The sequence below is a fragment of the Mastigocoleus sp. MO_188.B34 genome, from assembly GCF_030065675.1.
GTDB lineage: Bacteria > Cyanobacteriota > Cyanobacteriia > Cyanobacteriales > Nostocaceae > Mastigocoleus.
This window is the reverse complement of sequence record NZ_JASJDK010000002.1, coordinates 1-57,671: the sequence shown is the minus strand read 5'-3', so window position 1 is coordinate 57,671 and position 57,671 is coordinate 1. Positions and strand designations below refer to the sequence as shown.

The following is a 57,671-nucleotide window of genomic DNA, read 5'->3' as shown; positions in this document are numbered from 1 at the left end:
TATTACTTTTTTTGACTGTAAATAAACAGAAAAACTAATAAACGAGAGATGTATAAACCCTAACGGCGAATATTGAACTATTTTGGCTAAATATGCTTGTAAAATGTGTAATAAAAACAAATTTGAGCTTTTTAATTACGCTTGCTAACTACTTGATAACCATCTACTATACCCAGCTGTAGGGTGATAATAAAAAAGCCAATCACCTAAAAGAAGCTAATAAAGGTAGGGAAATGAGTTATAAAGAATTATCTCAAGAAGCTTTTAGCCCAAGTAACGGAATTTTAGAAACAAAAAATCCTTTGGATGGTTACAATCCTTTAGAATATAGCGATCTAATCAATAGTTCAGGAAGTTTCAGTATTCCTGTTCTTGATAGCTCAATTGAAATGACGCCATTCGACTCAGATGTAATTGAGTCTAGCAACTTAGTAAACCCAAGCACTTCTACCTTGACAACGGATTCTTCTGCAGAAAAAGATTTGTTGACAGGGATAACAAATTCTCAAGAATCTTTATTAAGTGATGCTAAAGACTCGCTCACTAAAAGGAATTAGCCCCAAGTTCTGTATTAAGCCTAAGAGACGCAGATGAAAGTGACGGTGATGGCGGCGAAGGCGGCGAGGGTGAAGGCGGCGAGGGTGAAGGCGGCGAGGGTGGAGGCGGCGATGGCGGTGATGGTGAAGGCGGCAGACCTCCTATTTTTTTCCCACCCTCAGTAGATTTTGAGGCAAACAGCGAGTTTTTCCTTCAGGATTCTAAAAGCGTTATACATTAACTTTAGGAGTAAGCTCACTCGTTACAATTGCAAATTTCATTATGATAACCAAATTAAAAACAAGTTTTCTAATATTTGGTTGGGCTATACCTACCTTCCTTTTATTTGGACTGCTAAGTTATGTTCATAGCGACCAATTCCTAGGTAATTGGATTTTACATCCCTCAGAATACCCCTTAAGCTACACAATTTTATTTTGGGTAGTTTTTTCATTTTCTGCGATATTAAACTGGATGCTGGGTAACATACAAAATACTAAGAGATTAATATTCATTCTGTTTTTTATATTTTTAGGCTCAGTATTTAATTTAATTGTTCTGCTATCATGGCTATTCAAATTACTTGTGCCGATTACAGTATTTATCTTATATATGGTGAATATTTTTTTAATCTCACTTGCTAATAATATATTAGATTTAATAGGTGTTTCTTATACATTAAAGGAGGGCGGTGGATACGATGTGCCTGTATTCGCCTTAATAGCCATTTCTTTCTTACTATTTTTTATTTTAAACAAAAAACTAAATCTAAATACTTTAAAAGAAAAAATAATATTGGTTAGTTTAACTGCTAGTGTAGGTTTTCTTCCAACAATAATTAACCCTTTAATAGCTTGCATAGTTGCAGAAAGAATCTCTTCATCACGTATAAATCCAGTACCAATAGCTAAAAGATTAGTCCTAGGAGTTCCGTTAATAGTATTGGTAACTATTTCTTTTGTTGCAGTTGTAGATAATTATCCTCTTCCAGGATTAATTATTCCCCCCGAGATAAGAACTTTCTACGCTGGCAATTCAAGTTATTTTATTACTGAATACGAATACCAAAATGCCCTCAAGGATGTTAAAAATTGTGATTTGATAAAAAATGAGATAGGCGAAATTAAAAGTATAGCTATATTCGAGGGTGATAATTATACGATTATGGATGGGCTAGGCGGACCTGATGGGAATTACCTGCATATTCTGGCAACAGGAGAAGACAAACAAGCTTTTATTAAGGGCTGTTTTTCAGCTTCTATTGGTCCATTCTGTTCTTTTAGAGATGCTAATATTAAGGCTGAGGACCAAAACCAAGCAAAGATCTTCTCGAGCAGTGAAGTTAAAAAAATAGATATTTCTGAGTGTTTGCAAGATTAAAAAACCGCTCCTGGAAGCAAGCACTAAAAGCGGTTTTCACGTTGATTCTATTTCTTACTTTTCACTGAGTCTGGCTACCTCATTCAATTGGGAGCATCTCACTTTTGCAAAAATATCAGATGGTAAGCTGACTATTGAGATAATTTCAGTAGACCAGATGCGCAAAATTATTTTTCTAAGTCAAGCAATACAAACCTATTCACTTTTGGTGTTTAGCGCAGCTTCACATAGAAATGATATGATTGATTCTCAACAAGAAAAGTCCCATACTCCCAAGTAATTATCTACTTGACAATATGGAACTGATGGACGTTAAACCTAAAAAAGTCAAATCTAAAAAACTAACCTAATTCCAAAAAACCATTTTGAATTAAGTAAGTAGAGTAAGCCATAAATAACTGAGAGTCTATTGGTGGACAAACAACATTACCGGGAGCAAGTGCGTCTACGGTCGCTTCAGTGCTAACAATAGGTCTGTTTGCTTGCAAGTATAAATCTGGTATGGTTAGTCCCTCTTCTGTCCAAGGTTCTAAAAGGAAAGGTCGTAGAGTATACAGAGGGTTATCTGGAGAGGATAAATTTTCCACTAGCATATTTTGCCACCTTTCGTAAGGAATGACAGCGATGGAAAACCCTAAGGATTTCAACCAATCAATCAAGGTGGTGAAGGGAACTGGTTCTGGATGCTGTAGGTGGAAGGCTTGACCGAGGGATTCTTTCTGTCGCGATAGGTGAACGATCGCTTTACTGACATAATCGACTGGGGATGCATCCAACATATAATCTACGTCGGGGAAAACTCCCATTTGGATACAACCTTTGAGAGCTAAGTTAATAAAATCATCTGGATTGCAAACTCCGGTGCGACTATCTCCAGAAATTAATGGTGGTCTGTGGATGGTTACGGGAAGTCCTCTTTCACCTGCTATTGTCACGAGTTTTTCTGCTACCCATTTGGTTTGGGAGTAACCGAGGAAAATTCCTTCCCAATGTTTGAATTCATCGTTTTCTTTGACAACTTGACCAGCATAAGCAGGGGACTCAAAGATTGCAACGCTGGAAACATAATGTACGGGTTTAACTTTAATTAAACATCCCAAGCGTAAAACTTCTTGGGTTCCTAGAACATTGGCTGCTTTGAGTGCTGAGTAAGGATAAACATAATTTAATTGTGCCCCACTATGATAAACTGCATCCATGTTTGCAGCTAACATTTCAAAAGCTTCTTTACTGATACCTAGTAATGGTTGGGATAAGTCGCCTAAAACAGGGATAACTCTGGGACTATATTCTTCATGCCAAATAGCATATTGTTTAAGTTTATTTTTGAGTTTATTTCTAGCTTCTTCTAAGTTAGCAGCCCGGACTAAGCAATAAATGTCTGCATCTGTTTCCTGGAGTAATTGGTAAATTAAGAATGCGCCTAAAAAGCCAGTTCCTCCTGTTAAGAAAACATTTTCTGGATTAGCTGTAAAGTGAAAAGATTTGGATGCAGGATAGATAGTTTCGTCAAGGACTGCTTCTGCTGCTAAATTCGGTACAGATTTACTATTTGCAAAGGGTGAAGTATGATTATTTTCAACTGTTTGGCTATTATCTTTACCCGATACTTCAATTTCTTCGGCTAAACGTTGGGAAAGTGCTTCAATATTTGGGTAATGCCATAATAATGTTGGTGATAGTTTTAATCCCAATTTTTTTTCAGTTTGGGTGACTAAAACCATGGCATTTGCCGAGTCTAAACCATAATCTTCTAATGATTGTTGAATATCTATTTCTTCGGGGCTAACTTTAATAATTTCTGCTAACTTTGATGTCATCCAGTCTTGGATTTCTTCGGCTGTATTTAATGTTTGTGAAATGTCTGAAGTCATCATTAATCACACCTCTAGTGTTGGAATTCTAGTGTTGGAATTCTAGTGTTGAAGTTCCAATGTTGAAAAATTAGGAACGTATTGAGTGTAGTAATCGGATAGTTGTAATCCTTGAATTTTGAGATTTTGAATTCTGTATAAGTAAGCGGTTCCTTTCATGATGTGATTCGCAACATCAACCACTCGGCGATTATTTGGTTCGGCTAAATATGAATTTCTTACCCAGTCATTAAAGCTTCCCATCGCCGGGCCACACCAAATTTGATAATCGACTTCCCGACCTTTTTCTCCTGAGTTAGACCACCGTGAGGATAGTCCCAAATAGCGACGGAAAATCAACGCCATTTTCATTTTTGGATTGCTATTTGCTTTTTGGAGTTTTTGGGGATTTTTTTGGGATAAATAATCAACGGTTGCTTTCCATGCTTCGTCAATAGTTTGACGGAAAACTTGTTTTTCTAATTTCTCTCTTTCGACTGTGGGGATATCTTCAATTGAGTTGTAATTCCGATATATTTCATATAGTTTTTGCGCTCGCATGGGAAACATTGTTCCCCGTTTGAGTACTTGGAGTTTGACCCCCATTTCAAACATATCTGCTGCTGGAGCCATCATCACATCAGCCATAGCAGCTTGGGCTAATAATTTTTTAGTATGCGGAGAGGTTCCGGCTTCAATGCAAGACTGATTAATTGAACCAGTAACTACATAGGCTGCACCCATCATAAATGCTGCAAGGGCGGATTGGGGGGTTGCAATTCCTCCCGCGACTCCGACTCGAATGGGTTTTTTGTAGTTATATTTTGCCTGAATTTCGTCTCTTAAGGCAATTATTGAAGGTAAAAGACAAACTAAAGGTCGATTGTCTGTATGACCACCGGAGTCTGCTTCGGCTGTAATGTCATCGGCGATCGGGACTTTTGCAGCTAGGGTTGCTTGTGATTCGGTAATTAATCCTTGCTCCAGGAGTTGCTTGAGGATTTTAAGTGGTGCTGGTTGCATGAATTTACTTGCAACTTCGCGACGAGAAATTTTAGCAATGACTTTATTTTTAATTTCTATTTCTGAGGCGGAGTTTACACTTAGCCCTGCAGCGCGATAATAAACAATATTGGGTGTTAAATCTAAAAATGCTGATGCTTCAACTGTTCTTACCCTATGTTTGAGGTACAAATCTACAGCTTTACGTTCAATTGCAAGATCGTTGGGACTATGAATTAAATTAAATGCGTAAGGTCCGTTGGGTAAAGCTTGTTGAATGCGGTTAATTGCGGCTTCTAATCGTTCTGGAGTTAAACCACCTGCACCGAAAGAACCAAGGATTTTTGCTTTCCCTAGGGCGATAATCATTTCCTCTGAGGCGATACCACCAGCCATTGCTCCGGTTGTGTAGGCGTATTTAACATTATGAAAGGAGAGGAAATTGGGGTCGCCTAATTGTTTGATAGATAGGGGAGGAAGGTCAAATAAAACTTCTATCTGTGCCTTTTTACCATTATCAAGGGGACAATAACCGTCATTAGTTACACCAATTTGGTCTTCGACTTTGACGATGTAACATGGTTTATTTAATGTTTGGAGTTTATCTCTAATATCTGTAGGATCGAAGGATACACAAGCTAATGAACCTTTCCAACCTCGATGTTGATTGGATGAGGAAGTGTAATAGCCAAGACCATTATTTTGTTTGTTTAATGGGAGGTTTGTGATGTTCATGTTGGGGATTTGCGACTGGGGATAGCACTGCATACCGCCTTGCGGCATATTGGGATTAGCGTTAATGGATCCGGAGGTAGCACAGCTAGAACCTGCGGCGTCGGCGGAGCCTAAGGGCGTGGCTTTAGCCATATTGGGGTTAGGTTACTTCTTACTTATTTACTTACTTATTTACTTACTTATTTACTTACTTACTACTCATTACTCCTTACTCCTTACTCATTACTCCTTACTCCTTACTCATTACTCCTTACTCATTACTCCTTACTCAATAGATGTTCTGCACAAATTAGTTGCAATTGAATAATGTCACCAATTTGTTGGCTGAATTCATGTCGAGATTTAAGGAAAGATCTATGGGTTTTTTTCGCTAATGAGTTGTTGGTAGTTAATTGTTGATATTGAGATTTATTTGAGTTAGAGAGCTTGACTGTATGGGCTAGTTTCTGCTCGATTGGACGAGATGGAATTTCGGATTTTTTGGCGATCGCTTTGACTATTGTGCTGGAGACGTTTTTACTGGAGGTATTTGCACTGGAAAGATTATTCATTGGCGATTTCTCAAGCTTGGTTGGAGATGCAGATTGTTTTTTGCTCAATGATGGAGTGGGTTGAGTTTTTTTGTTTGCGGGAATGGTGCTTGTGTTTATCGTCTCTTGAGTGATTTTTGATTTTGCTTGTTTTTTAACGGTTTGTTTTTTAAGGATATTCTGAAAGAGTTTTCTGTTTTCTGCTGTTAAAATCTTCTCAGTAAAACTCTCCCCTCCCAAGGTAACTTTTCGTAGTGTCAATTTTGATTTTTTGCTGGTTTCTTCTGTTTGACTGTAAAGTGGCGATAAATCCATAGATATTTGATGACTTAAGAGTTTTGCTAGTGCTTTAATTAATCCTGTACGGTCGTCTAAACCCCTGCGGTTAAGGGAGACACAAACGTGTGGTTGGTTATTGAGAATTTTGTCAATCCATCGCGAACAAACGTTACCTGCACCGGTTTCGATAAATATTTTGGCTCCGTCTTTATAAATACGATTGACGAGTTTGGGAAAATCTATTTGTTGCGATAAACCTTGAGCGATACTCTCGGCTATTGTGTTGCTTTCAATGGCTATTGGGGCGTATTTAGCAGAAGAATACAGGGTAATATCAGATATATTTTCTGCAACTGGTAATCTATGAACCCTGGTGATTTCGCCATATTCAGAATGCATCGCTTCGCAGTGGATTACGTGGTCGAAGGGAGCGCGAAAGGCGTTACAACCTAAGGTTTTAATAACTCGTTCGCAAGCTTTAGGATCTCCTGCAATAATGACTTCTTCTGGGGTATTAATTTGAGTTAAATAGGCGTACTTTTCGTATTGGAGGAATTTTCTCAGTTGTTCTGGAGTTGTCATTAAAACATAGTTACCCCAAAGGTTTTGCTCTCGATTTAAAGATTGCTTTTGAGGTGGTAATCCCCAGTATTCCCGTACGGCGTTTTTAGCACCGGATAATCTATTACTAAATAGTGGAGAGGAATGGAAGGATTTGATGGCTTGATTGAAGTCATTCCAGACGCCAATCGCAGACATCATACTGGTTTCGCCTAGACTATAACCGAAGGCAAATCGGGGTTTTATTTGGAAGTCTTCACGGATAATCCTAGTAATTAATTTAGCAAATGTGATATCAGTTTCAAAGATGGCTGAGGAATCCTCTAAAAGTTGCTGTTCGAGTTTTTCCAGCTGTCTCATGGATAATTTATTTAAGCTGCGAGGAAAGACCATACTGGAAACATCAGCAGCAACACTATCAGCACTTTTTATTGCTAAGTCATCATGGGTTTTGGGAAATAAACGGAACAAATCGCGACCGATACCGATATAGGAATTAACCGCAGCAGGATAAACAAAAGCAATTTCTCCTTGTTTTCCTAAGGGTTGGGCTGTAAAGTAACTACCTAAAGGTGTTTGCCAATCTTCACCCTTTTCAAATGCGAGGTTAATTCCTTTAATTGCGGCTCTTAACTCTCTGGTTAATTCTTGGTGATTCCGTCCCAAAATCCCTACAGTGTAGCTTTTGTGGGAATATTGTTGAAATTTATGAAAAGTTTGATTTGCAACTGCAGCAAGATTATCTGCATTATCAATAGTATTTTGTAATTCTTCGACCTTAGCTATTAATAGCTCGCGATTTTCACCTGCGATCGGGAAGAGATAAAAGGGTGTTTTTTGTAAATAATTACTGCTGCGTTTTGTTTGTTCAGGTTCTTCGGAAAGAATTATATGGGCGTAATTCCCATCGCTTCCCATACTATTAATAGCTGCAATTCTTTTGCTTGCTTGTTTACCAACGAACCAAGGTCTTGATTCTGAAGCGACATAGAACGGACTACCCGACCAGATTTTTTCCTCTTTGACACCAGACCATTTGGGAATTGCGGGAATATATCGATAATATAAGCACAAAGCGGTTTTAATTAAACTAGCAATTCCCGAGGCTACATAGGTGTGACCGATATTAGCTTTAACCGTACCAATTGCACAAGTTAATTCATTTCCAACTTTGGGATAAGCTCCAATTAAACCCGTAATTTCTGCTTGATCTGCTTCGGGAATACCGCTAGCAAAAACTTCCAAATATTCAACTTGGGATGGTGTAATTCCAGCAAGATTGCAAGCTTTTTCACATACTTGCTGAACCGTTTCTGGATTCTTGTCAGTTAATAGATTTTTATCAGTTACTAAATTTTCTTGTGGGTGTTGCTGTGCAAAACTAATTGCATCAATTAATGCATAGATCCGCTGATTCTCCTGTTTGGCGATTTCATGACGTTTGAGAACAACAGCACCCGCACCTTCACCTACGATCCAACCAGTAGCTTTAGTATCAAAAGAACAAGTGTTAACATTATCATTGACCTTCGCTTGTTGATTCCGAAGCAAAACATTCTCTAAACCACCAGCTAAATCAACTGCACCGACTAAGACAGCGTCAGCTTCTCCGGTAGTTAACAGGTGTTGTGCAACTTCTAAAACCTTAAAGGTAGAATTTTCACCAGCACTAATAGTAAATGTCGGAGCGGTAAAATCCCATAAAGCAGAAATCCGACTCGCCATAATATTAGCAATATAACTGACGTATTCGCTGCTATCTACCGGATTATGAATACCATCTTTAATAATCGTTTCTAATTGGTTAATTTTATCGGTATCTAAGGAAATTTCTCCAGCAATTAAGCCTTCCTTAATCTCCCAAGCTAAATTCCATCTTTGTTGTAATTGGTGAACCGAAAGTTCTGTTTCGCTAGCGATTAAAACTGCAACATTGCTACCTGGATTGATATCTGCATCTTTTAAGGCGCGTTGAGCAACTTTGAGTAATAAAAGTTGTTGTTGGTTAAGTTTGTCTAGTTCGTTGGGTGGAATTTTGCTGGAGACAGTATCAATTTCAAAGTCTTCAATGTAAGCACCCATCGGCGCTTTCCCTTGGGGAAAATTATACTTTTTCAGCAATTCAGTTTGATTTTCAACTCCATGCCATCTTTTTGGAGGTAAGGGAACAAAATGCTGTTTTCCCTCATATATACTGCGTTCAAAAGCATCTAAACCATCGCAACCGCCAAAAAAGGTATCCATTCCCACGATCGCCATTTTCGCTAGCTTCAGTGGTTCTTCCCCATTAACTAGCGTCTCTGAATTTCCCTGCTCGAGAATCATATGAGCATTAGTACCACCCAAACCAAAAGCACTAATACCAGCCCTTTTCACACTTCTACTCTCTGACCAATTAGTATTACTGGTAACAATACTTTGGGGCGAAATTACTTGATTCTCTTCACCCATAGGTTGATCAATATTGATAGTCGCTGGGATCACTCCCTTCGACATACTCAAAAGAACTTTAATCAAACTGACAGAAGCAGCAGCAGTAAGTAAATGACCCACATTGCTTTTGACAGAACCTATCAGTGGACTCGCTTGATGTTTACCGAAAAAGTTTTCTACGGAATTACATTCAGTGGTATCTCCGAGTAAAGTACCAGTTGCATGACATTCCAAATAATCAATACTTTTTGGATCTAGTTGTGCTTCTTGGTAAGCTCTTTCAAACGCCAATTCTTGTCCTTTAGAATTGGGACTGAGCAAATGTTTACCCTTACCATCGTTAGAAAGACCATTACCGCAGATAACTCCATAAATGCGATCGCCATCTCGAATTGCATCGCTATGACGTTTGAGAACTACCATTCCTACACCATCAGCGGTAGCTAAACCCCGGGAATTTTTATCTAAAGGACGGCTAAAATCGTTTTCCGGATAACCTTGAATTCCCGAAAACAGCATTCGTAAGAATAGCGGATCTGCGCAGCTAATACCCCCAGCAATCATTAAATCGGCTTTATGTGTCCATAAATAATGGGACGCTAATTTAGTTGCATACAATGGAGAAGAGCAAGCAGCATCAAGGGAAAAATGGATATCTGAAAGAGACAAAGCTTGAGCAACGATCGCTGCTGGTAAACCAGAAACCATTGCATTGTAGTTTGAGTTTGAATTTAAATTTGAATTTGAATTTGAAGTTGAATTTAAACTTTCAGGTCTTTTTAATTTTTCTACGGAAGCTAAATTAAAGTTTTCATCTTGTAAAAGTTCTTTGAGTGCAGATCCAAGCACCTGCTCATAGATGGGAGCAAATAATTGATTAGAAGATTTTGTTGGTAAGGAAAGGGTACCTAAAATTACCCCACATTTAGCAAGTAAAGAAGTTTGATTTAAATAACCACTATGTTGTAAAGCTTGTTTTGCAACTTGGAGCGACCATTTAAAGGTGTCATCTAAGCTTTCTAAAAACTCTCCCGGTAAACTATACCCATTGGAGTCAAACTCAAAATTACGAATAAATGCACCTTTTAAAGAATAAATTTTATCGGCTTCACCTTTTTTGGGATGATAAAAAATATTCGGATCTATCCCCATCTCCTCAGAAGTAATAGATGAAGTTGAATCTCGATTATTAATAAGATTTTGCCAAAACTCTTCCGGATTTTTTGCACCAGGGAACAGACATGAATAGCCAATTATTGCAATTTTTTCCATAATAAATTTGGGGATTGGGTAATGGGTAGTTGGTAATGGGTAATTTGTAATTCGTAATTTGTAATTGAATGAAAATGAAAAACATTACTTATTGTTTCTTCTTTTTAACTCATTACTCATTACTCATTACTTATTACTTATTACTTATTAATTGATTCAGTAGGTATGATAGTTCCTTTGGTATTTAAAAGGTATGAATATACTAATCCTTGTTCGTCATGAACTATATAATCAGCACTAATGCTACTTGCTGTTTTAGTTTTCACTTCACAAGAAACGTAAAACGGTTTATTTATTGGTGTTGGCGCGAATTGCTTATATGTTTGCAAGCCTGCGGGTAAACAAACTTCCTGATGGTAATACTGAATCCAAATCCATAAAGGATGGGTACTTAAATCAATTGAATAGGGATTTACCCTCATCACAGGGAATTGACCCTTTTGTTCGTCCGATATACCTTTCCAAACACATTCAGTAGTAATTTTTTTCGGACTAATATTTAAGACTTTTGTAATTCCTTGAAATGCAAGTCCATGAAATAAGGGGAAAATTTCCGACTTTCCTTGCTGATAAAAATCATCACCTATAATAGTAATAATGTTATCGGAATTAAGATTTAATGACTCGTAAGTCGGACGTTCGGGAAGTTGTTTAACTAAATGAATCTCGGAAATACTAAAGTTATAATTTATTTTTCCTATTTGATTGTAACTCAAGATTTTTGCTTGAAAAATAATCTCTTCGCTATCAACTTTAGAAAGTTCTTTTATTTCCAGGATATATTCATTCGCTAAAGTTTCATTAAAAGAAATTCCCTTCAAAACCTTGAAGTCTTTGTAGGTAAAAAACTTATAGCCAGGATATAATTGTTCGCAAGCATTAATAATCCACGATACCGCACAAGTCGCCGGTAAAACTGGCTTACCTCCCACGATATGGTCTTCCACAAATGGGTTTTCTACACGGTGGAGTTGACGATGAATTCGATAGGTTTTTGTTTGCGTATCTAAAGGTATAGGTGGTGGTGTAATGGGACTACCAATCACAACCTGCGCTGTTTGATGATTGACAGGATCTAACTCTTCAACCAACATTTGCGTACCAACTTCAACCGGTAATATTTCCACACCCCGACGAGCGAACTCTTTCTTTAACTCTGGGGTTACCATTCCACTGTCCCAACCACCCCAGTTAATTGCAACTACATGACATGATGGGTAACGTTGTTTAATTTGATGGGCTGATTTATTTAGGATTTCATTCGCGATCGCATAATCAGTTTGACCGATATTACCGTAAAATCCCGCCACGGAGGAAAATAAAACTAAATGCTCTAATTGAGTTGTTTCCACACAAGCGAGAAGATTTTCTAATCCTTTAACCTTGGCATTGTAAACCTTCTCGAAATCCTCTGGAGTTTTCTTTTCAATTAACTTGTCAGCTAAGTTTCCCGCTCCATGAATGATACCTGTAATTGCTCCGATGCGCTCGCTAATAGTTGCAATTTTTGTCTTTAAAGCATCAACATCAGTAACATCAACGCTGAGGTATTCTGCTTCACCTCCTGCTTCTGTAATTGTAGCTATAGTTGTTTTAATTTCTCGACTAGAAGTAATTTCTTTATACGCTTTTTGCACACTCATGGGAGTCGGTTTCTCTCCTAGGGAGAGGAAATACTCCATAATGCGTTTTTTTAATACCGCTTCTTCATAGCAGTCAATTGCAAAATCAGGTTCGGTATCCAAAAGTTGCGATCGCCCCAAAAGAATAAACTTACAATCATGGTGTTGGGCTAGTTTTATGACACATTTCGCTGTAATACCTTTAGCTCCACCACTAACGAGAAAAACTGATGAGGAATGAATTTGAGTTGTTGTTGCAATCATGATTTCGGATTTTACGCTATCGATTTATAAGGATTTGTAGAGACGCGACATGTTAACCTAGCGGTTACACTGCGCTAACGCGTCTGTACAGAATTCGGGTGTATGTCGCGTCCGTACAGCAGTTGGGAGTAAAGAGTTTTTTATTACCAATTACCTAATCGCTTATCCCTAATCCCCAATCGCACTAATCAAAGTAACCCTACCGCGTCTACCGTAAGCAACCTCAGTGATATAACGATTTGGATCGTGTAATTCTGAACGAATATATTGTGCTGAGCTTTCCGCATTAATTTCCGGACCCAAATCGATCGCTCGACAAAATACTCTTTCCCATTCCCAATTTAAAGTCTTGGTTAAACCGAAAAGTCCTGCTGCTATGGGACCAAAACTAACTTGCTGTTCGAGTCCAAATGCTCCATCCAAACGAGCAACCGTACAAAAACAACTGCGTCCGCGATCGGCTGTTTGGTTGAGGGATTTTTTCAGATGTTTGGCGATTAAAAATACTTGCTTGATAATTGCTTTTTCTTCTTCTAGGTAGGACACTCTTCCGTTTTGATTGACTTCTAATATGGGATGGAGATGAATAAATGTACCGATTTTACCGAAGTTGATGGCGATTGCTTTCAGTTGTTGTTGCAAATGCTGTTCGCTTAAGTCTTCTAAGGTAATGCGGGTGACCCCTGTTGGTAAGGGTGACTGTTGAGAAATTAAGGATTGGGGGAAACTTAAAACTACTATTTTCCAGCCAAAATCTATTAAGGATTGGACTAATTTGGAGGTAGTGAGGGAACCATCATCGGTAATTAAAGCGATGTGTCCCTCTGGTAATTGAAAGTCTAAAAAATCTGGTCTGGGTAAAATTCTAAGTTTGACTTGACGACGAAGGGGATTGTTTTGGGTTTTAGTTGTTTGAGTTTCAGTTAATTCTTGAGACTGACTGTGTTGGGACTTTTTTTTTTGACCTCCGAGTGAGGCTTCCATGTATTCAACAATTTGACCTATGGTCCTTAGTTCTCCCACTTCTTCGACATTACCCTGAGGTAGATCGGGATACTTATCTTGCATTGCTCCCAAAATTTCTACCCGTTTGATGGAATCAATCCCTAAGTCTGCTTCCATGTCCATCTCTAATTCCAGCATTTCTACCGGATAACCGGTTTTCTCGCTGGTAATTTCTAGCAGAGTTTGGGCTAAGGAAGCAATTTCGATATCCGAACTATTTGATTTTACAATCTCACCTGTATTTTCAACCTCGGGTTGAAATTCACTTTCTGTTTGTGTTGTTTCTAGATCGTTCTCAATTACTGTATCAGCAAATTTTGTGGGTATATCTGCAGTCTCGCTGGCTTTCATTTCAGTAACTGGTGCTGTAGTTACTGAGTCTTGTAATTTGGGATGTTTAACTTCTGATAATTCTATTTCTACCGATACATTACCGGATATTTGGGCTTGAAGAAATTCTACAATTTCACCGATTGTCCGCTTGTCACCCAACTCTTCTAAATTTGCTTGGGGTAGATCGGGATACATTTCCTGCATTGCTCCGAGAATTTCTACCCGTTTGATGGAATCGATACCTAAATCAGCCTCCATATCCATGTCTAACTCCAGCATTTCTACCGGGTAACCTGTTTTTTCGCTGGTGATATTGAGAAGAGTTTGACCGATTTCAGTAGCTGTATTTACAGGATTAGTTGGTACAACCTGAACTTCTAGTGTCTGGAAAACAGATTTAACTTTCGGTTCAAGTTCAACTTTTGGTTCGACTTTCACTTCATCTTTATCTTCACAAACAGATGTAGCATTATCAGCTAAACTTTCAATACTACTTACATCTTTGATCTGACTTTGATAGCCATTGTTAGGAGCAGGAGCAGGAATACCTTGTTGTTCCGATACTTTTTTATTAGATAAAGAATCTACTTCTGGTTCTGCTGGGGAAGAAATTTCCCAAATTTTATGGATGCTGGGAGAAGAAGTATCTTTGCGAGAGGTGATATTGTCTAACTTAACTACACTTTCACCCTCTGTAAGTTTACTTGTTTCACCTGAAGTTTCAGCACTGATTAGTCGAGCGTATTCTTGTTGAATTAGTTGGAAGAAGTTTTTGGTATATTCTGTTTGATGATTGAGATATTCCTCATGAACTCGCAGAGTATCTCCCTGTTGTGAGTGGAACTGCATCATGCTCCGCTCTAAACTTTCCATCAACTGGGATTTTAGCTCAGCTATTTGTTGTGGGGTATTATTTTGTGCAAGTAAATCATTATGTTGTTGCATCAGTTGGAAGAAAGTTTTCACATATTCCACTTGATGGTTCAAATAGTATCCATGAACTTGTAAATTCTCAGTTTGATTCTGCTGGAATTGTTCGAGAACATATTCTAAACTTTCTAAAATCTGTTGGTAATTTACTTGTTTGTTTAGTGTTGGTTTTTCCATGTTAGTTTTGGAAACTGCTGCTTGAGAAACTGATGTGGGTGGATGTTCCGGTACTTTCGGTTGATTTGCTGGAGATGGATGAGATGCTTTTACATCTCGGTTAATCTTTTTCTCTGTCTTATGTACCGCTTCAGATATTGTTTCCTGAACTTTTTCTTCCTCAGTTGTACTTAAAGTAAGTTTCTTTAGAGGAACTTGAGATAGTTGCTGAGGTGATTTCTGAGGTACTGTTTCAGTTATTTCTGATTTTTGATTGACTTCTATTTGATTTGGTTCTAATTGAACTTTATGTCCATCCTGTAAAGCTTCAATAAATCTTTGTTTCGTTTTAGGAGAAACATAGTTAGAACCATTGATAGATACCGTTAACTGCTTATTCTTTTTAGGAGCAGGAATCGGTTCTGGAAGTTGGTAAGGGTCTAAATTTTTCAAAGGTAAACCCACAACTCGCAATTGTATAAAAGCTTCTCGCAAGCATTTATCGCTACTTTTACGCGGACTGGGATTTACAGCGATCGCAACGTGGGGATTTTCACCCAGAATATCTTTAACGAGATTGGTCAGAATTTTTCTCGGACCAAATTCTACAAAGCAATATCCACCTTGCTTGTAAATATTTTCAATTTCCTGTTTGAATAATACTGAATTAGCCAGATGATTTTCGAGATTTTTTTGGATATCTGCTGGTTGCTGGGAATATTGTTTACCCGTAACATTTGTGTAAACCGGTATTTGAGGAGTCTTAAACTCCACACTCTTAGTTGCAATTGCAAAAGACTTTTGAGCAAAAGCAATTAAAGAGGTATGGAATGCAGCAGAAACTGGAAGTAATATTGCAGTACACCCTGCATTTTGCAATGTCTGCTGTACTCGCTTGATTTCTTGAGTTGGTCCAGCCAAAACTACTTGACGAGGTGAATTGAGATTTGCGATCTTAACCCGAGGAAACTGTTTCAATACAGTTTCTACCTTACTCAGTTCCTCTTTTACCGCTAACATCGCTCCGCTATCGTAATTCGGGTCTTGGGGTGCAGCCATTGCTTGACCCCTAGCTTTGACTAGGAAGCAGTAATCTTCTTCACTTAAGACGCCTGCAGCCCATAATGCTGTCAATTCCCCAAAACTATGTCCAGCAACAAAGTCTGATTTAAAACCTGCTTTTTGGAAAATTTTGTACATCCCTGCACTCAACATTCCAATCGCTGGTTGAGCATACTCTGTTCTTTGCAAAGCAGCACTTTGAGCATTTTTTTCTTTCTCATCAAATACTGGACGAGGGAAAACTATCTCGGAAACTGACTGCAAGTTATCTTTGAGCAATAGGTTATCCATGTAACCATATAATTGCCCTAACTCGGGAAAATTCATCGCCAATTCTCGACCCATTTCCAGGTACTGAGAACCTTGACCAGAAAATAAAGCTACTACTTTCCCATCTAGCTTAATACCCGAGCAGCGATAAAAAATTCCTTGGGGATGCTCCCAAGATGGAACTTTAGGCTGCTTGTTGAGTAAATCAATAGTTGTTTTCAGTAGCTTGCAAGCATCAACTAAGGAATTTGCAACAAATCCTACCCTTGCAACTTCTAAAGGAATAGATGTTTCTCTACATTCTTCCAAAAGTAGAGCATAGTCTGTTTTACCAGTCTCTGACTGTAATTTTGCTAAAGTCTCTTGGCAAATAGCTACTAATTTTGCAGGTGTTTGGGCGAATAGTATCACTTCACCAGCAGGTTGATGCAAGCGATAAGCATTTTCTTGCTTGGCTTCATATTCTTCTAACACCACGTGATAATTAGTACCACCAAATCCAAAAGAACTCACACCTGCTCTTCTAGGAGCCTCACCTTCAGCCCGGATCCAAGGTCTAGTTTGGGTATTGAGATAAAAAGATGAATTATTAATATCTAATTTGGGATTTGGTTCGTCAATATTAATTGTCGGTGGTAATACTTTATGGTGTAGTGCCAAAGCTGTTTTAATTAAACTTGCTGCACCTGCAGCTGCTTTTGTGTGTCCAATTTGGGATTTTACACTACCGAGGGCTATATGCTGTTTTTTGCTGTCTGATTCGCTAAAAAATTGATGGAGAGAGCCAAATTCCGTTGGGTCTCCAGCCATAGTCCCGGTTCCATGGGCTTCAATTAAACCGACACTTTCCGAAGCAAAGCCAGCATCTTTGTAAGCCCGTTCTAAAGCTTTGACCTGTCCCTCTTTACGGGGAGCATAAATACTCTTGTAACGTCCATCACTAGAAGTTCCTATGCCTTTAATAACTGCATAGATATTATCTTCATCTCGGACAGCATCTTCCAAACGTTTTAGCACTAAAATGCCAATTCCTTCACCCAACATCATTCCATCGGATTTACTATCGAATGGTTTGACTTTGTCACCAGGGGAGACAGCAGGTGTTTTACTGAAACTAATATAAGCGTTGATTGAATTGTCAGTATCAACGCCACCCGTGAGCATCATATCGCAGCGATGTTCTACTAATTCCCCAATTGCTAATTTCAAAGCTGCAAGAGAACTAGCACAAGCTGCATCAACAGTACAATTGAGTCCGCCTAAATTTAAGCGATTAGCAATTCTACCAGAAACTACATTGGATAACATTCCCGGAAAAGCATTTTCATCCCACTTTACATAAGCGCTCTGGATTTTCTCAATAATACGTTTGGTATCTTCATCGGATAAACCGCTACTTTTAAGTACTTTTCTCCAAATCGGATATTGCAATCTCGAAGATAGGGGTACCCCTAACTTTAATGCAGCCGAACCCAAGACAACGCCAGTGTTTTCGCGATTAAACTGACTTTTTTCTCCATAGCCAGCATTTTCCATCGCCTCCTTCGCAATTACCAGACTTAATAATTGCGATACATCGGTCACCTCTAAAATACTCGGAGGTATACCAAATTCCATCGGGTTGAAATCAACATGAGGAATAAAACCACCCCTCTTACAATAAGTCTTATCCTCTGGATTGCGCTGAGTAGGATCGTAATAATCTTCCACACTCCAATGTGACTCAGGAATATCCGTAATACAATCTATTTTATTAACAATATTTTGCCAATATTCATGTAAGTTCCTCGCCTGAGGAAACAGAGAAGCCATACCAATAATGGCTATAGGTGTATCTTTTAAATGTCTGTTCATCTTATCAACTGGCATAGATTTATCCGACACCATTTTTTTCTCCTCTATAAACCTAATTAAATCCTGCTCACAACTGTTTATTTGCGCAGCTAATTCTTCCAATGCCGCATTAAATGAGTAACCAGACATAGGACATTGACAAATCTTTATTTTTGTTGAGTGTTCAATTGCAAGTAGTATGTATCTACTTATAAAAGTATGAATCCTTAAGTATTAGTTCTTGAAGCTTACCTAAGTTATTTTGCAACTTTCAGCAACCTAAGTTCTAGAGTCTCTGCGTCATTTGTCGCAGAGTTGTACAAGTAAAGCCGACTCCATTAATCTTTTCTGGAGATGGTAGCAGCACGAATGCTCGGTTTCCGAAAAGTTACTGAGAACCAAACTACACTAATATTTAGATCGATCCATTGTCATAACTAGCGTAGCCTAATAGACATCTCCGAAAAAGAATATAAAAGCCTTGTGTAGTCAGGGGTGATATCTCATTTCTGGAGATGTCTAATCAATATACACTAGTTACAATTAAATTAATACACAATCTAAAATTCAGTCACGCCCACAGAGGTGCACCCCAAAGATGCTAAGACCTTCATGGTCTATTAGAAGGTGATCTTATTGCAAGGTGAATTTATGGGGAGACCTACATTTATCTGGAGACCTACATTTATCTGGAAATTGCGTAAATCACCAATATACACAATCCTTTGATCTGTGAGTACCATACACAGACACCACAAAAAAGACTTACAATTCCTCACTCCAATAATACTGTTCGCACTCTGTGACAATTCCCCTCTTAACAGAAGATTATCTGTCTCTCACTTCACACAAAATATCTTCTACATCAAAAACTTCCCACACACCAAAAACTTATATAGATATTCTTTTGTTGGGAAGGGAATCGCGAACAATGTTACTTGCAATTGGTACTAGAAAATTAAACTACCGATAGGTATCCCAAAAACACGACCTAAACAATGTTAGATTCCTCGTACTGGGGTAATAAATCAATCACATTGTTGCAACTTGAGAAGTAATCTTGCAGAGCGATCGCTGCTTGAGAGGTAAACTCAATCCATTCGTAATGGTAAAGATTCTGAGAAGCAGATTCCCAAGGAAACAGTAAAGATTGGGGGGTAATCATCAGGACGGAAACACTTTTTTCGCCAGATTCATTTTCTTCCCCTAATCTAACTGCTGCAACGTAACTCGTGTTGATGACAACGTTCTGTATCTTAATCAATGCCATAGTCAGTTTTGACGTCCAAGATAATCTATTCTATGGAATCCGATAAAGATTATTTGACAAACCCGTTACAAAAAATCACTTATTACCTACACTAATTAAACGAGTATTAACAAAGTAAATGCAATATGAGTAAATTACAGGAAATTATCTATTTCTAGTTCTTCCCTTAGTAATTGTAATTTACTAATTACATATGCATTCTTCCTAAAATGTTTGAATTAATTCCAACAGTAACACACATCTAATAATTTGGATTCATTATTTTTATATTTTTTGCTTTCAACCATATTATTTGAGCAGATTCAGGCAATAATGGGAAATAATTTATTGTATAAATACTTGCCTGTATGTATCGTTATAAAACCTGGTAATTTATTATCTATATATAGGTTTTATTTTGAATAAATATCATCCCCAATGCTAATATTAGGGCTTTTGTATTTCATTTACTGTGCCAATTATAAAGACAAAACTACATTGAGATATTTTCCTAAAATATACTATTATTACTCAATTTTTTCCCAAATATTTGTCATGTGATTATTTACTTGACTGTTCGAGACATACATCGACTTACTAAGTAGTAAATTTTGATTAAATCATGATATTTCCCAATAGTTTTAAAGACAGCTAGCAATTTTAATCGTTGCAGATGAATTTCAAACTCATTAATGTAATAGTAGGTACAGAAGGTAATATTGATTAATTAGTACATACAAAAATAAATATTTTAAATCTTTTATGAATAAGCCTAAATATTATGGATTAATTTTTTTATTTTTGTCATTGGTCTACAAAAATCACTATCTGCACAATCTCATACCATTTCTATGTTCAAATATTGCATTCCTGAAATCTTGTAGAAACTATAATTATCAAGAGGTGAAATCTCAAGATTCTAATTCCCGAACTGAGTTTGGGAAGTAACAAACTAAAACCAAAAATATATTACTATTTTTAAACTTTTTTCCATTCCCTGTTCCCTATATCTTTTGCGCCTGTTTATCAGTCATATTTTGCCAACGTATAATTCCTCGACTAACCCTTTGAGGATTATCGTCACCGATAAAACAAATACGCTTAAGTCGCTGACAAATAGCGAGGATTTCCCCTTCACCCATAAATGGTGCGATCGCACAATCATTCGGACTACTATACAAATGCAGTAAATAATTAACTATTCCTTCAACATTTTCAACATTAACCGGCATTGGTGGTTTAGATATATTTTGACGGGAAAATATGCCGATATAAATGTTACCGATCGCTAATTCATATTGAAAAGGCATTTTATTGGAGCGACAAAAGTCATAAATATAACCTTCTTTTCTCAGAACAGCCACAATACGCGATTCTTCGACTAAATAATCGTGCTTCCAAGTTGAGGATAAAGTCGCTATCGTTAATGCAGCCTCTTTCGGTAGCAAATCTTGAAAGTTATCGCTGCTAGTATCGCCACAATAAACCAAATTTTCTCCCAACTTCCAGCGGTCGCCCAAATTAACTTCTAGTTTTGATAACCTTCCATATAATTTTTTTTGTTGATTTTGGGTTCTACTACGAGAAGATTTTGCTTCTATTAAAGCTTCAGTACTTTTGAGAACTGACAACTGTGCTTGTTTTTGTCTTGTCCTGTAATTCAATACTATTTCAGCTTGTCGTCGTTGTTTTTCTCGATTGGATGATGCTTTAGCTAAAGCCAGTGCTTTTTCCGCTTGTTCGGCTTGAATACGCTCTTTGCTACCTGCTCGGGCGATATTCAATAGTGCTGTTTGACGTTGAGCGATCGGTGTATTCTCAATGATTTGCAAAATATCTGGGTGAATATTTCGGATTATTTGCTTGTCATACTGATAAGTTCGTTCGCTTAAACCACTCTCTTTTGCTAAATCCTTAGCTGTTTTGATTGGTGGTGAAATTATTTCACTACCTGTGATATTCCTACCTGTCAGAGTGTATTGATTATCTCCAACTTTTGCTAGTAGTCCCAAACGCAAAAGTATTTCTTCTCTCTCAAGCCATAGTCTTCCTCTCTCTAGGGGTCTGAGTTCATTACGAATCAAATTCTCATCAATTTCAGCTAAACGGGCGCGATCTGAATCTTGATATACAATAATATGACACTCGATTTCTTTTAAACCTAACTGTTCGCAGGCTTTCAAGCGATGATGTCCAGCGACTAAATTCCAATTATCATCTAAAGTAATAGGATTTAATAATCCATTGGCTCTAATGGATTCCATTAACTCATCAACTTTTTCTTGTTTGATTGGACGGCGATTGTTATTAATACGAATTTTGTTTATCGGTACTGAAGCGAGCTTAGTCATAGTTGAATACCATTTTTTCGTTTATTAAGATACAAGCGATACCATGGCACTAATATAAAATCTTTGGTAGATATTTCTTTTTTTTTACCTGCACTTGCAAGCAAAAAACTAACGTATATTTCCTATTACCTGATTCCTGTAACTTATTTTCTCTTATGCTCTATCAAAATACCTAATGATAATACTTAAAAAATACTAAAAACAAAAGTTCTGTAAACTGAGTTACTTTTTTCAAACAATAGAATATCTATGAATAAAGCTGAAAATAACCTCTAACCTTGAGTAAAGACACCATCAGAATTTATATGATTTTAGACTATAGATCTATGGATTAATCCGGATATTTTGATATAGATTTTTATAGTGATTACAGTATGATTTTCTTATTATCATCTTAAAAATAATACAAATATACCTAACCACTAATATTTTGTTGACAATATTTTTTTCATTTGCCATAATGTAATTCCATATTTTTCAATAAAAATTTAAAAATAATTTTTGCAATATAGTATATTTCGTTTCTTTTTTTGTATTGTGTTTTTTGCTATTTCAATAATCTGAACTAAGATAGGTTTTAATAGGATATTTTCCCATTGGCATTAGCAGATAAATCTTACCCAGATTATATTTATAATTCCTGAAGTAATGGTAGAAATTATTACTCAATAAATCTTAATTTAGGGGATTTAATTAAAGAGAAAAATTTGTATCTAAAACATCCAAATGTTCGCAAATTTAAGGGCAGAATTAGGACATAAAGAAACCCATATAAATTTCTTAGTTTTTTGATTCTTTTTGTTTATTTGTTTTGTTGTCACAGAAAACTGTTTCAATCGATCGAGATAGTTATAGTTCTCCACATATAAAAGTCAAAATATTAGAATAACTGGAATCAGAATATGACAGCAGATAAAGAAAGCCAGCTATCTCCACAACCTAAAAATCGTTGGCGCATAATTTTAGCAACCTTAATTACATTAGGTGCTGGGTTAGTATTTTCATCAATGTTCTGGCGGCTTAGTTCTCAAGTCAATTCTCCCCCAGTAGATTCAGAAAAAACAGCACCAAAAAGAGTTGCAGTTACTGCATTAGGGAGAGTTGAGCCTGAAGGAGAGGTGATCAAATTATCTACTCCTAGTTCCTTGAGTGGCGTACGAGTCGAAAAACTCTTAGTTAAAGAAGGCGATCAAGTTAAAGCTGGAAAAATCATTGCTTTATTAGAGAATTATGCTCGTTCCCGGGCTGCATTACAACAAACGCTCGATAAAGTACGGATAGCACAAGCCAAGCTAGCACAAGTGAAAGCCGGAGCAAAGCAAGGTGACATCAACGCCCAAAGAGCTACAGTAACTCGTTTACAAGCTCAGTTACAGGGAGATATTGCTTCTCAACAAGCGACGATAGCACGCTTAGAAGCAGAATTAGTAAATGCTCGTACAGAAAATAATCGATACCAAAGTTTATATAAAGCAGGTGCAGTTTCTGCTTCTGTTGCTGATAGTAAACGTTTGGAACTACAGACAGCACAAAAACTACTACAAGAAGCGAAAGCAAAATTGAAAAGAACTCAAAATACTGTACGAGACGAGATTGAAGAAGCAAGAGCAAGATTAGATAGTGTAAAAAAAGTACGTGCGGTCGATGTTCAACTCGCGCAAGCAGAATTAAAGAGCGCTGAGACTGCAGTCCAAGAAGCGAAAGCACAATACGATTTAACTTATTTGAGTTCTCCCATAGATGGAAGAATCTTAAAAGTTCATGCCAAAACAGGAGAGGTAAATAGTGAAAAAGGGGTTGTAGAAATAGGTAAAACATCGCAGATGTATGTAGAAGCAGAGGTTTATCAAACTGATATTAATCAAGTCAATAAGGGACAACAAGCTATTATCACTAGTGCAGCATTTCCGAAAAAAATCGAGGGAACGGTTACTGAAATTGGTTTGCAAGTCGATCGACAAAATATTCTCAGTGTCAATCCAGAAACAGAGACAGATAGAAGAATCATTCCTGTAAAAGTTCGCATTAACGATCCAAAAGATAGTGAAACTCTTTCCGGTTTAACGAATTTACAGGTGGATGTTGCCATTATGATTAGCCAAAAACCGGTAATAAGTAATAAGTAAGGAGTAATGAGTAAGGAGTAATAAGTAAGGAGTAATGAGTAAGGAGTAATAAGTAAGGAGTAAGAAGTAATAAGTAAAGAGTCAAGAATTTTTATTCCTAGTCTCCAGTCCCCTATCCCCAGTCGCCAATCGCTTACCATGACTTTTAAAATTCCTGTAGCATGGCTACAATTAGCCCGCAACAAAATTCGAGCGATCGTCGCTGTTGCTGGTATCGCTTTTCTCGTGATTTTGATGTTTATGCAACTTGGTTTTCAAGATGCTCTTTATTCCAGCGCGACCCAAGTACATCGTCATTTACGCGGAGATTTATTTTTAGTTAGTTCTCAGTATAAGGCTTTAACAGCCTCTCAGAGTTTTTCTCGGACTCGTTTGTATCAAGCTTTAGGTTTTGAAGGTGTAGAATCAGTTTGTCCTATATATTTAGGATTTGCTAAATTTAAGAATCCCGATACAGGACAAAAATATTCAATTTATATCATTGGCTTTGAACCGGGAAAACCCGTAATCGATATTCCAGAAGTCGAACAAAATATAGATCGGATCAAAATTCCCGATGTAGTACTTTTCGACCGGAACTCTCGTCAGGAATTTGGTCGTGTTGCAGAAAGATTTGAACGAGAAAATAACAAACAATTAATTGAAATATTTCCTTTTGATTCTCTCAAGGGTTACAAAGTTAGAGTTGGAGGTCTATTTAATTTAGGTCCATCCTTTGGTGTTGATGGAAACTTAATCGTCAGCGACTCTACTTTTTTACGGATATTTCCTAATACTCGTCCCGCAGAGATGATAGATGTTGGTGTTGTTGCTCTTAAACCTGATGCTGACCCTCAGAAAGTTCTGAAAAATTTGCGGGATAATTTACCGGATGACATTAAAATTTTTACTCAATCCGGTTTCATTAACTTTGAAAAACAATATTGGGCTACTAGAACGCCTATTGGTTTTATTCTCAATCTTATGTTAACAATGGCTTCTATTGTTGGTATTGTTATTGTCTATCAAATACTGTATAGCAATATTTCAACTCAATTAATCGCATATGCCACGTTAAAAGCTATAGGTTATGAGAATAAATATTTATTAAATATCGTATTTCAACAAGCATTCATACTAGCTGTATTGGGTTACATACCTGGCTTTGCAATTTCTCTAGGTTTGTATGATTTTGCCATGGAAGCAACAAAACTACCAATTATGATGAACTTGCACAATACAGCGATAGTTTTACTCTCAACAATTTTAATGTGCATTATATCTGGAGCATTAACAGTCAATCAACTCCGCTCTACAGATCCAGCAGATATTTTTTAGAACACTAGCGACTGGGGACTGGCGATAGGGAAATAGGAAAATTCATAACTCCGTATCACAAATCTCCAATCCCTAATCCCCAATCCTCAATCCCTATATGACGCTGTCGCGTCACGCAATACCTAGAGGCTTCGCCGACGCCGCAGGCTCTAGCTGCGCTACCTGCGGATCCGATCCGGTACGCTTACGCTAGGCGCTAACGCTAACGCCAATCCCAAATCCCTAATCGCCAATCCCCAATCCCCAATCCCCAATCCCCAACATGAAAACACTACTCATTACCGATGTTTCTGGATTTGTTGGTTTACGTGCTGCTGAACTTGCGATCGCTAAAGGAATGAAAGTTCGCGGACTGCAGCTTAAAACAGACAAGTCTTCAACAGCAAAAAACCTAGGTGTAGAAGTTATTCCTGGAAGTGTAGTTAAAGCTGAAAATCTTAAAAAAGCTTGTCAGGGAGTTGATATAATATTACACACCGAACAATTAGCTCAAGAAGGTGGTTCCCTCAAAGATTTCCATAAAGTCAATGTTGATGGTACCAAAAATATCTCTTATGCAGCTAAAGAAGTAGGTGTTAAAACTTTTGTTCATCTCTCTAGTGCGATAGTGTACGGTTTTAACTATCCTGAAGATATAACAGAAGATGGTCCACTTACTAATGAGAATAATCCCTACTGCCAAACTAAAATAGAAGCAGAACAAGCTATTTTAGAATTGAACTCTCCACCTGATTTTGGTACGATCGTTATCCGCGCTGGAGATGTTTATGGTCCGGGTTGTATTCCTTGGATTGTCAGACCTTTACATTTGATGGGTCAAAAATTATTTGCTTACGTTAATGATGGAGAGGGAGTTATCAATCACGTATATATTGATAATTTAATTGATGCTATTTTTCTGAGCATAGAAAAAGAAGCCTACGGAGAAGTATTTAATATCACTGATGGACAAAAGACTTCTTGGAAAGAATATTTTTTACTTCTAGCGGAAACAGGGGATTTACCAGCTCCTTTTTCCTTACCAAAGGATGAACTTAAGTTATTTTTAAAAGTCCGTTCTGGAGGACAAAAACTTTTGCGTCAACAGCCAGATATTTTCCCGGAAGCTGTAGATTTTATGTCTCGTCCCCATAGTTATTCTATTCAGAAAGCACGGGAAAAATTAACTTACGAACCAGCAGTTAATCTAAAAGATGGGATGCAGTTGATAAAGCAATGGTTGAAAACTGCAAATCTCAAACAGCTTATGGGTAAATAGAATTTATTTAAGTAAGTAGGCAAGAAAAAAGTAAACTATGTAAATAAATATAAAATGCTCGTAGTAGCGCTTTAGCGCTAAAGCTTTATTACAAACAAGTTATGATTTTTCTTACTAACCTACTTATTCATTGAAAAGAACTTAGTACGAATTTCTTTCAAACTAGCATTTATTAGGGGAATCAAAGGTGAATCAGTTAATTGCACTATTTTGTACGGGTTTATTGATTTGGTTTATCATCCAATCGCTTTTGATGTTGTTTTTCTTAAGATATCTGCGTTCGTATAACAGCAAATCATTACCGGTAAAAGTAAAAGAATTACCGAAAACAGCAGTTATTTTATCCTTACGTGGAGCAGACCCATATCTTTCCAAGTGTTTGCGATCGCTTTTTCAACAAAACTATCCAAATTATGATATTAAGCTCATTGTTGATAGTGAAGAAGATCCAGCTTGGAAAGTTGCGATAAAAACTGTTGCAGAAGAAAAAGCTAGTAATGTGGAAATTCAAGCTCTCAAACACCGACGAAAAACTTGTACTCTCAAATGTAGCTCTTTGGTGCAGGCTCTTTCTACCTTAGATAAGACATATAAAGTAGTTGCTTTAGTAGATGCTGATACAGTAGCTCATTCCAATTGGTTGCGGGAATTAGTTTCTCCTTTATCAGATCCTAAAGTTGCAGCAACAACAGGTAATAGGTGGTATCTACCGACGGGTCAATATTGGGGAACTTTGGTGCGCTACATATGGAACACTTCTGCAGTCGTACAGATGTTTTTGTACGGTATACCTTGGGGTGGAACTCTAGCTATTAAAACCGAAGTCATACGAAAAACAGGATTGTTGGAAAAATGGAAACACTCTTATACTGATGACACAATGATTAGTCGAGTAATGCAAAAACACGGCTATCAAGTTAAATTTGTACCTTCACTATTAATAGTTAATCGAGAAGAAACTAACCTGCCAAGATTACTTCCTTGGATTCGAAGACAGTTATTTATTTCCCGACTATATCATCCTTTATGGCCAGCAGTTGTTGGGGATTCCATATTGACTATAGTATTACCAAACCTAGTATTGGGACTCTTTTTTATTAGCTTTTTTATCGGACAAGGACAAGCTGCTATTTTAGCTTTGATTGGTTACTGTAGCTATTTATTCGGCTTACTTGCACTTATCCTGACTCTGGAAAAAAGTGTGCGTCAAGTTATTAGCAGGCGTGGTGAAGTTAGTCCAAGATTTAATAAAAGTAAAATTTGGAAGATATTTGTTGGAACTCCATTTACCCAATGGTTTTATTTCATTGCATTAGTTTCCTGTCATTGGATGCCAATTGTCAACTGGCGTGGAATTAATTATCAGATTAAAGGACCATTCAAAATTCGCATGATGGAATATCGTCCTTATAAATGGGTGGATCAACCAATAGATCCAAAAATTTCTCTTTGAGGGTTATTAGAGAAGAAGTCAGGAGACAGGAATCAGGAGTCAGGAGATAAGAATTTATCAATAAAAAATGACATCATTCTAGGATCTGTTAGACCTGTTACTATATCCCATTTTTAAAAATCAATTTAATGGGTCTAACGCACTATCTGATATCGGTGGGTTCGCTAAATTTTAAGCAATAAAAGTTATTAAACAGATATAAGAAACGGACAACAAATGAACAAAAAACCTCTTCGTATTGCTCTTTTTACAAGTCTCTATGCTCCGTTTTTAACTGGAGTATCTATTGCAGTACATCAGCGAGCAAACTGGTTATTAGAGCAGGGTCATTTTGTATTTTTGATTCACCCACAAATTAACGAACAGTATCCCGAAAGTGTGGGAAATCGTCCAATGGCTGGTTTGAGTAAATTACAGTTCTTCCCTAACTTTTCTTCCTATGCATTTCCTACCAAACCTCTGATATTTTATAAATCTCTTCCCCAACCTCTGAGTTATCGACATTGGAGTGATACTAAACTCCTACAAGAATTTCAGCCAGATATTATAATGGTTGAAGAAGCTGCACAAATCAGAGGTTTTTATTCACTCTTTTTACAAGGTTATGGTCGTCCGATAGCCCGAGAATATGCCAAACTAACCGGTACACCGACAGTATCTCTATTTCATACTGACATAGTCGCTTATATTAACTATTACCTAGGTGATCCAATTTTTCGTTTAATCCGTCCCATACTTCCAAGTCTGATTAAAAAGTTCAGCGAAAATTATGATTTAAATTTATTTCCTTCTAGAGGACAATTGCTCAAATATCAGCAAATGAAATCTCAACGCAGTGAATATCTTCCCTATCAAGGAGTTAATTGCAAAAAATTCAATCCGGGAAATATTGCTTGTAATCCGATTCCTGAGGATAATAGACCAACTCTACTGTTTGTTGGACGCATTTGTGCAGAAAAAAATGTTTCCCAGCTTTTTGATATATATAAATTAGTTGCTGCCAAAATTAGTAATGTCCATATGGTTATTATTGGTAGCGGTCCTTTATCTGAAGAAATAGAAGAACGTGGAAAAAGTTTAGCCCCCGGTTTGACTGTATGGGGTGAGTCTCACGGAGAAGAATTATTAGGTTGGTATGCTCGTGCAGATATATTTGTTAATCCTTCAGTTACGGAAAATTTCTGTACCACAAATACAGAAGCATTAGCTTCTGGAACCCCGGTAGTTGCTGCAGCTGCACCTTCTAGTTCAGAGCAGATTACACATGGTGAGAATGGTTTGATCGCTGAAGCAAATAACTCACAAGATTTTGCTAATAAAATAATCCAAATCTTGGAAAACCCCGAACTAAAACAAGAAATGTCTCGTCAAGCTCGTCTTGGAATACTGGAATTTGACTGGTCTACATGTATGGAAAAGTTAGAAGAAAAACTCTATGGACTTTTTGAAGAATCTCAGAAGACAGAAGTTAGGAGTTAAGTATTTATTTAATAATTCTGAATCGCGAGCAATAGTTTTTTATCAATGAGGATGGAGACATATCCGGTATGGCGATCGTTGTACCGGGTTTTATTTATTAATGTAGAACGGGGAACAGGAAAAAGTAAAATAGAGAAAAATAACTGGTAGTAATGCAGACTACCATTATAGTGATGAATAAAATGCCAGATAACACCAATATGGTTGTTCAGGATTTTGGAGAATGATAATGTTTTACGAACTAGTCGTCCAACTCCCTGTTTTAAGGTGTTATTGAACCTTTCAAAGCTTGTCTTACCATTTTCTTTACCCAGTGCTTGATGTCGTTGCATTACTACCCAATCTTTTACCTATATCCACGACACTCTGGAGTTCCAAAAAAATTACGTGGTTTACTACAAACTTCGGTTAAATTAGCGCTTAGTTTTTCCTTTTCTTTATTAGCTTGATAGTACAGAAGACGCCAATTTTTCAGTTGTTTCGCAAGCTTAGATCCCGTTAATTCTTCATTCTTTTGCTGATAATCTTTAGCCAGTTTTGTTAATCTTTCGTTTTCATTAGTCAGCTTTACTAATTTTGCATTCCGAGCTTCCACACCTTGAATAGCTTGCTCTGCTAAGCTTGTCCGATGAATGGAAGTAACAGTCATAATTGATGCAGCTATCCCAGATGCAATAGCAATTATTGAAATGAATCTATTCTTTTCACTCCATGTTTTAGCATTTTCCAATCGCTCGATGGATTCTTGATTAAGAACTTTATTCGCTTCATGTTGCGACTTTAAAGCAGATAATGCAGGATTTTCTATCCCACCTGCACTATTTAAATTTACTCCTAATTTGTAGTATCCGGTGAGATCTTTTTCTAATTTATCTTCTATCACCTGTGGTTCAGCAAAACCGTTTTGACCGGAAATTACGGCGAGCATTCGGGCTAAGTCCGGTTTTTCCTGAACTGATTCTGCGATCGCTAAGTTTATATATTCTGAGGTTAAGTTTTCCATGTTAATTTATATTTGATTTAAATAATAATGTTTAATAAATTACAACGCCGGTATATTTTCTTAATTCTTTCCTTTCACAAAACGTCAGTACATTTTAAAAAAAATATTACAGACTATAACGGTTCATCCGTGCTGTGAAATGACTTAAAATTTAATCCAGCTCTTGTTATTTACTACCAAGTCACTCAGTCGAAAAACTGAAAACTGTTTATTTTTTTCTAGGATAAATATAAATCGATTAAATAATTTAGAAAATAACAATTTTTGGATGCTGACTTTTCCCGTGAAGTCTCTTTTATAAGCTGTCAACCCTCACTGTATACTTTCTCTTAGTTTTAAAATTGATCAGCTAGCTGTGGCTATGCATAAACCAAATCAACCTGCTTATAATCGCTCTGATGTTTTTATCATTGATGATTAGCAATGATTGATACAGCTTTTTGCTATGTATTTGTGTGATATTTGGGAGTAACACTTGGGAATCGAGTTTAGCGATTTAGCATGATGTAAGCTGTGGGGGATACACTCAGCTAATCCTATTATGTCCTTACCTTCATCTAAATTTTCCACCATAGATCCGAATAGTAAAGCAGGTGCTCTCAAACGTTTACGTACTCTGAGTCGTATTTTAGATAGTGCGATCTTAATTCCGGGAACAGGTATTGGTCTTGGTTTGGATCCGATTATAGGATTGCTACCTGTTGGTGGTGATTTCTTAGGGATTTTACTTTCTTCTTATATTGTTGTGGAAGCTGCACGTTTGGGTGCACCTGCTGGAATGCTAGCTAAGATGGTTCTAAATATCATTTTAGATGCCCTAATCGGAGCAGTACCAGTTTTAGGGGATCTATTTGATTTTACCTGGAGAGCTAACGACTACAATCTCAAGCTAGTTGAAGAACATTTACAGTTTCCCGGTCACAAAAGGAGTCATAACGTATGGTTTATTGTAATATTGATAGCCGGCTTGTTACTCCTTGCCATTGGTTTAGTTTCCTTAGCAGTAATGATAACTAGCTTTTTGGTAGGATTATTTACAGGTAAATAAAGCGTACACAACAAGTTACTATTCAAAATCAATGCAAGATTGGTGGCAAAAAACCTTTCCCAAAGGTAGACAATACTTAACGATTACTGATGCTAGTGGCTATCCCATGCGAGTAGCTTACGGAGAAAAAGGGGTAGGGAAGCCACTAATTTTATTACATGGTATTGGTAGTTGGAGCTACAACTGGCGTAAAAGTATTGAGCCATTATCCCAACATTTTCGGGTAATTTGCTTTGATGCTAAAGGTTTTGGGTTTTCAGAGAAACCCCAACATCGTCGAGAGGTTGAAGGTCACCAAGCGATTGAATTTGAACGCATTATTAAGGAACTATGTGAAGAACCAGCGACGGTGGTTGCAGAATCTTTAGGAGCTTTGATTGCTTTAGCACTTGCTCAAGAACATCCTCACATTATTGGGCGATTGGTGGTGGTAAATGTTCCAATTTTTACAGAAGCTTTACCTCATTGGGGTATGAGATTATTTTCCCACACACCATTAGAAGTAGTGGAAATAATAGATCGCTTGCGTTTGACGTATTTATTCGCACCTTTAATTAGAGAAGTTATGGCGATGGAACGACGTGAGGTGCTGTTTGATCCATCAATATTAACTCCTGAGGATGTTTACTGGATCACTTATCCGTTTATTGAATTTCCCGGGACTTTAACCAAAGCAGCTGAAGAACTAAAAATAGCAGATCGAGAAATCAAAAATTGTAAGTTCAATCAAACTGGTTTATTAAGCAAGATACAAAATAACCTAAACTCTGTAGATTGTCCCACATTAATATTGTGGGGAGAGCAAGATAGTTGGTTTCCTCTTGCTCATGGTTATAAATTAAATCAATGTTTACCTAACTCCCAGTTAAAAGTTTTAAGAAATTGTCGTCATGATGCTTCATCAGGTGCTTCTGAAGTGGTTAATGAAGAAATTATTGAATTCTTAATGACAACTAATTTTATTTAATTTTATTTAAATTGATTTAAATAAGATTACTAAAAAAAGACGTTGCCTTATAACGTCTAAATACTATTAATTGAATAGAATCTATTTCAAATATTATTTCTCATAAAAACCATAAACATTTATTTTTATTAATAAATAAAAAAAAGGTGGGAGGAAGCATATCAATCGCTTTCAAACTCCCACCCTGACATTTGTCACTGAAGCGTAGAGAATCTATATAAACCATGCTGTACTTTATTTTGGGGGCTAACGTGTGGGTCAAGAACAGCATCCGTATATATTTGATATTCTCATTGCGACAAATGTCAAACCTGATTATTGTTTTAGAATTATCTAAATTTTATTATTTAGATGATTTTGTGACTAATTTTTATCTTTGAAAAAGGTAGAAAATGTATCAACAATTCATTTAAATGGTGTGATACACCCTGACAACAACACCCTTGAAGTCGTTTATCTTTATATAAGATATCCTCCAAATTTTGGTTGAGGTTGCCATTTTGGCAACTTTCTCTAGAAAAATAAAAACTGTAATTAAAGCAGCAAAAACAAAGTAATTATTAGTGCTTGGAAGTAGTTTTCATTGATTTTCTATTAATATTTAATATTTAATTAATGGTATTTTCTCAGGATAATAATTATTTATTCTATCTTTTAGCAATGAATTGAGTTTTCACATTTGTGAGCAAATGAATTGGATCTCTGGACAGAAACAGCACAAGAATAAGTATGAGATAAAAAGAGTTAGGAAGGGTAAGGATTGCAATTACCTATTTAGCAGAAGATAGGAAAGGTAAAAAAATGCAATTAAAATCTTAAATCCAGATATTCTCAATCGACGAAGCGATCGCGAACGCAATTACTTAGAGTCGGGTTTTAGTCGGGTTTTGATGATGAATCGCGTAAGTTAACATTATGCAACGAATATTACTAGTATAATCGAACACTTTAGATAGCAGCCATTAAGTTGCATGGTAATGGAAATATATCGATGGGGATAATCTAAGGTAATATTCTTGCATCCCGTCGCCAAATACCAAAAAAAGAAGCTTTGAATTAGCGATCGCAAATATGGTCAACTAAATGAGAAGACAACAGTTATGATTAGAGTTGCTGAGTCTGAAAACCCACCTTTGAGATTAGCTTTAGGCACTTTTGTTATCAGTGCTATTTGTTACAAGAATTAATCTGTAAAGATAAAATTGGAAACTCAAAAATAGCTTACTGTGAATGTAGCCTATAAACAATTAGTGGTGGGTAAATTGGTTTGTAATAAGGGGAATGTCCTGTTGTGTTGTGTGTAGAAGAACTTTTAAGTGTGGAGTTATTTAAAATACTTCCTAAAAGTAGACTGGAATGGATATGCGATCGCTCTCAAGAAATTCAGATACCGGTTGGGGAGAAATTAATCTCTGAAGGCGATCCAGGAAGAGGATTTTTTATTCTTACGGAAGGAAGAATGGCAATAACCCGCCTCACTGAAGGTGTGGAAATGCCTTTGGGACGACATGAAGCACCGGGTTTCTTCGGAGAAATTCAAGTTTTAACTGATGAAGCAGTACCCGTAACTTTGCAAGCACTGACTAACTGTATCGCCTACGAACTTAAGGGTGAAGATTTTCTCGAATTACTCCATGATTGCAGAGATTTTGAGCGCGAGATATTTCGAGTTGTAGGAAGAAGACTCAGAGGTTTAGAATCATTCATTCGTAACCGAGAGAAAATGGCAGCTCTTGGTACTTTATCCGCAGGTTTGGCTCACGAGTTAAATAATCCAGCAGCAGCAGTGGTTCGCGCTCTTAAAGACGTCACTCCAGCAATTTTAGAATTGCAAAGGATGAATCTTGTTTATGGACAACGGAACGTGGATGACGCTCATACACAAGAATGGCTCAAAATCAGGGATGAAGGTTACGAAGCAATTATTAATCATACTTTAGACCCAGTTACCTTGAGCGATCGCGAAGAAGAAATTTTAGAATGGTTGGAAGATTATGGGGTGGAAAATGCCTGGAATTTAGCCGAACCATTAGCCACTGGTGGAGTTAAAGTTAATACACTTAAACAACTTATAGAACCTTGGAAAGACGACCCTACGGAACTTAGGGATATGGGACTGCGTTGGTTAGCGTTGTCTTTTGATGTAATGTCAATCATCCAAAGCGGTTTGCGTGGGGCTGAGCGGATTTCGGGTTTAGTCAGTTCAATGAAATCTTACTCTTATCTGGACCGTGGAGTCAGTCAAATGGTTGATGTTCATCAAGGTCTTGAAGACACCCTGAGACTATTCTCATATAAGTTGAAGTACGGAGTTGAGGTTCATCGTTGCTATGCTTCTGACCTCCCAAAAATTATGGCTTATGGTAGCGAACTCAACCAAGTTTGGACCAACTTAATTGATAATGCCATTGATGCCATGGATGGTAAAGGGAAATTGAAATTAAAGACTTCTCGTTTTGAAGATTTTGTCAGCGTGGAAATTATCGATTCTGGTTCGGGTATTCCTGCGGAAATTAAATCGCGAATATTTGAACCTTTTTACACAACAAAACCTGTTGGAAAAGGTTCTGGATTGGGTTTAGATAATGTCAGGCGAATTGTGGAAAATCGTCATAAGGGAGCGATATACCTAGAGTCAGAGCCGGGAAAAACCTGTTTTAAAGTTTGCTTACCCATAGCTCTTTCCGAATAGATGAAATAACACAATTGGTATTTGTTTATTTTGGTTTATCACTAACAGAGACGTAGCAGAGACTACGTCTTTACACTTTTTGATAGTCCAAGCAAGATAAAATGCTCTCAAATCGAAGCATTCGCTTTACTTTAATGGAGAATAAGTGTTGATATTCAATACCATTTTTTATGAATGGGGAGCACAGCTAGTTTCTCAACAACCCATTCCTCTTTTAGCAGCAGCAAATACTGAAGAAGGATATGATAAAGCCATCGTTGGAGCTTTAGTTATTACTGCTGCAATTATTTTTATTTTCAGCATCGTCTTGGGAGAAATTTGTACCCGTTTTGGCTTACCGTCGGTGTTAGCAGATCTAACTACCGGAGTTTTGCTTGGTACTTCCGTACTGGGATTATTGATATTTTCCCAATCTGGAGGAGAAGCTAACAGTCTTTTAATTCAATTTCTGGAATTTACGACCGGTACTTCCTCAACAGTTGCACAGGAAGCATACAAGTTTCAAATGGAGGAATATATAGATGAAAGTGCAAATGTTGGACTTTTAGCACTGTTATTTACCACAGGTTTAGAATCTAACTTAAGAGATTTAATTAGAGTTGGTTCCCAAGCTGCAACAGTAGCTTTAACAGGAGTTGTTCTTCCTTTTGCTTTAGGAACTTTAGTATTGATGAAAATTTTTGCAGTTGCGACTATCCCTGCTGTATTTGCAGGTGCTGCTTTAACTGCTACAAGCATTGGAATTACTGCTAAAGTTCTTAAAGATATTGGTAGATTACAGTCCGACGAAGGTCAAATTATTATTGGTGCAGCAATTCTTGACGATATTCTCGGAATTGTCGTACTTGCAGTAGTACTTAGTCTAGTAAAAACCGGTGAAGTTGAAATAATTAACATTTTTTACCTTATTGCAAGTGCGATCGCCTTTGTGTTAGTTGCAGTTGTCCTCAATAGACTTTTTGGTTCTCTTTTTGTCAGTATTATTGACCGTCTATCTAATCCTGCTGCACTGATGCTGTTAGCTCTAGTATTTCTCAATACATTTGCGTTGAGTGCATCTGCAATTGGTTTGGAGGCTATTTTAGGGGCTTTTGCTGCCGGTTTAGTCCTTGGGGAAACTAAGTTTCAAGAGAAATTGGAGCAGCTATTCCGACCCTTCGTATATGTTTACACAACAATATTTTTTGTTACTATCGGAGCAAAAATTGATTTAAGTGTTCTCAATCCTGCAATTCCCGAAAACCGTCAGGGTTTGATTATTGCTGCTTGTTTGATTGCGATCGCAATTTTCGGCAAGATTTTAGCTGGTTTTGCTGTTATTACTAAAGAACCTGTAAACCGATTAGCAATTGGTTTTGGAATGATACCTCGGGGTGAAGTAGGATTAGTATTTGCTGGTTTGGGTGCAGCTAGTGGGGTATTATCAAATTCCTTGGATGCAGGAATTATTATCATGGTAATTGTAACCACTTTAGTCGCACCGCTTCTGCTAAGAATTGTTTTTTCTGAGAATTCAACATTAAAGACTCAGGAGTCAGAATAAAAATATCAACTAGCATTTCGACTATGGGTACGGCTCTTTTGAAAATATGAAATAACAATTTTGTTAACTTCTATAAGCCTGTTTATGCCTAAAATAATTTTTAACGGGTGTTGCTCCCAGGCTTGTTTTCGCGCAGTAGCAAACGTAAAAACCCCCTTTTAAACCATGACACAATTTTATAAAGAGATATGATTCAGGTATCGGGAAATTTGTGTGAACATCTTTTTAGATGACTGGGGGCTGTGTTTATTATCCTGCATAAGTTTTAGGGGTTATGACCAAATAATTACTAATTCGTAATTCGTAATTTGCGAATTAATTATCAATTAATGAATTCAGGGACTTGTACCCTGAATTCATTGATGAAAAAAATAAATTTGATTCATTATTCAAGCCCCAGGATTCAGTTTAAAAACTTTTAACCTCAATATACTTGTTCCTTAACCTCTAAATGAAAGATTTTAAGTGAATATCTTTAATAATGGTTCTGGTAACTTGCTAGTTGATTATGTGTTACCTTCTGAGAGCTTAGATATTAACGATTCTGGGGTGTTTTGGCCAGAGAGCAATGACCCCCAATTCGATTTGGTTGGAGATTTTCCTTTTCCTAGTTCCGACCATCGTCTAGTTTATGCTGATGTTCGTACAAGTAATGATATGCAAACTAATAATCAAACAACTAATAATCAAGATCGTAAAAACGTTAAGGGTGTCAAGTTCCTCGGAGAGGTAACTTTCCCCACTGGATTAGAGGTCGATGGAACAGAATTCGGTGGAATTTCTGGTTTAGCTTACGATGCTGATAAGGGTGTTTACTACGGATTATCTGACGATCGCAGTCAAAGAAACCCTGCTCGTTTCTACAATTTATCTATCGATTTAAGTGATGGTTCTTTAAATGATGGGGATATTACCTTTGATGGTGTTACTACTCTTTTAGATGAAGATGGTAATCCTTTTGCTGAAGCAAGTCTGGATCCAGAAGGAATTGCTTTGAGTAAGAATGGTAATTTATTTATTTCTTCTGAGGGTGATGCGAATCAACTAATTAATCCTTTTGTAAATGAGTTTTCGTTACAAGGTAAACAACTAAGTGAATTACCAGTTCCAGAAAAATTTCTCCCCACAGCAGATCAAAGCAGTGGAATTCGCAACAATGCTGCTTTCGAAAGTTTAGCGATTTCTCCCGATGGAAATTTTCTCTACACAGCTGTTGAAGATGCGCTTTTTCAAGATGGTCCCAGAGCAGATTTAGAACAGGGAGCTTTGGTAAGGATTATTAAATATGACTTACAAACTAAAGAACCTGTAGGTGAATTTGTTTATGAGTTAGATCCAGTTGCTGAAGCACCGCTACTTCCTGATGCTTTCAAAGTCAATGGTTTAGTCGAATTACTTGCTCTTGATAATAATGGTACTCTTTTGGCTTTAGAACGTTCTTTTTCCGTTGGAAAAGGTAACACGGTTAAGCTTTATGAAGTAAAAACCCAAGGAGCGTTGGACGTAAGCAGTGAAAATAGTTTATTTAATGAATCAGAGAATCAATCTTTTGAAATCGATCCAGCAGTAGAAAAGCGGTTATTGGTAGACTTTAAAGACTTGGGAATTACTCCCGATAATTTAGAAGGTTTAGCTTTAGGTCCAACCTTACCCGATGGTAGTCAATCCCTAATTGTTGCGAGCGATAATAACTTTAATGACACTCAAAAAACTCAGTTTATTGCTCTAGGTTTAGATTTAAATACCACCCCTACAGTTCTCCCTACGGTAGAAACTCCCAACACTATTAATGATGAAACATCAGAAGGTGTCTTAAAAGGAGACTCCGACGACCCCGCAATTTGGGTTAATCCCAATAATCCTGAAGAAAGTATTGTTATTGGAACCCTTAAAGATGGTGGTTTAGCAACCTTTAACTTGAAAGGGGAAATTCAACAGACAATTCCAGGAGAAATAAGTCCATCAGGTAACTTTGGTCTTGAAAAACCCAGCGATTCCTACAAAGCAAGGTTTAACAACGTCGATATTATCTATAATTTTCCTTTCGCATCAATGATCGCTGGTTATGAACCAAAAATTGATATAGCGATCGCATCTGATCGAGCAAATGATAGTTTAGCAATTTTCACGATTTCGGAAAACGGTGAACTTAATAAATTACCCACACCGGAATTAGACGATCCAGCTTTTTCTATTTTTGGTGTCGATGACGGTGAAGCGACAGCTTACGGTTTAGCAACCTATACCAGTCCCACCTCTGGTAAATCCTACGTCTTTGTTACCCAAGCAGATGGAAACAAAGTTGCTCAAATCGAACTTACTTCTAAATTGGGACCTGCTGATGAAGCATTAATGGAAGCTAAAGTTGTCCGTACTTTAGAATTACCAATTCCTGAAGACGGAACAGCAGAAGATGGTCAAGCAGAAGGTTTAGTTGTAGACAAAGAATTGGGTTTTCTCTACGTCGCAATGGAAGATGGTGCGGGTATTTTGAAATTTGGAGCAGAACCACAAAGCAGTAATGATTTTACTGTAGTTCAAGGTTCTCAATCCAAAGAAGATTTACAACAAGTTCCATTTAGTGACTTTATTACCTTTGGTGATAGCTTAGCAGATGTTGGTAATGTCTTCCTCATCACACAAGGGACTGAACCACCATCTCCACCTTACTTTAACGGACGCTTTTCCAACGGTGAATTAGTACCCGAAATCCTTGCAAAAGAATTAGGTTTATCAGCTTCTACACCTTCCCTCGCAGGTGGGAACAATTATGCATTCGGAAGCGCTGAAGCTGGTTCTGGTAATTCCGACGAAGGTTTCCCAAATGTTGGTGAACAAATTAATTCCTATTTAGCTACAGACACACCAGAAGCAACTGATGTTTTCTTCATCTCTGCAGGTTCTAATAACTTTTTCCCCGATACAAATGCTGAAGCAACGGCAGAAAATATACCTACACCAGAAAGTGTCTTAGAAGGATTAACTGATAATATTACCACCCTAGCGAATGCAGGTGCCGAAAACTTTATAATTCCTAACCTTGCACCTTTGGGTACACTTCCCTCCTCTAATGCTGCTGGAATTAGTGATCAACTCAACGCCTTATCAGCTCAATTTAACACCTTGTTAGATATTGAATTAGATGAACTTGAAGATGAACTGGGAATAAACATTACTGAATTAGATGTTGCTGGTGAAATCACTACAATTCAAGCTAATCCAAGCAAATTTGGTTTCACTAATATTAATGAACCCGCTTTAAATACAACTACTGGAGCAGTAGTACCTAACCCCGATGAATATTTTTGGTGGGATGCTGTACATCCTACAGGTACTGCTTACAATTTAGTTGCTCAAGGTTTAATTGACGACCTCCCGAAAGGTACAACTCAATTTACAGATACTAGTACTTCTCCCTTAGTCCCTGATGTAGAAGGTTTATCAATATATTATGGCAAAGATGGTACCGGTTACTTAATCGCTTCTTCCCAAGGTGATAGCAGCTACGCAGTATTTAACCGCGAAGGTGATAACGAATATTTGGGTAGTTTTGCTGTTGGTGACAATGGTGATATTGACCAAGCTAATGAAACCGATGGTTTAGATGTTATTAATGTACCTTTAGGTCCAGAATTTCCCAATGGTTTATTAGTAGTCCAAGATGGAGCAAACGACCCCCAAAACGTTGTTCAAGATGAGGAAGAATTAGAAAACAATAGCACTAACTTTAAATTCGTTCCTTGGGAGGGAGTTGCAAATGCATTCGATAATCCCCTACAAATCGATCCTAACAGCTATGACCCCCGCAATCCTCAGTCACCAAAACCAGCATCACCTGAAGACAAAAAATTAATTACCGGTACTGATGGTGATGATTTGTTAGTCGCTGGGAAAGACTTCAAAGGTGAAAACAATATTCTGTTTACTGGTGCTGGTAATGACGAAATTGATTTAGCTGGTGGAAGCAAAAATCGAGTTAACGCTGGTAGTGGTGACGATTTGATTTTTGTCGGTAGCAAAGATAGAGTATTCGGTGGTGCTGGTCGCGACATATTTGATGCTACCGATGGTATGGGTGGTAATCGGATGTCTGGTGGTAAAGGTAATGATATTTTCTTCTTAGGTAAGAATGACCGCGCTTTGGGTGGTAAAGGTGATGATAAATTCTTCGTTCAATCCGGTGGGGATAATGTCATCTTTGGTGGTAAAGGTGCAGATCAGTTTTGGATTGCGAGCGCAGAAATTCCTAAATCTGCAAATACCGTTCTTGATTTTAAAGCTGGTACCGATGTTATTGGTATTTTGGGTAGTGCAAATTTGGGTATTGATGCATCAACCTTGGATGTGAGTGATGATGGTTTTAATACTACCATTGCCTTTGGGGATGATACGTTAGCTGTACTCAATGGTGTGACTGATTTTGATGTTAACACCAGCGTTGTTTTTGGGTAATTGTTTGAAGACGTGTTTGCGTCTGATCTCCCCTAACTCCTCTTAAAAAGTGTTTGCGTCTGATCCCCCCTAACCCTTCTTAAAAAGTGTTTGCGTCTAGATCCCCCCTAACCCCCCTTAAAAAGGGGGAACCAGTCAAATTCCCCCTTCCGAAGGGGGATTTAGGGGGATCTTATCCGAACCGTATTAAATACCGACTTACGTTTATAAATGTAATTTTATAGATGTAATTTTAAAGTTAATTCAATTTACCAAATTGTAAATTTCAAGATTATTCGGCTTTTTGCTCGAAAAAGCAAGATTTTGAAAGTTAAATTATTTTGAAAGTTACACTTTCTTGAGATTTACGCTTGATATTACAAGTTGGTATAAAACGCAAAGCGAGGATTTTGAACCTCATACTAGTGAAACATTAATCTGTATTTTAAGGAGCAATGTAAAATGGCTAACCAAACTATAAGGACTCCAAATTTTTTCCAAAAAACTCTGGTTGAGTTGTTGGGATATATGTTTCGATATGGAATAGATCGTGGTAGAGGTGTTTTATTAAAATCACTATTTCCGAATGGAAGTTTCTTTGAATATGATTTCACGATTAATAATTTAGGAAAACCCTATGCAGGAAATTTAAAATTCGGCATCGATCATCATATTTTCTTCTTTCAATTTTATGAAAAATACATTACCCAAGTTCTGCAATTTGCAGCGACCTATCTTTCCTCTCAAAAGATTGCAGTTAATTTCTTAGATGTCGGTGCTAATGTTGGTTCACACTCTCATTTCATGTTAGATTTCGCAGATTCTGTACATAGTTTTGAACCCTATCCCGAGATTTTTCGTTCCCTAGAAGCGAAGTGTAAACAGCACAAAAATCCATCTTTTCACATTTACCAATTTGGTCTTGGTGCAGAAGACAATGAATTAGAATATTATAAGCCTGATTCCTGGGCTTGGGGTTCAGGTACAGGCTCATTTGTATCCGATTGCACGGGAAACGAAACAACCCCCATTTTGTTACAAATACGTCAGGGAGACAAGTTTGTGACAGAGAATGGAATCAATCCTGTTTCTCTGATAAAAATAGATGTTGAAGGTTTTGAACCCTTTGTCCTTCAAGGGTTAGCTCAGACCCTAAGAAAAGATCGCCCTATCATTATTATGGAGATGTCGGCAATGACTCGCAAAACTATAGCCGAAGCAAATCTCTCCTTAAGTTCGATCTTATATGATGATGTAGAACTGTTTCAAATTGAACCTATAAATAAAAGGGGAAAGTTCAAGTTAGAAAAAAAGAGCTTTGAAACACTTAGCAATAACCATCATGACTTACTAGTAGTACCCCAAGAACATGTCAACGGTCTTTTGGAACACATTCCACAATGGTAAAAATGATTTGAATCACTTCCAAAACATAATTTTGCGATGGCTGAAAAATCTTTATACTGAGTTTGAAAAAGCAAATACTCTTTTGAAGTGAAAAATGATATTTCAGGGCGCACGTCGGTGCGCCCTACGATTTTTTATATAAATTGTTTATTATCTGAACTTGCATAATATAATTTATTCATAAATCCTCAAAACTTAAATAATAAAAAGTTAATAAATTTCCATCCTTTAAATTTAAATATATTAAAAAATCTGATTAAAAAATATAACTAAAAAATATAATAAAAAAATGAATATATCCGGTCAAGAATATAAGAAATTGACAGATGCTTTAATAGATGCTTTCCCCGATAAAGTGTCATTAGAGCAGATGTTATTGTTTGAGTTGAATAAAAGCCTAGACAATATTGCCTTAGGTAAAAGTTTACAAGAAATAGTATTTAATTTAATTAAAAAATCAAAGGCTGAGCATTGGATTGATAACTTAATTTCTGCTGCGTGTAATTCCAATCCTGGAAATTCTAGTTTAAAAGCAATCGCTGAAGAATTATCACTCAATTCCTATATAGAAAAACAAGAAAATAGAACAAAAATTAATAATCTTTATGTGGATAAATTAGAATATCCTGATGGTTGCGTACCTCTTAACTCACCTTTTTACATCGAGCGGAATAATATTAAATCTTGTTGTTTCCAAACACTAGTACAACCCGGTTCTCTAGTTCGGATAAAAGCTCCGAAGTTAATGGGAAAAACATCTTTACTCAGACGAATTTTAGCTTATGGTCAAGAGCAGAATTATCAAACAGTTTATTTGGATCTTCGTAGCATAGAAAAAGCTGTATTTAGCAATCTTGATGGGTTTCTACGTTGGATATGTACCAAGGTATCCTTAGAACTCGAACTCGATAACAATGTAGATAATACTTGGAATACTAATATTTTAGGTAGTAATGATAACTGCACATCCTACTTTAAAAAGTATATATTAAAACAAATAAATACTCCTTTGGTTCTATGCTTAGACGAAGTAGACCGATTATTTCCTTACGGTGAATTAGTCGAAGATTTCTTTGGGATGTTACGCTCTTGGCATGAAAAAGGGAAGATTTCTGATGTTTGGAAGCAAATGCGCTTGGTATTAGCCCATTCTACCGAAGTTTATGTTCCCTTAGATTACAATCAATCACCTTTTAATGCTGGAGTACCCGTAGAACTCAAGGAGTTAAATCAGCAGCAGGTAGTAGATTTAGCCCAAAGACATGAAATCAATTTAAACAATGCTCAACTAGAAGAATTAAACGGAATGTTGGGAGGACACCCTTACCTACTTCGGTTAGCGATGTATCATATGATTACTGACAAAGTAACTTTAGAAGGTTTGTTACAAAAGGCAGCAACGGAAGAAGGAATTTATATTAATCATTTACGCGATCTACTAAATAAGTTGTCACAGGGTGAGGATTTAAGAAAAGCTTTTAAACAGGTTGTTAACTCAAATCTAGGAGTAGAATTAGATTCATTCCAAATCTACAAATTACACAGTTTGGGACTGGTACAACGAGAAAACAATCATGTCACACCCCGGTGTCAACTATACCGCGATTATTTTCGCCGTGTTTTGTAACTGATAATTTGCACCATGTCATTAAGTCCAAAATCCACAGAAATAAATTTCAACACTAAAAGTGTCGCCGCTTTAGCGAACAAGGCTCATAGACAAAGTACGTTAAAACGCACTACAAGCTATACTCAGTATGATTTATCACACTTCCCCTATGAGCCTGGGATTTTAATCCAAGGCGTACTAGTTGTGAGAAATTTTAATCATGACAGCAACTAATTCCACCTCCACTTCCAATTTCTATCAAGTAGGTGCAAGTCTCCCGGTTGATGCTCCTAGTTATGTGGAGCGAAAAGCTGATGAGGAGTTTTACCAAAAGTTACTTGATGGTAAGTTTTGTTATGTCCTCAATTCCCGACAAATGGGTAAGTCTAGTTTGCGGGTACGGACAATGCAACGGTTACAAAAAGAAGGGAGAGTTTGTGCAGCAATTGACCTAACAGGAATTGGTAAGGTAACTGAACAACAGTGGTATGGCGGAATAGTTTACAATTTGTCAGAAAGCTGTCAATTAGAAGATAAATTTGATTTTGATTGGCAAGAATGGTGGGAGAAACATCAAACTATTCTTTCACCAGTGCAATGTTTGAGTTTATTCATAGAAAAAGTATTATTAGCAAATATTCCAGAACCAATAGTCATTTTTGTAGATGAAATTGATAAGGTACTGAGTCAAGATTTTTCTTTAGATGATTTTTTCGCTTTAATTCGGTTTTTCCAGAATCAACGAGTTGATAATCCTATTTTTAAACGGTTAACATTTGCATTGTTAGGGGTAGCAACTCCTGGTGATTTGATTAGGAATAAAACCCAAACTCCTTTTAATATTGGGGAAGCAATAGAATTACATGGTTTTCAAATTGGGGAAGTTGAACCGTTAATTGCAGGATTACGGGGAAAAGTTAATAATCCTCAAGAGGTAATGCGATCGATTCTCGATTGGACGGGTGGACAACCATTTCTCAGTCAAAAACTCTGCAAATTTATGGTACAAAATTCACATGGTGCGTCTGTACAAAATTCACATGATACGTCTGTACAAAATTCAAAAGTCGTAGAGACGTACCATGGTACGTCTGTACAAAATTTAGTGGAGGAGATTGTAAAAGCAAGGATTATTGAAAATTGGGAATCTCAGGACGATCCAGAGCATTTACGAACTATCAGGGATAGAATTCTTTCTAATGACCAACGAGCCGGGTATTTGTTGGAATTGTATCAGCAGATTCAGGAAGAGGGAGAAGTTATTGCAAATAACAGTGTGGAATCTGGCGAGTTAAGGTTATCTGGTTTAGTTGTTAAAAGACAAGGCAAGTTAAGGGTTTATAATCGAGTTTATCAACAGATTTTTGATCGGGGTTGGGTTAAAGTCCAATTAAGAAATCTGCGCCCATATTCGGAAGCTTTTCGCGCTTGGGTTGCTTCTGGAAGTAAGGATGAATCTCGACTTCTGCAAGGAAAGGCTTTAGCAGATGCTGAGGAATGGGCGAAAAATAAGAATTTAAGTTATCAGGATAAGCAGTTTTTAGCTGCTAGTAGTGAGAAGGAAATTCAAGAGAAAATTGCTATTCAGGAAAAGGAAGCAATAGAAAAAAGAAATCAGCTATTAAGTAAGGCTAATAAGAAAGCTAAAAAGCGGATTAGGTATGGGACTGTTGTTTTAATTGTGGCTCTATTGGGAGCGTTAAGTTTAGGGGTATTTGCTGCAAGAGAAGGGGAGAAAGCATTTCAAGCACAAGAAAATGCTAAAAAAGCACAAATAATAGCTCAAGGTGCTAACAAAAAAGCCATAGAAGCAAGTCAAAAATTTGAAAATGCTAGCGCACAAGCTGAAAAAGAAAGAGAAAAAGTTATAGTATTACAGCAAAAAGCACGAGAAGCAACAAACAAAGCTGAAGTCGAACAATTTAAAGCTCAAGAAGCAGAAAAAATCGCTGAAGACGCTAAGCGACAAGCTAAAGAAGCAATAAAGCAAGCTCAAAAAGCACAAAAAAATGCTGATAATGCGACTCAGGAAGCTACAGAAGCAAGAAAGAAAGCTAAAGTTGAACAAGTTAAAGCTGAAAATGCTAAAAAAATAGCCGATAGTGCCAATCAAGAAGCACAAAGCTTACAAAAGAAACTTACTTTTGCAAAGAAAGACGTTGAAAATGTTCAAAAATTATCCAAACTAGCGGGAGAACTACGTAATAAAGAGCTTATATATTGGTCAGATAAAGCTTTAAGACAAGCTGGTTTATCCTTTAGGATTGATAACCATCATCTCAAACAAGCAATGTTATTGGCTTCTATGGGGGAACCATATCAATTACTCAAGCAGCCAGATGAAGCTCAAAGTAAAATTGATGAAAGTCTGAAATATTTAAATAAAAAAGGAAATATTACCTCGGCCCAGGGTTTGCAGATTAAAGTTATTGTTAAAGGGATGCAAGGAAATTTAATTAAAGAGAAAAATAAGTCAAAAGCTATCACAGCTTATCAAGAAGCATATGATGTTCTAAAAAATCATCCAAACGATACAAATCCTTTTACAGACAATCAAATTATCACTGCTGAAAATATTGAATCAGTCCATGAAGAATTACTTAAGCTACAACCTAAGAAAGAAGTTCGGGATTCTCTAAAAGAACATTATTATTCTAAACTTCAATACTCCTTAAAAAGGAAGAATTGGCAAGAAGCTGATATAACAACTTGGGCACTTATACTTGTTATTGCAAATAGAATAGAAATACCGGACAACGAACTAGGACGGAGATGGCTAGAGGTCCCACATATTGAGCAATTTTCCTGTGCTGACCTAAGAAGAATGGACAATCTTTGGGTAAAGAATTCAAATGGATACTTTGGTTTTAGCGTTCAAAAGAAAATTTGGGTTAGGACGGGAAATAGATTGGGTATTAAAGGAGAAGATTGGAATAAAAACGATGAGCAAAATTATTTACGTTTTGAAAGCGAGGTTAGGTGGGGTGGAATAAATGGAAGCGAGGCTGGTCCTGGTACATGGGAGATGTTTATGCATGATTTGATAAGTACAGTAGTCAATTCTGATGGTAGTAATAATCCAAAAGTGATGGGGGGACTACCTTTTGTTGGAGTCGATTTGGGAATTCACCCAGGTCACGCCTTTCAGGGGAGGTACTCTTCTTTTCTTATGCAGCGACTTGTAAAGTGTAACATATAGCGAATTATTTGGCTATAAATCAGTCCCATAGAGGGTTTAGAGGGTTAGCTAATAGGTAAAAAAAGAATAAATTGTTGATGCTGGGTTGTTTATTTAATAATACGGTCAGTGGAGACGTTGCATGCAACGTCTCTACATTATTGGTAACGCCTTTACATCATTGGTGAATTACCCAAAAACAACACTAGTATTAACATCAAAATTAGTCACACCATTAAGCACAGCTAAAGTATCATCCCCAAAAGCGATCGCAGTATTAACATCATCATTAATCACATCTAAAGTCGATGCATCAATACCCAAACTTGCACTACCCAAAATACCAATAACATCGGTATCTGCTTCAAAGTCAAGAACGGTATTTGCAGATTCGGGAATTTCTCCACTCACAACCCAGAATTGATCTGCACCTTCACCACCAGAAATAAGGTTATCCCCACCGGATTGAACGAAGAATTTATCATCACCTCCACCACCAAAAGCGCGGTCTTCTTTCCCTAGGAAGAAAATATCATCACCTCCACCACCGGACATGCGATTTTGACCCATACCATCGGTAGCATCAAAGGTGTCATTCCCTTCACCACCAAATACTCTATCTTTGAGACTGACAAAAATCAGATCGTCACCCTCAGCTGTATTAACCCGGTTTTCACTTCCACCGGTTAGATCGACTTCATCGTCACCAGCACCAGTAAACACAATGTTCTTCTCATTGCTGAGGTTATCTCCCACAACAAATAAGTCTGTACCATCAGTACCCTCAACTAGTTCAGGTTCTTTAGTTTGAGATTCTTCATTTTTTTTTGGGTTTTGACCCAAGCGCGGATCTAAATCTAAGGGTTGATCTAGTTCTAGGAGGATGACTTCATTATTATCGATGTCGGGACCGCGACCAACGGAGAAAGGATAGTTATTATCGTTTGCAACCAAAATGGTGTTTTCGTCCACAACTAGGACATCTTCAATGGTGACAAAGGGAAATTTAAAGGTTGTTTCACCATCACCATTTAAGTCGTTGGGGTCGTCGATGTTCAATAAATCAACAATTTCTTCTTTTTCTACAAAGCCGTTTTCATCGACTTTAGAAATGTCAATTTTGAAAATTTTCTTGAATTCAGCTGCGTCTCCTTGTCCTCCATCCCGTTCAATCACTAAAAATTCATGGTCATTGATGGGGGTAAAGTCACCAATGGGATTACCATCTGTGGTGGGATAGTAACCGACTAAACCAGTGTATTCACCTGATTGTAGGTCGAATTCGTAGATTCTCAGGGAATTTTCTGGATCACCGACAACTGTTCCTTCTAATAAAGGATAAGCTTTGGTGCGGTCAGAACTAAAAGCCATTCCCTCAAAACCACGGGAACCACGTAAGTTAGGTTCTTGGGTTAAATCGTCAACTACGATCCGTCCAGTTTCGGGGAAGTCGGTGAAGAAACCATCTACTCCTAATTCTGTTAACTGGAGGAATTCTTCACCGGTGGTTTGGGGAGTTCCATCGGGATTAAGGGTGAGAAAACGCTCTTCGTCTCTTAAAGTATAGGGATGAACTTGCATTAGAGCATCATGAGCCCAATTTATATAAGGACGAACTTCACCGGTTAACTGAGAGGTAATTTCAGCGACACCGTCACCATTTCCATCTACGGGAGTATCTAAGGGTTCCCGTAAAACAAAACTGTTTTTCCACGGACCAATACCTTCACTGTAGTTATTACCGATATAGTCAAAAACTTCCTTGGTAGCTAGGTCTTTGTAAGTAGTATTGATTCCAAAATCGGGAACGATATCAACTAAATCGCCATAAATTGCTCTCGCAGCAGCTTCATCAAAACCTTCTTTGCTAAAATTAGCAACAATATCATAAGGAACGGAGAAACCACCACCACCTTCATTGATGAAAGCATCTTCCACATCACCGTAAAGCTGAACTAGAGGTAAATTCTCTAAACCAGCAGCAGGAAGGAGATTGTTTTGGAGATCGATTAAATTTGCAAATTCAAAGGATTGAATAAAAATTCGATTTGGATCGGTAAAACCTGTTTCCTGTAAAGTTGCAATTAAAGGTTCCTCTAAGGAAAGACCCTGCTCGTCGAAGAAAGTAGGATGTTTGGTCTCTGGATAAATACCAACTTTGAAACCATACTCCGACTCCATTTCCTGAACCAGTTCAATGACTTCTTTGAAAGTGGGAATTTCAAACTTACCATCAAACTCATCGCTACGAAAGTCGCGAGATTGAACCGCACCTAACTGTTTAATTTCAGCTAAGGTAAAATCTTCTGCAAAATAACCAGTGATTTCCTCACCATCAAGGAGTTTAGTTGATTTGCGATCGCTACCAAATACTTCTGCAACGTTAGTCGTATCATCAAGTAAAGGTTCGTGACGCGCAATTAACACCCCGTCCTTAGTAGTTACTAAATCTGGTTCAACAAAATCAGCACCTTGAATAATTGCTAAACGATAAGCTTCTAAAGTATGTTCGGGGAAATCCCCACTCGCACCCCGGTGACCGATGACTAAAGGTGCTTCACCACTTAAACTATTAAAGTTTTTCAAGTCGGGATTTTGGGGAGAACGTACTTCAGATGCTGCGATCGCATCCCGTACCGGGTCAGCGGTGCGAGCAAAATCGGTGAAGAAACCATCAACACCCAAATTAATTAATTGTTCGACTTCACCTTGTGGAGTTTGGGGAGTACCATCAGGATTGAGGGTGAGAAAACGTTCTTCGTCTCTTAAAGTATAGGGATGAACTTGCATTCCTGCATCATGAGCCCAATTTATATAAGGACGAATTTCACCGGTTAACTGAGAGGTGATTTCAGCAACACCGTCACCATTTCCATCCACGGGAGTATCTAAGGGTTCCCGTAAAACAAAACTGTTTTTCCACGGACCAATACCTTCACCGTAGTTATTACCGATATAATCAAAAACTTCCTTAGTCGCTAAGTCTTTATAAGTAGTGTTAATACCAAAATCAGGGACGATATCGACTAAATCGCCATAAATTGCTCTCGCAGCAGTTTCATCGAAACCTTCTTTGCTGAAATTAGCAACAATATCGTAGGGAACGGAGAAACCACCACCATTTTCATTGATGAAAGCATCTTCCACATCACCATAAAGCTGAACTAGAGGTAAATTCTCTAAAGCAGCAGCAGGAAGCAAATTATTTTGTAAATCGATTAAATTTGCAAATTCAAAGGATTGAATAAAAATCCGATTTGGATCTGTGAAACCTGTTTCCTGTAAAGTTGCAACTAAAGGTTCCTCTAAGGAAAGACCTTGTTCGTCGAAGAAAGTAGGATGTTTAGTTTCTGGATAAATCCCGACCTGCTTACCAGTCTGCGCTTCGACTTCCTGAACCAGTTCAATAACTTCCTTGAAAGTGGGAATTTCAAATAAACCATCAAAAGCAGGATCGCGAAAATCACGAGATTGAACCGCACGCAACTGCTTAATTTCAGCTAAGGTAAAATCTTCTGCAAAATAAGCAGTGACTTCCTCACCATCAAGCATTTTAGTTGATTTGCGGTCTTCACCAAAAACCTCAGCCACGTTAGTAGTATCATCAAGCATGGGTTCGTGACGCACAATTAACACCCCATCCTTAGTAGTTACCAAATCCGGTTCAATAAAATCTGCACCAGCTGCGATCGCAGCTCGATATGCTTCTAAAGTATGCTCGGGAAAATCACCACTCGCACCACGGTGAGCAATTACTAAGGGATCTTGACCGTTAAGAGTTTTCAGATTATTATTTTCTAAATTTTTAGTTCCTACATTATTAATATTAGGAGTCGAAATTGGAGCCTCTAGGAGCTTGCCTGTAGAGTCAAAATGTAGTATGTATGGTCCAAACTCATCTCCAATCCAAATATCACCATTTTTATCGATCACAAAAGATTCAATATCAAAATCAGCACCGGTTAATAACCTTTCGCTACTGTCCTGATTCGTAATATCAAAGGGAATTAAACCGCCAGGGTCGGAAAGTTGAATAAAACCTTCTACCTCAATAGAACCATCACCATTTTCTTGTCCGGTAATTTCTGTTCCAACAATTTCTTCCCTAACAAAATTAGGATTAACTTGGTACAAACGCAATAAATAATCAGCACTATTAGTTTGAGCGCCAAAACCATTATCCGATAAAAACCAGTAAGAACAATCTACACCAGGAGCAAACTGTACTCCACTAAAACCTTGAACAGGTTGACCATCAAAGGGACCAGTTCGTCCATTAGCAGAAATTGGTTCACCATTACCATTATCTGCACCAGATTGAGGTCCATCAGCAAAAGTGTCAGCAGGTAGAGATGCAAACCCCTTAAGTCTAGCCTTTGTCATTATCTTTTAGTTCCCTAGAAATTTGCCCAAAAAATTTTAATTTTTTTATTTACGAAATTTTGTAGAGATCACCTAACCCTCTTAACAAGAACGTGTTTTCGTCCATATCCCCCCTAAACCCCCTAAAAAAGGGAAGAACAGGTCAAAGTTTCCCAATACAGCGGGGGATTTAGGGGAATCTATCAGCTAATACTGTAAATGAGTAACTTGAAAACACCTTTTCAAGGATAATTTAGGGGATTTCTAGAATCAGTATTAAGCAAACACAATGCTGCTATTGACATCCAGATCGGTAACACCATTGAGTATTGCTAAGGTGCGATCGCCAAAAATAATCAAATCTGAATTACTTTTAATACCATCTATATAGGTTCCACCGCTAGTTGCGATCGCATAACCTTCTAAATTCTGGAAGCTTAAACCATTACCACTTCCTTTTGCATAGAAATCAGCTAAGTTTATACCAGTAGCACCTTCGTTAATCTGTTTTGGAATCGCAGCAGCATGGGTAATTTCCCATCCCACACCGTCGCCAATCGTGATAATAACGTTCTTAGCCATTGAAGAGATGTCCCTTACTTAATTATTTTCAGATTGGAAAAATAAAACTATCCTCTAATTATTCAGCATTTTTAGTTTGAAAAAATACTAAATATTTGTGACATAAAATACTTAGCAGCATAATTAACATTATTTATCTTCTTGATTAAAAATATATTAAACATAGTTTAAAAATATTTTTTTATTTCTCTATATCTTCAAGATATTTTTGACTTTTTAATACAGCAAACAGCCAATAAGTAATTTATACTATGTCACTCAAAAACATAAATAAAAATACTATTCCTACTGTCAGTGTAGCCATAAAATCTACTCTTGTAGAATATATAACTGACGCATTCGTTACCTTAGCATAGCGATTCCCCGAGGGATTTATTTCCAAAAGTTTGAGTGCTATTTCCTTGGGGACACACAATACCTACAGTAAGCTTCCCTAAGCACTAATCTAGCGTCGCAATGACAACCTACATTTTGGTAAATTCTAAAAATTGACGTGCTCCCCATTTATACTTACAGCAAAGTCACCAAAATTCCCAATTTCCGAGAAAATTTAAGTTCTAATAAATACTATATTTATACTTATTAAGTATAAAGGTTAGGTCGAAATAATTCTATAATTAAATAACGCTAAAATTTATATATAAATTAACAAGTAAATATGAAAAAACCTGGAATAGTTAATCGCTCCAGGTTTGATTTAATTTTATTTCGCAAGCAATTTTGCAATCAACAATTTAGTTCGCGATCGGGAAAATCAAAAATCTAATTACCCAACCAATTTATCGATTGTGATGACAATATCGTTGAAGTCTTGGTCACCACCATTAGCTTGATCTTCAAACTCAAAGACATTATTACCGCTAGTGCGGATGTGGTCGAAACCATCACCACCAACAGCACCAGGGAATGAGAAGTAAACAGCAGGGTCATTACTGCTATCTCCATCTTGTAGCTGTTCTAAACCACCATCAGCGATAATCATAGGAACAACTAAGGAACCACCTTCAAATTGAATGCTTCCAGTTGTTTGGTTATCGTCGGTAGTAGAAAATTTAGCAGAGACGATTTTACTTAAAGCAGCTTGTAGATAACCATCATCACTAACTGTTACACCGCCAATGCTACCAGTAATATCATCAACCGCTAAGAAGTAAACTTCGTTGTTGAAGTCTGCTTCTCTACTAATGGTGAAATCTACTGTTACCTGACCATCAAAATTGCGAATGTCAAGCATTTCAACGGTGTTACCATTGTCATCTTTAGTAGTGATGAATGAACTTCCACCAGCAGTGGAACCGTCACTACTCAAGAAACTTAACTGACCACCTTGAACTAAGTCTGCATCAGCAATCACACCGTCGCGCACGCTATGAGCTTGAACGTCAAACAAGAATAGTTCACCAGGTGCTTCACCAAATAAGGTGGAAACGTCAATGATACCGGAGGATTCCCAGTCACCAATATCGGTGGGGTCACCGTCGGTCTGACCCTCAGGAACAGCACTACGATCCATTTGAGCGACCCGAACCAACTCACCAGAGTTAGGATCTAAACGCCAGATGGAAGCTTCTTCTCCAGAAGTTTGAGCAAAATTCCTAGTGGAGCGGTCTTCTTGAAGGTAAATAAAACCATCTTTAGCCCATTCTAAGTTATCAGGGCTACGTAAACCAAAGTCAGGTCCGGCAAATTGACCAGCACCTGCATCATCCCCATCATAAAGGATGTCAAGTTTCGCAGTGATATCACCTGTAGCGATATTGTTGAAATCAACATCAATCTTATAAGTGGTACCCCAGTCATCTGAAGGGAACAGACTACCACGACCAGTGGAAGCCATAACTGCTACAGTTCCATCTGTGGGGCTAGTAGCAAGGTCTTCAGGACGAGAGAAGGTGAATGCACCTGCATTTACAGCTAATGCATCTTGTTGAGCTTGGGTCGCGAAACCATCAGCATCGTAACCAAGTTCGTCTTGGATGCTACCATCATCATCTGAATCTACGGCGCTACCAGCTTGGCTAGGATCGTAGATATCAATCTCTACCCAGCTACCAGTACGACTTGCAAAGGTTCCTTTGAAGTCTTCAGGTGAAGTTTCGCCACTATCAGCAGCCCAAGCATAGAGCTTACCATTGACTAGACCGTTACGCTCTAAGAAACTAGCATTTGCACTTCTATCTTTAGTACCAACGTACATTAATAGAGGAGCGCCTTGACGGTCATCACCAATTAAAATTGCAACATTTTCGGTGTTTCCAGTATCTAACTCAGTAACACTTTCCCAACCAGCACGACCCATCCAGGGTACAGCGTACATGGTGTTAGTGGCTACATCTACAACAAATTCAGTACCACCAGAGGTTTCTTCACCGGTAAAGAACATACCATCTTCTAAACCGCGACCTTCACCAAACTGATGAGCTTGAATGTACTGAGCAGAACATAGACGATTGAGACCGCCAAATTCCAGGTCAGAAGCTTCGTCTACAACTTCACCTTGACGGTTAATAATCTTATCGTAAGCTAAACCAGTATCTTCTAACTGACGGGTTTGTTTGTTGATATCAAAGTAGCTTATGCGAGCACCAGTTAGGAAAGTTCCATTAGCTAATTGATAAGCATAACCAAGATTAGAACGTAGTTCGTGGTTAGCTAAAACGCGAACGGTATCGCTATCTAGAGCAAAAGCACCTAGACCATCTAAAATTCCAGGGGGAGTATAAACTCCTTCTTCTGTCTCAAAACTTTCACCAACGGTGAATAGGGGATCTACACTATAACCATCAAGACCCTGCATTTGAGCCGGAGATGATGTATCAAAGGTGTTCTCTGGAGAAAGTTTATTAACTGTCTCAAGAGGATTAGTTAAGAATGCAAGCTGACCACCTTGAACGAGATTGGAATCTGCGATCGCGCCGTCACGAATGCTGTGAGCTTGGACGTCAAACATGAACAGTTCGCCAGGATCTTCGCCAAACAAGGTGGAAACATCGATAATACCGGAGGATTCCCAATCACCAATATCATCGGGGTCGCCATCTGTTTGACCTTCGGGGACAGCACCACGATCCATTTGAGCGACGCGGGTGAGTTCGCCAGATTCTGGATCTAACGCCCAAATAGAAGCTTCTTCTCCAGAAGTTAAACCAAATTCGCTGAAGCTGCGGTCTTCTTGGAGATAAATGGTACCATCATCAGCCCATTCTAAGTTGTCAGGGCTGCGCAAACCATAGTCAGGACCTTCAAACTGACCAGCACCTGCATCATCACCATCATAAATGGCATTTACGTTAGCAGTAATATTACCATTTGCTAGATCGCTGAAATCTGCATCGATAATGTAAGTGGTTCCCCAACTATCTTCTGGGAATAAGCTGCTACGACCGGTGGAAGCTAGTACCGCTTGGGTTCCATCTGTGGGGTTGGTTGCTAAATCTTCAGGACGAGAAAATTCAAATGCACCTGCTGTTGCTGCTAATTCGTCTTGCTTCTCTTGAGTCGCAAAACCTAATGCATCATAACCCTCTGTACCAGCAAGGTCAGGATCGTAAATATCGATTTCAACAAATCTACCATCACGGTTTTCGCCAGTACCGTTGAATTGAGTAGGAGTGGTTTCACCGCTATCTGCAACCCAAACATAGAGCTTACCATTTGCTAAACCGTTACGCTCTAGCAGACCAGCACCTTCAGTTCTATCTTTAGTACCAACGTACATTAATAGAGGAGCAGCACCACGGTCATCACCGATTAGAATCGCTACTGTCTCAGTATCCCCAGTATCTAATTCGGTAACACTTTCCCACGCAGCACGACCCATCCAAGGTACTGCATGCAGGGTGTTAGTTGCAGGGTCGAGAACAAATTCAGTACCACCACCAGTTTCTTCACCGGTAAAGAATAAACCATCTTCTAAACCAATACCATCACCAAACTGATGAGCTTCAATATACTGAGCAGAACATAGACGATTCAAACCGTTAAATTCTAGGTCAGATGCTTCATCAACAACTTCCCCTGCGCGGTTGATAATTGTGTCGTAAGCTAAACCTGCACCAACAACCTCACGACTTTCCTTATCAATATCGAAGTAACTTACACGAGCACCAGTTAAGGAGGTTCCATTTTTCAGGGTATAAGCGTAACCAACATCAGCAGTTAACTCATGGTTAGCCAAAACCCGAACGGTATTATCAGAAAGTTCGTAAGCACCCAAACCATCAAGAATACCTGGAGGGGTGTAAGTATTAATGGTTTCACCAACGGTAAATATTGGGTCAACTTCATAACCATTAAGACCCTTTAACTGACCCTGTTCTTGTGTATCAAATGGTGTGTTAGCCATGAAGTAAATTTAGTTCTCCTATTGTCTGCTATTTAGCGTTAGTAATTCATTGGGGCTAACGTCTTAAGTTGTAGCACCACCAATGAAGAAATTATCTGTATTTCAATTTCCTAAAATCTATTCTTTGTTTCTCTTCAATAGAGTAATTCTTTACGCCAAAGAGGAAATAAAATAACGGCAAAATCAACAAATCTCACAAGATAAAACCATGAGAGACATATTTTATAATATTTCATTTCCCAATTAAATTTAGGTTAAAAGCGATTTAATTTGTAACTGAATGTTTTTGCTTTTATACAAAATTAATTATATTTTTAAATCATATGAAAATATCATTTACACAATAAAAATATAATTATTAATGCATGAAAAAATATCTTAATATTCTTGTTTTATAAACATATAAATAATTTTCTTATACATAGTTTGTGAGGATAATTTTCATTAAATAACCTAGTGTTTTCAAATTGTTCAAGTCATTAAAAGTTTTGATTATCACGCTATATAACTCATATATAGCAGGAATTTATGGCATATTTACTTCACTTAATATTTTTGATTAAATTCTGAAAAACAACCTATCTTAATGCAATCTTATATCAATAAAATATAAATAAATTAGTATGCAAAAAATGTTAAAAGCAAAAATAATAATTTTATAAAATCAACAAAATATTATTTAATCGAATATTATTTTTATTTAATGATTTATCTCATACAATTATTGTAATCATTTATTTGTAGTATTTAAGTAATATTTAAAGTGTCAATAACAGTTTACTCTGCGTATAAAAATTTTAGTGATTAAATCATGACAACGAAAAACTCTTCTGTTGCAAATATGATGCAGGTATAACAACAGAAACAATAAACTAATTTGAACTGCTATATCTTTTATTTTGAAGAAATCCCAAATTGTGAAAAACATATTTTGTTATTACATTCGCGTAGCACTTTCTTTGGGAGATGGTAATTGCAAGCTCGAGAATTTTATGATTACTTTCTCTCTTTAGAAGACGCTGCACTAATAACATGCACTTAACGCAAGCTGTGCTGATACTATAAGAAATAGAATGCGGGTAAAATTTACAGGACTTACGCAAGTGTCACAATTGGTGGTTGGTGCGTGACGCTATAAGTCTGATTCTTACGTTCAGGTATTTTTACAGCGTCACACACCCTACAGGAAAAATATGCCAGTTGCGTAAGTCCTA

General features: G+C 37.4%; 27 protein-coding genes and 1 pseudogene. 16 read left to right on the top strand and 12 right to left on the bottom strand.

Annotated features, from left to right (window positions below):
* Positions 1-233: 233 nt before the first annotated feature.
* The 3 genes from QNJ50_RS00740 to QNJ50_RS00730 all read left to right on the top strand — a co-directional run bounded on the left by QNJ50_RS00740 (position 234) and on the right by QNJ50_RS00730 (position 1,917).
* Positions 234-557, top strand: a complete 324-nt coding sequence (locus QNJ50_RS00740; RefSeq protein WP_300631017.1) for a hypothetical protein — start codon at positions 234-236, stop codon at positions 555-557.
* 33 nt (positions 558-590) lie between these two features.
* A complete protein-coding gene (locus QNJ50_RS00735; RefSeq protein WP_300631015.1) occupies positions 591-722 on the top strand; it encodes a hypothetical protein in 132 nt (43 codons plus the stop codon).
* A gap of 97 nt (positions 723-819) precedes the next feature.
* Positions 820-1,917 carry a hypothetical protein gene (locus tag QNJ50_RS00730; protein WP_300631013.1) on the top strand — a complete coding sequence of 366 codons (1,098 nt, stop codon included), beginning with the start codon at positions 820-822 and terminating at the stop codon, positions 1,915-1,917.
* Between the two features lie 341 nt (positions 1,918-2,258).
* Here the strand turns inward: QNJ50_RS00730 and QNJ50_RS00725 are convergent, their stop codons facing one another.
* The 7 genes from QNJ50_RS00725 to QNJ50_RS00695 form a co-directional block, all read right to left on the bottom strand.
* Entirely contained in the window at positions 2,259-3,794 is a 1,536-nt protein-coding gene (locus QNJ50_RS00725; RefSeq protein WP_300631011.1) for a thioester reductase domain-containing protein, read from the bottom strand.
* A gap of 39 nt (positions 3,795-3,833) precedes the next feature.
* A complete protein-coding gene (locus tag QNJ50_RS00720; RefSeq protein ID WP_300631148.1) occupies positions 3,834-5,507 on the bottom strand; it encodes a PfaD family polyunsaturated fatty acid/polyketide biosynthesis protein in 1,674 nt (557 codons plus the stop codon).
* A gap of 257 nt (positions 5,508-5,764) precedes the next feature.
* A complete protein-coding gene (locus QNJ50_RS00715) occupies positions 5,765-10,582 on the bottom strand; it encodes a PfaB family protein (protein ID WP_300631009.1) in 4,818 nt (1,605 codons plus the stop codon).
* A gap of 140 nt (positions 10,583-10,722) precedes the next feature.
* Positions 10,723-12,468: an SDR family NAD(P)-dependent oxidoreductase gene (locus QNJ50_RS00710; RefSeq protein WP_300631007.1), complete on the bottom strand. Its 1,746-nt coding sequence runs from the start codon at positions 12,466-12,468 to the stop codon at positions 10,723-10,725.
* Between the two features lie 168 nt (positions 12,469-12,636).
* Positions 12,637-18,207 carry a type I polyketide synthase gene (locus QNJ50_RS00705; protein ID WP_300631005.1) on the bottom strand — a complete coding sequence of 1,857 codons (5,571 nt, stop codon included), beginning with the start codon at positions 18,205-18,207 and terminating at the stop codon, positions 12,637-12,639.
* Positions 18,208-19,048: 841 nt separating this feature from the next.
* Positions 19,049-19,327, bottom strand: a complete 279-nt coding sequence (locus tag QNJ50_RS00700; RefSeq protein ID WP_300631004.1) for a hypothetical protein — start codon at positions 19,325-19,327, stop codon at positions 19,049-19,051.
* Positions 19,328-20,310: 983 nt separating this feature from the next.
* Complete coding sequence (locus QNJ50_RS00695; RefSeq protein WP_300631002.1) at positions 20,311-21,657, bottom strand: ParB N-terminal domain-containing protein; 1,347 nt, start codon at positions 21,655-21,657, stop codon at positions 20,311-20,313.
* A 902-nt stretch (positions 21,658-22,559) separates the two neighbouring features.
* Here QNJ50_RS00695 and QNJ50_RS00690 point away from each other — a divergent pair.
* The 5 genes from QNJ50_RS00690 (at position 22,560) to QNJ50_RS00670 (ending at position 29,290) form a co-directional block, all read left to right on the top strand.
* Positions 22,560-23,783, top strand: a complete 1,224-nt coding sequence (locus tag QNJ50_RS00690; RefSeq protein ID WP_300631001.1) for an ABC exporter membrane fusion protein — start codon at positions 22,560-22,562, stop codon at positions 23,781-23,783.
* Positions 23,784-23,921: 138 nt separating this feature from the next.
* Entirely contained in the window at positions 23,922-25,100 is a 1,179-nt protein-coding gene (gene devC, locus QNJ50_RS00685) for an ABC transporter permease DevC (protein ID WP_027844596.1), read from the top strand.
* 262 nt (positions 25,101-25,362) lie between these two features.
* On the top strand, positions 25,363-26,358 hold the full coding sequence (locus QNJ50_RS00680) for an NAD(P)-dependent oxidoreductase (protein WP_300630997.1): 996 nt from the start codon (positions 25,363-25,365) through the stop codon (positions 26,356-26,358).
* A gap of 253 nt (positions 26,359-26,611) precedes the next feature.
* Positions 26,612-27,811 (top strand): glycosyltransferase family 2 protein, encoded by a 1,200-nt coding sequence (locus QNJ50_RS00675; protein WP_300631147.1) that lies wholly within the window; start codon positions 26,612-26,614, stop codon positions 27,809-27,811.
* 216 nt (positions 27,812-28,027) lie between these two features.
* Positions 28,028-29,290, top strand: a complete 1,263-nt coding sequence (locus tag QNJ50_RS00670) for a glycosyltransferase (RefSeq protein WP_300630996.1) — start codon at positions 28,028-28,030, stop codon at positions 29,288-29,290.
* Positions 29,291-29,454: 164 nt separating this feature from the next.
* On the opposite strand, the pseudogene QNJ50_RS00665 reads toward QNJ50_RS00670, so the two are convergent.
* A pseudogene (locus QNJ50_RS00665) lies at positions 29,455-29,616 on the bottom strand (IS1 family transposase); the annotation flags it as partial.
* A gap of 20 nt (positions 29,617-29,636) precedes the next feature.
* Entirely contained in the window at positions 29,637-30,293 is a 657-nt protein-coding gene (locus tag QNJ50_RS00660) for a hypothetical protein (RefSeq protein ID WP_300630994.1), read from the bottom strand.
* 541 nt (positions 30,294-30,834) lie between these two features.
* On the opposite strand from QNJ50_RS00660, the gene QNJ50_RS00655 reads away from it, so the two are divergent.
* From QNJ50_RS00655 to QNJ50_RS00620, 8 genes are all read left to right on the top strand, one after another.
* Positions 30,835-31,341, top strand: a complete 507-nt coding sequence (locus QNJ50_RS00655; protein ID WP_300630992.1) for a DUF4112 domain-containing protein — start codon at positions 30,835-30,837, stop codon at positions 31,339-31,341.
* A gap of 31 nt (positions 31,342-31,372) precedes the next feature.
* Positions 31,373-32,308 carry an alpha/beta hydrolase gene (locus tag QNJ50_RS00650; protein ID WP_300630990.1) on the top strand — a complete coding sequence of 312 codons (936 nt, stop codon included), beginning with the start codon at positions 31,373-31,375 and terminating at the stop codon, positions 32,306-32,308.
* A gap of 1,291 nt (positions 32,309-33,599) precedes the next feature.
* Positions 33,600-35,000: an ATP-binding protein gene (locus QNJ50_RS00645; protein ID WP_300630988.1), complete on the top strand. Its 1,401-nt coding sequence runs from the start codon at positions 33,600-33,602 to the stop codon at positions 34,998-35,000.
* Positions 35,001-35,145: 145 nt separating this feature from the next.
* Positions 35,146-36,543, top strand: a complete 1,398-nt coding sequence (locus tag QNJ50_RS00640) for a cation:proton antiporter (protein ID WP_300630987.1) — start codon at positions 35,146-35,148, stop codon at positions 36,541-36,543.
* A 465-nt stretch (positions 36,544-37,008) separates the two neighbouring features.
* Positions 37,009-40,995 carry a phytase gene (locus QNJ50_RS00635; RefSeq protein WP_300630986.1) on the top strand — a complete coding sequence of 1,329 codons (3,987 nt, stop codon included), beginning with the start codon at positions 37,009-37,011 and terminating at the stop codon, positions 40,993-40,995.
* 441 nt (positions 40,996-41,436) lie between these two features.
* Complete coding sequence (locus QNJ50_RS00630; RefSeq protein ID WP_300630985.1) at positions 41,437-42,381, top strand: FkbM family methyltransferase; 945 nt, start codon at positions 41,437-41,439, stop codon at positions 42,379-42,381.
* A 289-nt stretch (positions 42,382-42,670) separates the two neighbouring features.
* The gene (locus tag QNJ50_RS00625; protein WP_300630983.1) at positions 42,671-44,008 is read left to right on the top strand and encodes an AAA-like domain-containing protein; all 1,338 of its coding nucleotides are present in this window, start codon (positions 42,671-42,673) and stop codon (positions 44,006-44,008) included.
* A 202-nt stretch (positions 44,009-44,210) separates the two neighbouring features.
* Positions 44,211-47,189: an AAA-like domain-containing protein gene (locus QNJ50_RS00620; RefSeq protein ID WP_300630981.1), complete on the top strand. Its 2,979-nt coding sequence runs from the start codon at positions 44,211-44,213 to the stop codon at positions 47,187-47,189.
* Positions 47,190-47,357: 168 nt separating this feature from the next.
* On the opposite strand, the gene QNJ50_RS00615 is transcribed toward QNJ50_RS00620, so the two are convergent.
* The 3 genes from QNJ50_RS00615 to QNJ50_RS00605 form a co-directional block, all read right to left on the bottom strand.
* Positions 47,358-51,551 (bottom strand): glycerophosphodiester phosphodiesterase family protein, encoded by a 4,194-nt coding sequence (locus tag QNJ50_RS00615; protein WP_300630979.1) that lies wholly within the window; start codon positions 51,549-51,551, stop codon positions 47,358-47,360.
* 255 nt (positions 51,552-51,806) lie between these two features.
* Positions 51,807-52,112 (bottom strand): hypothetical protein, encoded by a 306-nt coding sequence (locus QNJ50_RS00610; RefSeq protein ID WP_300630977.1) that lies wholly within the window; start codon positions 52,110-52,112, stop codon positions 51,807-51,809.
* Between the two features lie 766 nt (positions 52,113-52,878).
* Positions 52,879-56,457 carry an alkaline phosphatase PhoX gene (locus QNJ50_RS00605; RefSeq protein WP_300630975.1) on the bottom strand — a complete coding sequence of 1,193 codons (3,579 nt, stop codon included), beginning with the start codon at positions 56,455-56,457 and terminating at the stop codon, positions 52,879-52,881.
* Between the last annotated feature and the right edge of the window lie 1,214 nt (positions 56,458-57,671).

What these genes read in the sequence shown, in the direction of transcription:
- QNJ50_RS00690 (WP_300631001.1), top strand. Translation starts at nt 22,560, where the DNA reads ATGACAGCAGATAAAGAAAGCCAGCTATCTCCACAACCTAAAAATCGT.
- QNJ50_RS00695 (WP_300631002.1), bottom strand. Translation starts at nt 21,657, where the DNA reads ATGACTAAGCTCGCTTCAGTACCGATAAACAAAATTCGTATTAATAAC.
- QNJ50_RS00700 (WP_300631004.1), bottom strand. Translation starts at nt 19,327, where the DNA reads ATGGCATTGATTAAGATACAGAACGTTGTCATCAACACGAGTTACGTT.
- QNJ50_RS00625 (WP_300630983.1), top strand. Translation starts at nt 42,671, where the DNA reads ATGAATATATCCGGTCAAGAATATAAGAAATTGACAGATGCTTTAATA.
- QNJ50_RS00705 (WP_300631005.1), bottom strand. Translation starts at nt 18,207, where the DNA reads ATGTCTGGTTACTCATTTAATGCGGCATTGGAAGAATTAGCTGCGCAA.
- QNJ50_RS00670 (WP_300630996.1), top strand. Translation starts at nt 28,028, where the DNA reads ATGAACAAAAAACCTCTTCGTATTGCTCTTTTTACAAGTCTCTATGCT.
- QNJ50_RS00655 (WP_300630992.1), top strand. Translation starts at nt 30,835, where the DNA reads ATGTCCTTACCTTCATCTAAATTTTCCACCATAGATCCGAATAGTAAA.
- QNJ50_RS00740 (WP_300631017.1), top strand. Translation starts at nt 234, where the DNA reads ATGAGTTATAAAGAATTATCTCAAGAAGCTTTTAGCCCAAGTAACGGA.
- QNJ50_RS00650 (WP_300630990.1), top strand. Translation starts at nt 31,373, where the DNA reads ATGCAAGATTGGTGGCAAAAAACCTTTCCCAAAGGTAGACAATACTTA.
- QNJ50_RS00630 (WP_300630985.1), top strand. Translation starts at nt 41,437, where the DNA reads ATGGCTAACCAAACTATAAGGACTCCAAATTTTTTCCAAAAAACTCTG.
- QNJ50_RS00605 (WP_300630975.1), bottom strand. Translation starts at nt 56,457, where the DNA reads ATGGCTAACACACCATTTGATACACAAGAACAGGGTCAGTTAAAGGGT.
- QNJ50_RS00660 (WP_300630994.1), bottom strand. Translation starts at nt 30,293, where the DNA reads ATGGAAAACTTAACCTCAGAATATATAAACTTAGCGATCGCAGAATCA.
- QNJ50_RS00610 (WP_300630977.1), bottom strand. Translation starts at nt 52,112, where the DNA reads ATGGCTAAGAACGTTATTATCACGATTGGCGACGGTGTGGGATGGGAA.
- QNJ50_RS00725 (WP_300631011.1), bottom strand. Translation starts at nt 3,794, where the DNA reads ATGATGACTTCAGACATTTCACAAACATTAAATACAGCCGAAGAAATC.
- QNJ50_RS00680 (WP_300630997.1), top strand. Translation starts at nt 25,363, where the DNA reads ATGAAAACACTACTCATTACCGATGTTTCTGGATTTGTTGGTTTACGT.
- QNJ50_RS00735 (WP_300631015.1), top strand. Translation starts at nt 591, where the DNA reads ATGAAAGTGACGGTGATGGCGGCGAAGGCGGCGAGGGTGAAGGCGGCG.
- QNJ50_RS00730 (WP_300631013.1), top strand. Translation starts at nt 820, where the DNA reads ATGATAACCAAATTAAAAACAAGTTTTCTAATATTTGGTTGGGCTATA.
- QNJ50_RS00720 (WP_300631148.1), bottom strand. Translation starts at nt 5,507, where the DNA reads ATGAACATCACAAACCTCCCATTAAACAAACAAAATAATGGTCTTGGC.
- QNJ50_RS00710 (WP_300631007.1), bottom strand. Translation starts at nt 12,468, where the DNA reads ATGATTGCAACAACAACTCAAATTCATTCCTCATCAGTTTTTCTCGTT.
- QNJ50_RS00620 (WP_300630981.1), top strand. Translation starts at nt 44,211, where the DNA reads ATGACAGCAACTAATTCCACCTCCACTTCCAATTTCTATCAAGTAGGT.
- QNJ50_RS00675 (WP_300631147.1), top strand. Translation starts at nt 26,612, where the DNA reads ATGTTGTTTTTCTTAAGATATCTGCGTTCGTATAACAGCAAATCATTA.
- QNJ50_RS00615 (WP_300630979.1), bottom strand. Translation starts at nt 51,551, where the DNA reads ATGACAAAGGCTAGACTTAAGGGGTTTGCATCTCTACCTGCTGACACT.
- devC (WP_027844596.1), top strand. Translation starts at nt 23,922, where the DNA reads ATGACTTTTAAAATTCCTGTAGCATGGCTACAATTAGCCCGCAACAAA.
- QNJ50_RS00715 (WP_300631009.1), bottom strand. Translation starts at nt 10,582, where the DNA reads ATGGAAAAAATTGCAATAATTGGCTATTCATGTCTGTTCCCTGGTGCA.